Source organism: Saccharibacillus qingshengii (assembly GCF_013185195.1).
Taxonomy (GTDB): domain Bacteria; phylum Bacillota; class Bacilli; order Paenibacillales; family Paenibacillaceae; genus Saccharibacillus; species Saccharibacillus qingshengii.
Map to the genome: position 1 here is coordinate 173,015 of NZ_JAAZWC010000002.1, position 57,671 is coordinate 230,685.

The 57,671-nt window shown below is 56.3% G+C and carries 47 protein-coding genes and 1 other RNA gene (1 of these 48 cut by a window edge); 46 read left to right on the forward strand and 2 right to left on the reverse strand.

Annotated features, from left to right (window positions below):
- The 6 genes from hemW to dnaJ all read left to right on the forward strand — a co-directional run.
- Window positions 1-279 carry the end of a radical SAM family heme chaperone HemW gene (gene hemW, locus HRQ60_RS02655; RefSeq protein WP_172194088.1) on the forward strand. The gene continues 915 nt to the left of window position 1, outside the view, so 279 of the gene's 1,194 nt are visible here — the last part of the coding sequence; its start codon lies beyond the left edge, outside the window; it ends in the stop codon at window positions 277-279.
- A gap of 427 nt (window positions 280-706) precedes the next feature.
- Window positions 707-1,177, forward strand: coding sequence for an N-acetyltransferase (locus HRQ60_RS02660; RefSeq protein ID WP_172194089.1), 471 nt, complete (start codon window positions 707-709; stop codon window positions 1,175-1,177).
- Window positions 1,178-1,345: 168 nt separating this feature from the next.
- Window positions 1,346-2,374, forward strand: coding sequence for a heat-inducible transcriptional repressor HrcA (hrcA, locus tag HRQ60_RS02665; RefSeq protein ID WP_172194090.1), 1,029 nt, complete (start codon window positions 1,346-1,348; stop codon window positions 2,372-2,374).
- Window positions 2,375-2,486: 112 nt separating this feature from the next.
- Window positions 2,487-3,071, forward strand: coding sequence for a nucleotide exchange factor GrpE (grpE, locus tag HRQ60_RS02670; RefSeq protein ID WP_246281069.1), 585 nt, complete (start codon window positions 2,487-2,489; stop codon window positions 3,069-3,071).
- 191 nt (window positions 3,072-3,262) lie between these two features.
- Window positions 3,263-5,107: a molecular chaperone DnaK gene (gene dnaK, locus HRQ60_RS02675; protein WP_172194091.1), complete on the forward strand. Its 1,845-nt coding sequence runs from the start codon at window positions 3,263-3,265 to the stop codon at window positions 5,105-5,107.
- 193 nt (window positions 5,108-5,300) lie between these two features.
- Window positions 5,301-6,425, forward strand: coding sequence for a molecular chaperone DnaJ (gene dnaJ, locus HRQ60_RS02680; RefSeq protein ID WP_172194092.1), 1,125 nt, complete (start codon window positions 5,301-5,303; stop codon window positions 6,423-6,425).
- A 383-nt stretch (window positions 6,426-6,808) separates the two neighbouring features.
- Here dnaJ and HRQ60_RS02685 read toward each other — a convergent pair whose 3' ends face one another.
- Complete coding sequence (locus HRQ60_RS02685) at window positions 6,809-7,159, reverse strand: hypothetical protein (RefSeq protein ID WP_172194093.1); 351 nt, start codon at window positions 7,157-7,159, stop codon at window positions 6,809-6,811.
- Between the two features lie 293 nt (window positions 7,160-7,452).
- Here HRQ60_RS02685 and HRQ60_RS02690 point away from each other — a divergent pair, with 293 nt between their 5' ends.
- Together HRQ60_RS02690 and HRQ60_RS02695 are read left to right on the forward strand one after the other, a co-directional pair.
- Complete coding sequence (locus HRQ60_RS02690; protein WP_172194094.1) at window positions 7,453-7,911, forward strand: MarR family winged helix-turn-helix transcriptional regulator; 459 nt, start codon at window positions 7,453-7,455, stop codon at window positions 7,909-7,911.
- Window positions 7,904-9,415: a DHA2 family efflux MFS transporter permease subunit gene (locus HRQ60_RS02695; protein WP_172194095.1), complete on the forward strand. Its 1,512-nt coding sequence runs from the start codon at window positions 7,904-7,906 to the stop codon at window positions 9,413-9,415. The genes HRQ60_RS02690 and HRQ60_RS02695 overlap by 8 nt, the downstream gene beginning before the upstream one ends.
- Window positions 9,416-9,544: 129 nt before the next feature.
- On the opposite strand, the gene HRQ60_RS02700 is transcribed toward HRQ60_RS02695, so the two are convergent.
- On the reverse strand, window positions 9,545-10,045 hold the full coding sequence (locus HRQ60_RS02700; RefSeq protein WP_172194226.1) for a PH domain-containing protein: 501 nt from the start codon (window positions 10,043-10,045) through the stop codon (window positions 9,545-9,547).
- Window positions 10,046-10,147: 102 nt separating this feature from the next.
- On the opposite strand from HRQ60_RS02700, the gene prmA reads away from it, so the two are divergent.
- From prmA to typA, 38 genes are all read left to right on the forward strand, one after another.
- Entirely contained in the window at window positions 10,148-11,125 is a 978-nt protein-coding gene (prmA, locus tag HRQ60_RS02705; RefSeq protein WP_172194227.1) for a 50S ribosomal protein L11 methyltransferase, read from the forward strand.
- Window positions 11,126-11,794, forward strand: a complete 669-nt coding sequence (locus HRQ60_RS02710; RefSeq protein WP_172194096.1) for a site-2 protease family protein — start codon at window positions 11,126-11,128, stop codon at window positions 11,792-11,794.
- Between the two features lie 268 nt (window positions 11,795-12,062).
- Entirely contained in the window at window positions 12,063-12,824 is a 762-nt protein-coding gene (locus HRQ60_RS02715; protein ID WP_172194097.1) for a 16S rRNA (uracil(1498)-N(3))-methyltransferase, read from the forward strand.
- A gap of 2 nt (window positions 12,825-12,826) precedes the next feature.
- Entirely contained in the window at window positions 12,827-14,170 is a 1,344-nt protein-coding gene (mtaB, locus tag HRQ60_RS02720) for a tRNA (N(6)-L-threonylcarbamoyladenosine(37)-C(2))-methylthiotransferase MtaB (RefSeq protein WP_172194098.1), read from the forward strand.
- A 130-nt stretch (window positions 14,171-14,300) separates the two neighbouring features.
- Window positions 14,301-14,723 carry an NUDIX hydrolase gene (locus HRQ60_RS02725; RefSeq protein ID WP_172194228.1) on the forward strand — a complete coding sequence of 141 codons (423 nt, stop codon included), beginning with the start codon at window positions 14,301-14,303 and terminating at the stop codon, window positions 14,721-14,723.
- 37 nt (window positions 14,724-14,760) lie between these two features.
- Window positions 14,761-16,110 carry a class I SAM-dependent rRNA methyltransferase gene (locus HRQ60_RS02730; protein WP_172194099.1) on the forward strand — a complete coding sequence of 450 codons (1,350 nt, stop codon included), beginning with the start codon at window positions 14,761-14,763 and terminating at the stop codon, window positions 16,108-16,110.
- 438 nt (window positions 16,111-16,548) lie between these two features.
- On the forward strand, window positions 16,549-20,103 hold the full coding sequence (gene addB, locus HRQ60_RS02735; RefSeq protein WP_172194100.1) for a helicase-exonuclease AddAB subunit AddB: 3,555 nt from the start codon (window positions 16,549-16,551) through the stop codon (window positions 20,101-20,103).
- Window positions 20,104-24,171, forward strand: a complete 4,068-nt coding sequence (gene addA, locus HRQ60_RS02740) for a helicase-exonuclease AddAB subunit AddA (RefSeq protein WP_172194101.1) — start codon at window positions 20,104-20,106, stop codon at window positions 24,169-24,171.
- Between the two features lie 113 nt (window positions 24,172-24,284).
- Window positions 24,285-25,469, forward strand: a complete 1,185-nt coding sequence (locus tag HRQ60_RS02745; protein WP_172194102.1) for a metallophosphoesterase family protein — start codon at window positions 24,285-24,287, stop codon at window positions 25,467-25,469.
- Window positions 25,466-28,936 carry an AAA family ATPase gene (locus tag HRQ60_RS02750; RefSeq protein WP_172194103.1) on the forward strand — a complete coding sequence of 1,157 codons (3,471 nt, stop codon included), beginning with the start codon at window positions 25,466-25,468 and terminating at the stop codon, window positions 28,934-28,936. Before HRQ60_RS02745 ends, HRQ60_RS02750 begins: the two co-directional genes overlap by 4 nt.
- Window positions 28,937-29,263: 327 nt before the next feature.
- Window positions 29,264-29,626, forward strand: coding sequence for a histidine triad nucleotide-binding protein (locus HRQ60_RS02755; RefSeq protein WP_172194104.1), 363 nt, complete (start codon window positions 29,264-29,266; stop codon window positions 29,624-29,626).
- Between the two features lie 261 nt (window positions 29,627-29,887).
- Window positions 29,888-30,061 carry a 30S ribosomal protein S21 gene (rpsU, locus tag HRQ60_RS02760; RefSeq protein ID WP_005547957.1) on the forward strand — a complete coding sequence of 58 codons (174 nt, stop codon included), beginning with the start codon at window positions 29,888-29,890 and terminating at the stop codon, window positions 30,059-30,061.
- Between the two features lie 69 nt (window positions 30,062-30,130).
- Window positions 30,131-30,574 (forward strand): GatB/YqeY domain-containing protein, encoded by a 444-nt coding sequence (locus HRQ60_RS02765; protein WP_172194105.1) that lies wholly within the window; start codon window positions 30,131-30,133, stop codon window positions 30,572-30,574.
- 212 nt (window positions 30,575-30,786) lie between these two features.
- The gene (locus HRQ60_RS02770) at window positions 30,787-31,629 is read left to right on the forward strand and encodes an NfeD family protein (RefSeq protein WP_172194106.1); all 843 of its coding nucleotides are present in this window, start codon (window positions 30,787-30,789) and stop codon (window positions 31,627-31,629) included.
- A 116-nt stretch (window positions 31,630-31,745) separates the two neighbouring features.
- On the forward strand, window positions 31,746-32,744 hold the full coding sequence (gene floA, locus HRQ60_RS02775; protein WP_172194107.1) for a flotillin-like protein FloA: 999 nt from the start codon (window positions 31,746-31,748) through the stop codon (window positions 32,742-32,744).
- Window positions 32,745-32,768: 24 nt separating this feature from the next.
- Window positions 32,769-33,377: a hypothetical protein gene (locus HRQ60_RS02780; protein WP_172194108.1), complete on the forward strand. Its 609-nt coding sequence runs from the start codon at window positions 32,769-32,771 to the stop codon at window positions 33,375-33,377.
- A 238-nt stretch (window positions 33,378-33,615) separates the two neighbouring features.
- Entirely contained in the window at window positions 33,616-34,587 is a 972-nt protein-coding gene (locus HRQ60_RS02785) for a PhoH family protein (RefSeq protein ID WP_172194109.1), read from the forward strand.
- Between the two features lie 32 nt (window positions 34,588-34,619).
- Window positions 34,620-36,857 (forward strand): HD family phosphohydrolase, encoded by a 2,238-nt coding sequence (locus tag HRQ60_RS02790; RefSeq protein ID WP_172194110.1) that lies wholly within the window; start codon window positions 34,620-34,622, stop codon window positions 36,855-36,857.
- 3 nt (window positions 36,858-36,860) lie between these two features.
- Window positions 36,861-37,355 (forward strand): rRNA maturation RNase YbeY, encoded by a 495-nt coding sequence (ybeY, locus tag HRQ60_RS02795; RefSeq protein WP_172194111.1) that lies wholly within the window; start codon window positions 36,861-36,863, stop codon window positions 37,353-37,355.
- Window positions 37,355-37,741, forward strand: coding sequence for a diacylglycerol kinase family protein (locus tag HRQ60_RS02800; protein ID WP_172194112.1), 387 nt, complete (start codon window positions 37,355-37,357; stop codon window positions 37,739-37,741). Before ybeY ends, HRQ60_RS02800 begins: the two co-directional genes overlap by 1 nt.
- Window positions 37,742-37,807: 66 nt before the next feature.
- On the forward strand, window positions 37,808-38,215 hold the full coding sequence (gene cdd / locus HRQ60_RS02805) for a cytidine deaminase (protein ID WP_172194113.1): 408 nt from the start codon (window positions 37,808-37,810) through the stop codon (window positions 38,213-38,215).
- Between the two features lie 51 nt (window positions 38,216-38,266).
- Window positions 38,267-39,172: a GTPase Era gene (gene era / locus HRQ60_RS02810; RefSeq protein ID WP_141446303.1), complete on the forward strand. Its 906-nt coding sequence runs from the start codon at window positions 38,267-38,269 to the stop codon at window positions 39,170-39,172.
- A 1-nt stretch (window position 39,173) separates the two neighbouring features.
- Window positions 39,174-39,932, forward strand: coding sequence for a DNA repair protein RecO (gene recO, locus HRQ60_RS02815; protein WP_172194114.1), 759 nt, complete (start codon window positions 39,174-39,176; stop codon window positions 39,930-39,932).
- Between the two features lie 466 nt (window positions 39,933-40,398).
- Window positions 40,399-41,280, forward strand: coding sequence for a glycine--tRNA ligase subunit alpha (glyQ, locus tag HRQ60_RS02820; protein WP_172194115.1), 882 nt, complete (start codon window positions 40,399-40,401; stop codon window positions 41,278-41,280).
- Window positions 41,280-43,370, forward strand: a complete 2,091-nt coding sequence (gene glyS, locus HRQ60_RS02825; protein ID WP_172194116.1) for a glycine--tRNA ligase subunit beta — start codon at window positions 41,280-41,282, stop codon at window positions 43,368-43,370. The genes glyQ and glyS overlap by 1 nt, the downstream gene beginning before the upstream one ends.
- A 195-nt stretch (window positions 43,371-43,565) precedes the next feature.
- Window positions 43,566-44,042: a YaiI/YqxD family protein gene (locus HRQ60_RS02830; protein ID WP_172194117.1), complete on the forward strand. Its 477-nt coding sequence runs from the start codon at window positions 43,566-43,568 to the stop codon at window positions 44,040-44,042.
- 37 nt (window positions 44,043-44,079) lie between these two features.
- Complete coding sequence (dnaG, locus tag HRQ60_RS02835) at window positions 44,080-46,038, forward strand: DNA primase (protein WP_172194229.1); 1,959 nt, start codon at window positions 44,080-44,082, stop codon at window positions 46,036-46,038.
- 44 nt (window positions 46,039-46,082) lie between these two features.
- Entirely contained in the window at window positions 46,083-47,201 is a 1,119-nt protein-coding gene (gene rpoD, locus HRQ60_RS02840; protein ID WP_172194118.1) for an RNA polymerase sigma factor RpoD, read from the forward strand.
- Between the two features lie 312 nt (window positions 47,202-47,513).
- Window positions 47,514-48,347, forward strand: coding sequence for a hypothetical protein (locus tag HRQ60_RS02845; RefSeq protein ID WP_172194119.1), 834 nt, complete (start codon window positions 47,514-47,516; stop codon window positions 48,345-48,347).
- On the forward strand, window positions 48,344-49,114 hold the full coding sequence (locus tag HRQ60_RS02850; protein ID WP_172194120.1) for a tRNA (adenine(22)-N(1))-methyltransferase: 771 nt from the start codon (window positions 48,344-48,346) through the stop codon (window positions 49,112-49,114). Before HRQ60_RS02845 ends, HRQ60_RS02850 begins: the two co-directional genes overlap by 4 nt.
- Window positions 49,081-50,196: a Nif3-like dinuclear metal center hexameric protein gene (locus HRQ60_RS02855; RefSeq protein ID WP_172194121.1), complete on the forward strand. Its 1,116-nt coding sequence runs from the start codon at window positions 49,081-49,083 to the stop codon at window positions 50,194-50,196. The genes HRQ60_RS02850 and HRQ60_RS02855 overlap by 34 nt, the downstream gene beginning before the upstream one ends.
- Before the next feature lie 58 nt (window positions 50,197-50,254).
- Window positions 50,255-50,670: RNase P RNA component class A (rnpB, locus tag HRQ60_RS02860), an RNA gene on the forward strand.
- Window positions 50,671-51,020: 350 nt separating this feature from the next.
- Entirely contained in the window at window positions 51,021-51,521 is a 501-nt protein-coding gene (locus HRQ60_RS02865) for a DUF3907 family protein (RefSeq protein ID WP_172194122.1), read from the forward strand.
- Window positions 51,522-51,623: 102 nt separating this feature from the next.
- Window positions 51,624-52,397: a lytic transglycosylase domain-containing protein gene (locus HRQ60_RS02870; protein ID WP_172194123.1), complete on the forward strand. Its 774-nt coding sequence runs from the start codon at window positions 51,624-51,626 to the stop codon at window positions 52,395-52,397.
- A gap of 121 nt (window positions 52,398-52,518) precedes the next feature.
- On the forward strand, window positions 52,519-53,670 hold the full coding sequence (locus HRQ60_RS02875; RefSeq protein WP_172194124.1) for a cysteine desulfurase family protein: 1,152 nt from the start codon (window positions 52,519-52,521) through the stop codon (window positions 53,668-53,670).
- 3 nt (window positions 53,671-53,673) lie between these two features.
- The gene (gene thiI / locus HRQ60_RS02880; protein ID WP_172194125.1) at window positions 53,674-54,915 is read left to right on the forward strand and encodes a tRNA uracil 4-sulfurtransferase ThiI; all 1,242 of its coding nucleotides are present in this window, start codon (window positions 53,674-53,676) and stop codon (window positions 54,913-54,915) included.
- A gap of 135 nt (window positions 54,916-55,050) precedes the next feature.
- Window positions 55,051-55,563 (forward strand): hypothetical protein, encoded by a 513-nt coding sequence (locus HRQ60_RS02885; protein WP_172194126.1) that lies wholly within the window; start codon window positions 55,051-55,053, stop codon window positions 55,561-55,563.
- A gap of 139 nt (window positions 55,564-55,702) precedes the next feature.
- Window positions 55,703-57,544 carry a translational GTPase TypA gene (gene typA / locus HRQ60_RS02890; protein WP_172194127.1) on the forward strand — a complete coding sequence of 614 codons (1,842 nt, stop codon included), beginning with the start codon at window positions 55,703-55,705 and terminating at the stop codon, window positions 57,542-57,544.
- The last annotated feature ends 127 nt before the right edge of the window (window positions 57,545-57,671 follow it).

The following is a 57,671-nucleotide window of genomic DNA, read 5'->3' on the forward strand; positions in this document are numbered from 1 at the left end:
CCGAGACTCGAAGAGTTCGAAGTGCCGCGGGAAGAAGCGATGGAAGACTTCATGATGGTCGGCCTGCGTATGCTGGACGGCATGGAGAGCGCGCGGTTCCGCGACCAGTTCGGCGTACCGGTAGAAGAGATCTTCGCGGCTCCGCTCAAAAAGATGACGGATCTCGGACTGATCGAACGCCGCACGGATCTCGAAGGCTACCGCCTGAGCGAAAAAGGCATCTTGTTCGGCAACGACGTATTCGGCGAATTTATCGGGTATTTGACGGTAGGCGCGTAAACGTCCCAACGGCAGGATTCCAATTCCGCTGAAAAAGACAGCCATTATGCAAGAAAGCTTGAATCTGAAAAAGGGAGTGCGCCGTCTGCGCGTCAGCCTCCTTTGAAGAAAACGTCGGGATTCTCCCGACGTTTTTTTGCGTTTTTTTCATAGGATAGTCCTCGACTGCCGATAACAACAACGAAGAAGAAAGGCGGCGGGGCAGTCGTGCGAACGTTCTCATTGGCTGCCGCCTTGCTGTTAGAAAGCTGCGTGATCGGGTAAGAACGGTCAAACGCTTCAATTTGTCCAAAAGTTAAAATTTTATGGAAGTATTCTTTTAAAAGTGTTGAAAAAGTATGCGTTATGATGTATATTTATCCAATCGAAAACTTATCCGACAGCTGGCGCTTTGGCGTCACGACTTGAACAGGGAGGTGAACGGCCGATGCCCGCCGTTACCGTTGTATGCAGACAAGCGAATGCAGGAGATATTGAACCGCTGCATTCCATGATAGAAGAATATGCGCGCAGGGGAATCATGCTCCCGCGCTCCAAGGAAGTACTGCGGCGCCAGATCGACAATTTTGTCGTGGCGGAAGAAGACGGCAGGGTTATCGGCTGCGGTTCTCTCTGTTTGCTGGGCCCCGATCTCGTAGAGATTCGCTCACTCGGCATCATGGAAGGCAACAAAGGCAAAGGGATCGGTTCCAAGCTGGTTACGCGTCTGATCGAACTTGCGGTCGAGCAGCAGATTCCGAAGATTATCGCGCTCACTTACGAAGTCTCGTTTTTTGTGAAAAACGGCTTTACCGTCGTACCGATGGATGTGTTTCCGGAAAAAGTATGGACCGACTGTATCCACTGCGCGAAGCGCGATCGCTGCGACGAAATCGCGGTACTCAAAATCATCGGCTGATTTTGTCCGCGGGCGAATACGAAAACGTGCCATCAAAGGCCAAACCGAACTTGACAACGCCAAGTCCGGTTTGGTATTTTTGTATTAGAGTTTAGCACTCATTTGAATAGAGTGCTAACGGAAGAAGGTTCCGATGCGCTCTTATCGATCCGGACAGGAGGGGATCTCGTGTTAAGCGAACGTCAGAGCATGATCTTGAACGCCATCGTGGACGACTACATCCGTTCGGCCGAACCGGTCGGGTCCCGCAGCATCTCCAAGCGGGGCGATGTAGCGTTCAGTCCGGCGACGATCCGCAATGAAATGGCGGATTTGGAAGAACTGGGTTTTTTGGAACAGCCGCATACGTCGGCAGGACGTATTCCTTCCAATAGAGGATACCGTTATTACGTCGATCATCTGGCTCCGCTGAAGCCGTTGAAAGCCGAAGATTTGAAACTGTTCAAGCAGCTCGCAGCCGAGAAGCTGAGTGCGGTGGAAGAAGTGGTTCAGCATGCCGGTACGATTCTGGCTTCGATGACCAATTATACGTCGATCCTGCTCGGTCCGGAGATGTTCAATACTTCGCTGCGCCATTTTCAACTGCTTCCGCTCAACGAGACGACGGCTGTCGCGATTATCGTAACCAGCACAGGCGAGGTCGAGAACCGAACCGTCTCGATTCCGCCGGGGTTGTCCGTTTCCGATATGGAACAAACGGTGAATCTGCTTAACGCCAAGCTGGCCGGGGTTCCGATGCACAAGCTGAAAGCGCGGCTGTACTCGGAGATCGGCCAAGAAATCCAGCGTCACGCCGAACACTACGAAGAACTGATGAAGCTGCTCGACGATTCGTTTACGAGCGGCAAAGATCAGAAAGTGTTCCTGAGCGGAACGACCAATATGCTGATCCAGCCCGAATTCAGGGATATCGGCAAGCTGAAGACCGTGCTCGATCTGCTGGAGGAGACGCCGACGCTTACGCGTCTGCTGAATTCCGAGCAGAAGGGCATTCAAGTCAAGATCGGCAGCGAGAATGTGCATCAGGCCTTCGTGAACTGCAGCCTGATCACGGCGACGTATTCGCTTGACGGCGAAGCGTTCGGCACGATCGGCATACTGGGTCCGACCCGGATGGAATATGCCAAAGTGATCGGAACGCTCGATCTGCTGTCGCGGGCGATGAGCCGTGCGCTCGGCGGCAGATACGGAGCGTAAACGGGTGGAACATTCGTTCAACCCTATCCCAATATTCGCTTTAGCGGACATCCCCTGTACGGTGTAACCGATAGGGCGTCCGCTGCGATCCACACAAGGAGGTGAATGCATCTTGAGTAAAGAACAGCCGTTGTATACCGAGAACGAAGTGGAAGTTATGGAAGACCAACAAGGTGCAGAGACAGCCGGGAATCCGGCGGAAGACGCACAAGCCGAAGCCGGTGAAGTCATTTCGGTCGAAGAGCTTCAGGAGCGCGTTCAAGCCCTGACGGCGCAGTCCGAGGAATACATGCAGCGTCTGGCCCGTTCGCAGGCCGATTTCGATAATTTCCGCAAACGTACGATCCGCGAAAAAGAAGAGCTGGGCAAATACGCTTCCTCGAAGCTTATTTCCGAGCTTGTACCGGTTATCGACAACTTCAGCCGCGCTCTGGACACGACGCCGGAAGGCGAGAACGCGGAATCGTTCGTAAAAGGCGTGAAGATGATCTACCGGCAGTTCGAAAACGTGCTTCAGGCGGAAGGCCTGACCGCGATGGAGACCGTCGGACAACCTTTTAATCCGGAATTCCATCAAGCCGTCATGACGGTGGAAAGCGATGAATTCGAAGAAGGCATCGTCGTGGAAGAACTGCAAAAAGGCTATATGCTGAAAGACAAAGTGCTTCGTCCCGCCATGGTGAAAGTCAGCGGATAAGCCGCGTTTTTCTGCAAACGACCGTTTCGGGAGCCGGATCGCTACAGCGAAACGTTCTCCCAACACGCGAAGTTTGAAAACGCGCGCCAAACCGTTATGATAGAGCGTAGGGTCCGAAACCTGGACACAGCGCACGAAATACATCTTCATCAATCCAAAATCAATCGACCTTTCCAAGGAGGATATTTACTGTGAGTAGAGTAATCGGTATTGACCTGGGTACAACCAACTCTTGCGTGGCTGTTATGGAAGGCGGCGAAGCCGTCGTTATCCCTAACCCGGAAGGCGCGCGTACGACCCCTTCGGTCGTAGGTTTCAAGAAAGACGGCGAACGGATCGTCGGCGAAACGGCCAAGCGCCAAGCCATCACCAACCCGGACCGCACGATCGCTTCGATCAAGCGCCATATGGGCACGAACCACAAAGAAACGATTGAAGGCAAAGACTACACGTCGCAGGAAATTTCGGCCATGATTCTGCAAAAGCTGAAATCCGACGCCGAAGCTTACCTGGGCCAAACCGTTACGCAGGCGGTTATCACCGTTCCGGCTTACTTCAACGACGCTCAGCGCCAAGCCACCAAAGATGCCGGCAAAATCGCGGGTCTTGAAGTCCTGCGGATCGTCAACGAGCCTACGGCTGCGGCACTGGCTTACGGTCTCGAGAAGTCCGAAGATCAAACGATCCTCGTCTATGACCTCGGCGGCGGTACGTTCGACGTTTCGATTCTGGAACTCGGCGACGGATTCTTCGAAGTTAAAGCGACAAGCGGCGACAACCACCTGGGCGGCGACGACTTCGACCAAGTGATCATCGATTACCTGGTAGCCGAGTTCAAAAAAGAGCAGGGCGTAGACCTGAGCAAAGACAAAGCGGCCGTACAGCGTCTCAAAGACGCGGCGGAAAAAGCGAAAAAAGAATTGTCGGGCGTTATGACGACAACAATCTCGCTGCCGTTTATCACGATGGTTGACGGAGTTCCCCAGCATTTGGAGCTTAACCTGACCCGTGCCAAGTTCGAAGAAATCTCGGCGGATCTGGTTGAGCGTACGCTCGCTCCGACACGCCAAGCGTTGAAAGACTCCGGTCTGTCGTCGAACGAAATCGACAAGATCGTGCTCGTCGGCGGTTCCACGCGGATTCCGGCCGTACAGGAAGCGATCAAGAAACTGACCGGCAAAGATCCGCACAAAGGGGTTAACCCGGATGAAGTTGTCGCTCTCGGCGCAGCCGTGCAAGCGGGCGTCCTGACAGGCGAAGTCAAAGACGTGGTCCTGCTGGACGTAACGCCTCTGTCCCTGGGTATCGAAACGGCAGGCGGCGTATTCACCAAAATGATCGACCGCAACACGACGATTCCAACCAGCAAATCGCAGGTTTACTCGACCTATGCGGATAACCAGCCGAGCGTGGAAATCCACGTCCTGCAGGGCGAACGCGAAATGGCTGCCGGCAACAAAACGCTGGGCCGCTTCACACTGGGCGATATTCCGCTGGCTCCTCGCGGCGTACCTCAAATCGAAGTTACGTTCGATATCGATGCCAACGGCATCGTAAACGTGTCGGCAACCGACAAAGGTACAGGCAAAAGCCAGAAAATCACCATCACTTCCTCGAGCGGTCTGAGCGACGCCGAAGTTGAACAGATGATGAAAGACGCCGAGCTGCACGCGGAAGAAGACAAGAAGCGCAAAGAACTGGTCGAAACGAAAAACAACGCCGACCAGCTTATGTATCAAGTCGACAAAACGATCAAAGACCTCGGCGACAAAGTCGACGCTTCCGAGATCGAAAAAGCGAACGCGGCTAAAGAGAAAGTTCAAAAATCGCTGGAAGGCGACAACGTGGACGAAATCAAAGCCGCAACCGAAGAGCTGACTGAAATCGTTCAGCAGCTGTCCGTGAAGCTGTACGAGCAGGCCAATGCCGAAGGCGCCCAAGCGGGCGGCGAAGCGGAAGGCGGAGCTTCTTCGCAAAGCCGCGACAATGTGGTCGATGCCGAGTACGAAGTCGTCGACGAAGACAAAAAAGACTAATCGGTATCCATGCCGGTTTGAATTTATAAGAAAAAAGCCCGCCCCCGCTTTTTGGCGGACGGGCCGGCTGGGGAGGTCAGGCCGGGTCATCCCGGATCGGACTTCCCTTTTCTTGGGTTTTGGGCAGAACGGAAGGCGAAGCCGCCTTTGGCAAGGGAAACGATTATGAGCATAAAGGAGTTGGAGTGCAGCGATGGCGGACAAGCGCGATTACTACGAGGTGCTCGGCATCGAAAAGGGCGCAAGCGAGCAGGATATCAAGTCGGCTTACCGCAAGCAGGCGCGCAAATATCATCCGGACGTCAACAAGGCGGATGATGCCGAAACGAAATTCAAAGAAGTCAAAGAAGCGTATGATGTCCTGAGCGACGGCCAGAAACGGGCCCGTTACGATCAGTACGGCCATGAAGATCCGAGCCAGGGCTTTGGCGGCGGCGGCGATTTTGGCGGCGGCGGATTCAGCGACATCTTCGATATGTTCTTCGGCGGCGGAGGCGGGGGAAGATCCCGCAACCCGAACGCGCCGCAGCGGGGCAACGATCTGCAGTACACGATGACGATGGAGTTCAAGGAAGCGGTATTCGGCAAAGAGCTGGATATTACCATTCCGCGCACCGAGGGCTGCGATACGTGTCACGGAAGCGGCGCCAAGCCGGGCACACAGCCCGAAGTTTGTTCCGTCTGCCATGGCAGCGGACAAGAAGAAGTCGTGCAGAATACGCCTTTCGGCCGTATGGTTAACCGCAGAGCCTGTTCGAACTGCAGCGGCAGCGGCAAAATCATCAAAGAAAAATGCACAACGTGCAGCGGCAGCGGCCATGTGAAAAAACAGCGCAAAGTGCATATCCGCGTTCCGGCAGGTGTGGACGACGGCGCTCAACTGCGCATGACCGGCGAAGGCGACGGAGGGCTGCGCGGCGGTCCTGCCGGCGACCTGTATATCGTGATTCGGGTGAAGCAGGATGAATTCTTCGATCGCGAAGGCGACGATATCTACTGCGAGGTGCCTTTGACCTTTACCCAAGCCGCTCTCGGCGACGAGATCGAAATTCCGACCCTGACCGAGAAGGTCAAACTGAAGATTCCGGCAGGCACCCAGACCGGTACGTATTTCCGTCTGAAAGGCAAAGGCGTTCCTCGTCTTCGCGGTACCGGCCAGGGCGATCAGCATGTCAAAGTGGTCATCGTCACTCCAAGCAAACTGACCGATGAGCAAAAAGATCTGCTGCGTCAGTTCTCGGGACTCAGCGGCGAACAGACGCATGAGCACGAACAATCTTTCTTCGACAAGATGAAGCGTGCTTTCCGCGGCGACTGATTAAGCCCAGGTACCGGAGAGATTCAGGCTTGATGTATTTCAAGAAGTAGGCCGTTCTTAGGAGGACGGCCTTTTTTTGTTTTTTCTCCTACTGCGTAATGGATATCGATCTTCAAACGTTCTACAGAAGGGGAAAAGAACGACGAAGGAGAGTGGGAACGATAATTTTTGTTATTCTTTTGATGATTTCAGCAATCGGTTACGGGTTTATAAATTTTTTGATTAAATCTTTAAACCCCAATGCAGAAAAATATAATCGGAGTTGGGCCAGCTTTTTCTTCGCCGCTTTGGTATTTTTGCTTTTCGGTTTCTTTTATCTGGTCGGCGGTTCTTTATAAACCCTTTAAGTTTATTCGAGATTTGATCTGCCTTCTACAAATCGCTTAGCCAAATGCAGTCTCCAAAATCGGAGACTGCATTTTTTGTGAAAACGATCGACAACGACGCAGCTCGCCGCCCTGCGCTTTTGCTCTTGCAGCCGGCGAAGCCGCTGCCTGCCCTGCCCTTGCGGTCGGCAGCGCCGCCGCCCATTCGCTCTTGCAGCCGGCGAAGCCGCTGCCCGCCCTGCCCTTGCGGTCGGCAGCGCCGCCGCCCATTCGCTCTTGCAGCCGGCGAAGCCGCTGCCCGCCCTGCCCTTGCGGTCGGCAGCGCCGCCGCCCATTCGCTCTTGCAGCCGGCAAAGCCGCTGCCTGCCCTGCCTGCCCGAAGCTGCCGGAGGCAGGGAGCTTCGGCATCCCTCCCCGGCGGACCGGCCCGAGGGGCCGCCTGCCCTCCCCGAACAGGAAGCGGGATTTTCGGGGCTGAGCGACTTTTGGCTTTCCCTTTACTCGCGGACTGCCCAGCAGGCCCGAGCAGGAAAACAACCCCGAGCGAAGATCCGAAAATCCCGCTGTTTTCTATGTAAATGTTGACACTATAAAAATTTTCGGTATAATAGTTCGTATACGAATTGTTCTTGTGCCAAATGTTGCTATACAAACATTTCGTAAAAGAACGTTCAAGCAGGAAGGGAAGGACAGCGATACATTTGAACACCAACACGGAGATTGAACTGCATGAAATTGTCGACTCTTTCCGCGAAGTCAAACAGCTCTTTTTTCAACTGATGTCGGAGATGTCGTGCCGGTTCGGCGTGACGGGCATCCAGCTGATGACGCTCAAAGCGCTGCGGGATCGACCGGAAATCGGCCTCGGCGAGTTGGCGGAGCATATGCGGCTGGTCAGCAGCACGGTGAGCGGCGTTATCGACCGGCTGGTCAAAGCCGAACTCGTCAGTCGGGAACGGCCGAACCACAACAGGCGCTCGATCGTGCTGAAATTGTCACCGAAAGGCCTGCAGGTGCTCGAAGACGCGGACGCGGCCTACCGTAAGTATTTGTCGGGCTTGAGCGATCTGGATCCCGAAGAAGTCCGGGCCATGCTCGGCGTGCACCGCAAGATTATCAAAAAACTAGAAGAAGTGAGAGATGAAAACCACCATGAGTAATCGAACTGCTGTACAAGATATTCAAACCCTGAAAAAAGGGCCGATTCTCGTCGCTCTGCTGATTGGCGCTTTTGTGGCGCTGCTGAACCAAACGCTGCTCAACGTGGCGCTGCCGACGATGGCAATCGATCTCGGCGTCGAAACGACCGTCATTCAATGGCTGAGTACGGGCTTCATGCTCGTCAACGGCGTGATGGTCCCCGTTACGGCTTACCTGATGGCCCGCTTTACGTCCCGCAACCTGTTTATTACCGCAATGAGTTTGTTTACCGCCGGTACACTGCTCTGCGCATTCAGCGACTCGTTCGGACTGCTGCTTGCGGGCCGGATGGTTCAGGCAGCCGGCGCCGGTATTTTGATGCCGCTGATGACGTTTACCATTCTGACCATTTTCCCGATCGAGAAACGCGGTTCCGCCATGGGTCTTGTCGGCGTAGCCATGATCTTTGCTCCGGCAATCGGACCTACGCTGTCCGGTTGGATGGTTGAACATTACGACTGGCATTACCTGTTCTATCTGATTCTGCCGTTCGGCGTGATCTCGATCATCCTCGGCGTGCTGTTCATGCGCAATGTGACCGAAACGTCGCGTCCGAAGCTTGATATTCTTGCCGTGATCCTCTCGACAATCGGTTTCGGCGGCATTCTGTACGGATTCAGCCAAGCGGGTTCGCAGGGCTGGGAATCGGCGGAAGTATTATGGACGCTTGCAATCGGCGCGGTATCGCTTATCTGGTTCGTTACCCGTCAGCTAAGAAGCGAGAAGCCGATTCTGGAAATGCGCGTATTCAAATACGACGTATTTACGCTCACGACCATCATTAACGTCATCGCCACGATGGCGCTGTTCTCCGGCATGATCCTGCTTCCGCTGTATCTGCAGAACGTACGCGGATTTACGCCGGTCGAATCCGGTCTGATGCTGCTGCCGGGTGCGATTCTGATGGGGATTATGTCTCCGATCACCGGTTATATCTTCGATAAGATCGGGGCACGCTGGCTCGCGGTCGCGGGTCTTGCGATCATGACCATCACGACGTACCAGTTCAGCCAGCTCAGTATCGATACCACGTACCGTCACCTGATCATCGTCTACACCGTCCGCATGTTCGGGATGTCGCTGATGATGATGCCGATCCAGACCGCCGGTCTGAATCAGCTTCCGGCACGATTGAACGGACACGGTACGGCGATGTCCAATACGCTGCGTACGATTGCCGGAGCGCTGGGTACGGCTCTGCTCGTGTCGATCATGTCCAACAAAGCGGCCGAAGTCGGCAAGCAGTTGGTCGTCAGTATGGGAATCAACCCGCAGGATGCGGCGCAGATGAAAGCCGTAACGCTTGAAGCGACCGTGCAGGGGATCAACCATTCGTTCGTTGTCGCAACCTGGATGACGGCCGCCGCTTTCGTTCTGGCGTTCTTTATCAAACGGGTTATCGTGAAGCGCGAAGCACCCGCCCATCAAGTGCAGACAACCGCTCCGAAAAAAGTCAACGCCTGACCGATTGAGATCCAGCGTCTCGATCATGCGAGTTAGCATCGTGATCCGATTAGGTCCCCCTAACAAAGACCCGTTCTCCGTAATCGGAGAACGGGTCTTTTGGGTTTGCTGCCGAGCTTGAAGCCTTCCTTACAAATCTTCGCGGTATCTCGTTCCGTAATGCTCTTTTTCCGCCCGGATAGCGCCGCGCAGCAGATCTTTGACCTTTTCCGCGTCTTTTACATCTTCGAGCCGGATTTCGGGTGTGGTCGGGTCGCTCGAATAGATAAGGATCGTGCCGACGCCCATCATCCGGTCCATTGCCGTTTTTTCGAGAGACACGTCTTTGATCCGGACCAGTTCGAGTTCTTCCGTCTTTTTGCCGATCAGTCCGGTAGTAATGAGCAGACGCTGGCTTGTCAGTTTGTAATGGACATTGTTCATCAGCATGCCTGTCCGGATCTGGTCGCCCAAGTCGGAAGGACGTCCTTCCCACAAGGTTTGTTCCGTTTGTGTATCGGAGACTGCCGAGTGCGCAGGGCGCTGCGCAGCATCTCCGGCCGGCGTTTCTCCGTGCAGGGCATGTCCGCATTTTCCGCAGAATTTGGCATCGTCCGGGCATTCCGCTCCGCAATTTGTGCAGTAGATCATGAATGGGCCTCTTTTCTCCAAAAGTTAAGGGTTTTGTGCTGTCTCTTCGTCTATAGTACAATGAAACGAATACAAAAGTTAACTATTGAGGAGCGATTGATGATGCTGTGGCACGAATTGACCATACATACGACCGAGGAAGCGGTGGAAGCGATCTCGAATTTCCTGCATGAAGCGGGAGCGGGCGGTGTTTCGATCGAAGAATCGGGCAGTTTGAATAAAAAACGCGATACGCCTTATGGAGAATTGTTCGACCAGCCTTTGAACGATATTCCGGAAGGGCGCGCAGAGATCAAAGGCTACTTTTCCGAAGACGTCGATATTGAAGCGGTGCTGGAGGAAGTCCAAAACCGTACGGTTGAGCTGGCGACATTCGATATCGATACGGGCAGCCCGACGTTCTCAAGCCGCCTGGTGGATGAAGAAGAATGGGCGACCGCATGGAAAGCCTATTATAAGCCGCTCAAAGTATCCGACAAACTGACGATCAAGCCGTTGTGGGAAGAATACGAAGCGGCGGAAGGCGAGCATGTGATCGAACTTGATCCGGGCATGGCGTTCGGCACGGGAACCCATCCGACGACTGCTCTGTGTCTGCGTGCGCTCGAAAGTATCGTCAAAGGCGGCGAAGACGTGATCGATGTGGGCACGGGGTCCGGCATTTTGTCGATCGGAGCGATCAAGTTGGGCGCGAAACGGGTATTGGCGCTCGATCTCGATCCCGTCGCCGTCCGCAGCGCGAAGGAGAACGTGGTGCTGAACGGATTGGCCGACGAGATCACGGTCAAGGAAAGCGACCTGCTGTCGGTACTGACTCCCGGGGCGGACGGGCAATCGGGAGAGATCGGCGTAGAACTTCCGGTACAGATCGTCGTCGCCAATATTCTGGCCGAAGTCATCTTGATGTTCACAAACGACGTCTATGCGGCGCTGCGTCCGGGCGGTCTGTATCTGGCATCGGGTATTTACAAAGACAAAGAACAGGCGGTACGCGACGGTCTGACCGCGGCGGGACTGACGATTCGCGATGTGCATCGGGAAGAAGAATGGCTGGCGTTTATCGCGGAGAAGGAGGTATAAATGGACTTTCTCGCTTTCTCGTTCGAGCAGCTTCCGTTCGTCCTCGCCGTTCTGCTGATCGCTTTTACAGTGCATGAATTCGCGCACGCGTATGCGGCTTATAAACTCGGCGATCCCACCGCCAAGCTGTTGGGCCGCGTTACGCTCAATCCGGCCCGGCACGTCGACGTCCTCGGGATGCTGCTGATTCTGCTCGCCGGATTCGGCTGGGCGCGCCCCGTTCCGGTGACCCGGGAAAACTTCAGCCGCCCGCGCCTGATGGGCATCATCGTCTCGGCGGTCGGTCCGCTGAGCAACCTGGTCATCGCTTTTTTGGGAACGATCGTGTACTATCTCTGCCTCAAAAACGGTGTATTCATCGAAGCCAACTATTCGCGTGGAATCGAAGCGCTGGATATTTTCTTGTCGACGCTGATCCAGATGAATATCCTGCTGTTCCTGTTCAACTTGATTCCGCTGCCTCCGCTGGACGGCTACCGGATTCTGGAAGACATCGCTCCGCTCCCGCTGCGCAGAAAAATGCAGGCGATCGAGCCGTATTCCATTTTCATTTTCCTGCTGATCGTGTTCATTCCTCCGCTGAGAGAAAACACGATCGGGCGTTTGTACGAATGGATCGGCGATATTTTCAACGCTTTTCTCCGATTTGCCCAGTTTGTCTTCGGCTGATCCGGATTGAAGCGCAGGTGAACCGGCTTTTGCGCGCAGCCAGTACCTTGACCGAATCAAATCTGAGGTTTGCGTTCATCGGAAACACGCACGGTTCAAGCGGGTTTTCGAGGGGCGTAACCTAACATCGTGATCGGTCAAGGCACTCGTTTTCCAGGTGAGAAAACGTGCTGCGGCAAAGCCGGTTTTTCGTGATGTCCACTGGTCAGCGGCGGGCAAATTGTGTATGATGGAATTTGGTCAAAAACGGAAGAGAAGTGGATGAGAGATGCAGAGATACTTTGTGGAAAAAGAGCAGTTTGAAAACGATAAAGTTCGTATCCTCGGCGACGACGCGCGTCATATCGGCAAGGTCATGCGCGGCAGGCCGGGAGATTCGATTATCGTCTGCGACGGAGCGGAACGACTGGTGCTGGCCGAACTGGAAACGGTCGAGCAGGGCGAAGTGATCGCGGCGGTGATCGAAGAGATCGCGGAGAAAAGCGAAGCCCGTTTCCGCGTCACGATCGCCCAAAGTCTGCCCAAAGGGGACAAGCTTGAGACGGTCATCCAGAAATGTACGGAGATCGGCGCCGCGGCGTTCGTTCCGTTTCTGTCCGAGCGTACGGTCGTGCAGTACGACGCCAAGAAGGAAGAGAAACGTCTGCAGCGCTGGAGCAAGATTGCCAAGGAAGCGGCGGAACAGAGCCATCGCAGCCGTATCCCGGATGTGCTCCAGCCGCTGACCTACAAGCAGCTGCTGAAGACGTTCGCCAATTATGATCGGGTACTGTTTTGTTATGAAAAAGAAGACGGACAGCAGCTTCGGGACATCGTTCGCCCCTTTGCGGAAGAACGTCCGGAAGGCGGAGCGAACCTGCTCGTCGTGGTCGGTCCGGAAGGCGGGTTTTCCGAGCGCGAAGCGGACGAAGCTTCCGCGGCGGGCGCCAAGATCACCGGTCTGGGCAAACGCATCCTGAGAGCGGAGACGGCGGGCATGACCGCACTGTCCTGCATTCTGTACGAGTCCGGAGAAATGGGAGGAATTTAACGATGCCATCGGTTGCTTTTTATACGCTGGGCTGCAAAGTCAATTTCTATGATACGGAGGCCATCTGGCAGCTGTTCAAAAAAGAAGGATACGAGCAGGTGGAGTTCGATCAGACGGCGGACATCTATCTCATCAATACCTGTACGGTGACCAACACGGGGGACAAGAAAAGCCGCCAGATCATCCGCCGTGCGGTCCGCCGCAATCCGGAGGCCATCGTTGCGGTGACAGGCTGCTATGCCCAGACGTCCGCAGCCGAAATTCTGGAGATTCCGGGTGTGGATCTGGTGATCGGCACGCAGGACCGGGAGAAGATTCTGCCGCTGGTCGACGAGATCAAAGCCAAGCGCGAGCCGATCAATGCCGTGCGAAATATTATGAAGACCCGGACGTTCGAAGAACTCGACGTACCGAGCTTCAACGGACATACGCGCGCGTTTCTCAAAATCCAGGAAGGCTGCAACAACTTCTGCACGTTCTGCATCATTCCGTGGTCGCGCGGACTGTCGCGCAGCCGCGAACCGCAGAGCGTGTTGAGCCAGGCGCGCCAACTGGTGGCCGCCGGCTACAAAGAGATCGTGCTGACGGGTATCCATACGGGCGGATACGGCGACGATATGGAGAACTACCGGCTGTCCGATCTTATGGAAGAGCTGGACAAAGTGGAAGGCCTGGAGCGGATCCGGATCAGTTCCATCGAAGCGAGCCAGATCGACGACAAGATGCTGGATGTACTGAAGCGTTCGACGAAAATGTGCCGCCATTTCCATATTCCGCTGCAGGCCGGCGACGATTCCGTACTCAAAAGAATGCGCCGCAAATATACGGTTGCCGAATTCGCCGAGAAAATCTCGCGGATCCGCGAAGCGATGCCGGATGTGGCGATTACGACCGACGTGATTGTCGGCTTCCCGGGCGAGACGGACGAGATGTACCGAAACGGCTACAACTTTATGCGGGAAATCGGATTTTCCGAGATGCACGTCTTTCCTTATTCCCAGCGTACCGGTACGCCGGCCGCGCGGATGGAAGACCAGGTGGACGACGAGATCAAAAACACCCGCGTGCATGAACTGATCGAACTGTCGGAACGGATGCAGCTGGAATATGCGCAGAAGTTCATTGGCGAGGTTGTGGATGTCATTCCGGAAAAAAATGAAAAAGGACTGTATCCGCAGGGCTTCGTCGGCGGCCACAGCGACAATTACCTGACCGTCCTGTTCGAAGGCTCTCAGGAACTGCAGGGCAAGCTGTGCCGGGTCAAGATTACCGAAGCGGGCGCCAACGAGTGCCGGGGAGAGCTGCTGCGCGTGCTGGATGAAGCGCACGCGTCATCGGTATCCTAGAGGCATCCAACAGTCCGGCAGAGGCCGTACAGACGGCAAGCGGGCAAGAAAGGACTTCGCCGAAGGGATGCGAAGTCCTTTTGCTTGCAGGATTCGAAAGCACGGATAAGGGGAGAAGACGGTGGGCAGAATGGAAATATCGGCGGGCGGCGTCGTTTACCGGACAGAGGGCGGACGGCTGCAGATCCAACTGATCCAGGACCGCTACGGTAAAGTCTCGTTGGCTAAAGGCAAGCGTGAGCAGGGCGAGACGCCGCGCGAAGCGGCACTGCGCGAGATTCGCGAAGAGACCGGCATCGAAGGGCGGATCGTGGAACTCGTGGATATTATCCGCTATCAATACGAAAATGAAAAATACGGACTGGTCGACAAGGAAGTCCGTTATTATCTGGTCGAAGCGCTCGGCGGAGAACTGAGAGCCCAGCAGGAAGAGATCCGGGGCGTGGAATGGTTCTATCCGGAAGAAGCGCTGATCCTGCACAAAAAATCGGGCTACGAGAACAATCATCCGATTCTGAGGTCGGCAATGGAGATGCTCGGCCTGAAGCTGTAGGGCCAAGGGACGGGCGGCAATTTGAGGAGGAAGCGATTTGGCAAAAGTCATATTGGACAAAAACCGGAAAAAGCGTCTTGAAGAAGGCCATCCGTGGATTTATAAAAGCGAGATCTCAGGGACGGAAGGCGAGATTGCGCCGGGCGATCTGGTCGAAGTGACCGATCACCGCGGCAAGCCGCTCGGTACGGGATATTACAATGCAAACTCGCAGATTACGGTGCGCCTGCTGTCTTACGGCCGCGTCGAAGCGATGGACGAGAACTTTTTCGCGTCCCGTTTCCGGGAATGTTTGCGCCACCGCGACCGTTTCGTCGAAGGCGACGCTTATCGCCTTGTCTACGGGGAAGCCGATTTTCTGCCGGGCTTGATCGTAGACCGCTTCGGCGACGTACTGGTCGTGCAGATCCTGACGCTCGGCATGGACCGCCGCCGCGGCGAAATCGTGAACGCGCTGGTCGAAGTGATGTCTCCGGCCGGCATTTACGAGCGCAGCGACGTATCCGTGCGTCTGCTTGAAGGACTGGAAGAGACGACGGGCGTGCTGCACGGCGAATGTCCGCGTCACGTGACCGTTTCGGAGAACGGCCTGCTGATCAAAGTGGATATCGAGCAGGGACAAAAAACCGGGTATTTCTTCGATCAGCGGGAGAACCGGGCTTCGACCCGTCCGCTGATGACCGGCTGGGGAGAGCGAAGCGGGATCGAGCTGCAGGACGTGGAAGGTACACGCCGACCCGTCAACAAAAACGGCAAAGTCGTCGACTTCCCTTATTGGGACGGGGCGACCGTATTGGAATGTTTCTCGCACACAGGCAGCTTTACGCTGCACGCCTGCGCCTACGGGGCCAAGAAAGTCACCTGCCTCGATATTTCGGCACATGCGATCGAAAGCGCCCGCGAAAATGTGAGCCTGAACGGTTTTGAAGACCGGGTGGAATTTGTCGTGGCCGATGCTTTTGATTATCTCCGCGAGAATGTCAAAGGACTCGAGGAACGCAAACGCCGCTCGGAAGGCACGTCCAAAGTCGATACGTCGGTTCCGATGCCGGCCGGCGGCGGCCGCAGCTGGGACGTCGTGATTCTTGACCCTCCGGCATTTGCCAAGACCCGCACGGCGGTCAAAGGTGCGGTTCGCGGATACAAAGATATCAATCTGCACGGGATGAAGCTGGTCAGCGAAGGCGGCTATCTGGTTACGGCAAGCTGTTCGTACCACATGAAGCCGGATCTGTTTTTGGAAACGATCCACGAAGCTGCCCGGGATGCCGGCAAGACGCTGCGCCTGATCGAATGGCGGGCGGCAGGCAAAGACCATCCGCAGATCCTCGGCGTCGAAGAAGGCCATTATCTGAAGTTCGCAATCTTCGAAGTCCGCAGCCGCTAACGGAAGAAGGATCTGGAGGCCCAAACAGTCATGAAAGATGGAAGAACCGCGTTTCGCCGACAGCGAAGCGCGGTTTTTTTATCCGAATCGCCGGGCGGATTTGTACGCGACCTAAAGCCTTTCGAAGAAAGGCACATCGTGTCGAGAAAGTCTGATTCCGAGCAAAGTGAGGAGGCAGAGGGAGAAATTCAGTGAAGGAACGATAGTGTTCGCCTTTGAAATCGAGAAAATTCCGCTAAAATTTAATCCTTTTCCTCGATTTCAACACGCGACCGGAACGAATTTCTCCCGCAGCCGACGAGCTTCTACAACGAAGAGGACTTTCTCGACAGCCTGAGGAACATTCGTTCCCGTTTTCTGTTTTTCTTCCGTCCGATGCGTTATAATGGATATAGGAAAATTTGAATCGAGATTGCAGAATAAGGAGGCCATCGGCCGATGACGTTGCAGATTAGAATCGGACGTTCCGGAAGCGGCAAAACGAGCCGGATTCTGGACGAGATCCGTACCAAAATGAAACAAGACCCGCTGGGTCCCCCACTGCTGCTGATCGTACCGGAACAGTCCACGTTCCAGACGGAGTACGAGCTGTTTGCGGGTCGTGAAAACGGAGGAAGCCTGCGTGCCCAGGTCATGAGTTTTCACCGCCTCGCTTACCGGGTCATGCAGGAAACGGGAGGGTCCGCCCTGACGGCTATCGGAGACGAAGGCAAACGCATGCTGCTGTACCGGCTGCTCAGAGAACGGCGGAGCGATCTGCGGTTGTTTGGCGCATCCAGCGAACAGCCAGGGTTTATCGCCAAACTCAATGATCTCTATACGGAGCTGAAGCGCTACAAAGTCGATTCCGCCGTGCTTGAAGAACATATGGGGGATCTGGTTTCCGCCGGGCACTCCCCGCTGCTGCGGGAAAAGCTCGAAGATGCGCTGCCGGTCTACCGCGACTTTGAAGAGAAACTTTCCGCCTTGTACGTCGACTCGGAAGATACATTGATGCGCTTGGCCCAGCAGTTGGGCGATTCTTCGCTTGTTCGCGGAGCGGAGATTTGGATCGACGGATTTTACGGATTCACCCCGCGTGAATACGAGGTGCTGGGCGGACTGCTCGGGACTGCGGAATCGGTCGTTTGTTCGCTGACGCTGGACCGTCCTTACGACGGGACCCATCAGCCGGGCGAACTGGATTTGTTTCACCAGACCGGCACGACCTACCGCAAGCTGCGCAAAATGGCCGAACTGCTCGGCATCGATTGCGAGACGCAAACCGCTCAAGAGGAAGAACTGCCGAGATTCGCTGCCAGTCCGCTGCTCGGACGCCTTGAGGCCAAGCTGCGCGGCGTCCGTGATATCACGGCGGATAAGTCTGCGGAAGACGGACTTTTGAACGCGGACGGCGAAGCCGGAATCACGCTGCATGCCGCGGATAACCGGCGGGCCGAAGCCGATGCGGCAGCGCGGGAAATGCTGCGTCTGGCACGCGAGCACGGAGCGAGATACCGCGATATGGCGGTATTCGTACGGAACCTGGAAGATTACGAATCGGTGCTGGCGCCGGTGTTCGAAGATTACGGAATTCCCGTATTTACCGACCGCCGCAAAAGCGTGCTGCATCATCCGCTGGCCGAATTTGTGCGTGCCGCACTTGATGTCGTTCAATACCGCTGGAGATACGAGGACGTTTTCCGCTGCATTAAGACCGATCTGCTGCTGCCGGAAGACGGAATTACGCGCGCGGATATGGACCGGTTGGAAAACTTCGTGTTGGCTTCGGGAATCCGCGGCACACGCTGGACAGACGGACGTCCTTGGCGCGAAGCGCCCAAGATGTCGCTCGACGACGAAGGACGTCCGGTTGTGGAAGAAGAAGCGGAAGAGTCGGCGGCGCGCATGGCACGGCTGGAAGCCTGCCGGGAGCGGATCACGCTGCCGCTGGCCGCGTTTGAACGCCAACTGAACAAAGCGGGTACGGCGCGTGACATGTGCGAAGCCGTTTACCGGCTGCTCGACGCGGCGGAAGCGCCGCAGCGGCTCGACCGGATGGCACGGGAAGCGGCGGACAACGGCGATCCGCAGGCGGCCGATGTGCACCGGCAGATCTGGGGAGCCTTGATGGACCTGCTCGACCAGATCGCGGAGCTGATCGACGACGAGCCGGTGACGCCGCAGGAATTTGCGGGCATGCTGGAAACGGGAATTGCCGGTCTTACGCTGGGACTTGTGCCTCCGGCACTCGATCGGGTGCTGCTCGGCGATATGGAACGCACACGGCCGCTCGGTATCCAATATGCTTTTGTTCTTGGTCTCAACGACGGCGTGGTACCGCTGGCCCCCATGCAAAGCGGGCTGCTGAGCGAACCCGAGCGTGTCCGTCTGGCCGAGAGCGGATTGGAACTGTCGCCGGGTTCGGAGCGCCGTCTGCTCGACGAACGGCTGCTGGTGTATCATACGCTGACCAGTGCTTCGCACGGACTTTGGCTCAGTTACGCACTCAGCGACGATGAAGACAAGCCGCTGCTGCCATCTGAAATCGTGCTGGATCTTCGGGCGGCGTTCCCGTATATCCGCGAACGCCGCGAAAGCGCCCTGCCGATTGCCGGCATGAATCCGTCCGAGTACCGGCATTTCGTGACGCGGCCCGAAGCGACGCTGCCGCATCTGCTGGTTCAGCTGCGCCTGTGGAAAGCGGGCTCGGAGATCGACCCCCTCTGGTGGGATGTGCTGAGCGCTTATCAGGAACGTCCGGAATGGGAAGCGCTGCTGGCGAGCCGCCTGGCTTCCCTGGTTTACACGAACGAATCGGACCGGCTGACCCGGGAAACGAGCCAGCGGCTCTACGGCCGGAAACTGCGCTCGAGCGTGTCGCGGATGGAGAAATTCACGGCATGCGCTTTCTCGCATTTTGCTTCGCACGGTCTGAAGCTCAAGGAACGGCAGCTGTACAAATTGAACGCTCCCGATATCGGGCAGCTGTTCCACGCGGCGCTGAGCGATATCGCCATGCGCCTGAAACTCGAGAACCGCAGTTGGGGTTCGCTGTCGGTCGAGGAATGTCTGGCCGAAGCGCGCGCGGCCGTAGACAAGATTGCCCCGCGGCTGCAGGGCGAGATCTTGTTCAGTACCAGCCGATACGGTTATATTTCCCGCAAGCTGATGGATATTGTGGGCAGGGCTTCGGTGATTCTGGGCGAACAAGCCCGACGGGGAGACTTCGAACCGCTCGGTATCGAATTGGACTTCGGCCCGGGCAAAGACCTTCCTCCGCTTGTATTCGAATTGGATAACGGATGCACGATGGAGATCGTGGGCCGGATCGACAGGGTCGACGTGGCGGAAGGCGAAGAAGGACTGCTGCTGCGGGTCATCGACTACAAATCGAGCGGCAAGGAACTGCATCTGCACGAGGTATATTATGGATTGTCGCTGCAGATGCTCACTTATATGGATGTGCTGCTGACGAATGCCGAGCAGTGGATCGGAGCCCCGGCTATTCCGGCCGGAACGCTGTATTTCCATGTGCAGAACCCGCTGCTGGCTTCGGCCAACGGCATGGCGCGCGGCGAAGCCGAACGCGAGATGCTCAAACGGTTCAAGATGAAAGGTCTGGTCTTGGCCGATGCGGATGTCGTCGCCAAGATGGACCGGGAACTGACGACCGGACAGTCGCCCGTTATTCCGGTAGCCGTCAAAAAAGACGGAGGATTCTACAGCAGCTCGACCGTGGCCGATCCGCAGCAGTGGGATTCGCTGCTCAAAGGGGTGCGGCGCAATATCGCCGGAATCGGGCGGCGGATCACGGAAGGTGAATCCGAGGCCCGTCCGTACCGGATCCAACAGGAAAAAGCCTGCGATTTCTGTCCCTACCATTCCGTCTGCCAGTTCGACGAAAGTCTGGACCACACAAGCTACAATCATTTGGGCAAACCGGGAAAAGACCGGATCTGGGACATGTTCCGCGAGGAAGACGGAGAGTCTTACAGGGAGGAGAAGCGATAAATGGGAATGACATATGCCGATAAACCGGCGGGCAGCCAATGGAGCGACGATCAATGGAAAGCGATTGCCGCTTCAGGAGGCAGCATGCTGGTCGCCGCGGCGGCCGGCTCAGGCAAAACGGCCGTGCTCGTCGAGCGGATTATACGCAAAATCACAGACCCTGCCGGAGGAACCGGCGTAGACCGGATGCTGATCGCAACCTTTACTAAAGCGGCGGCTTCGGAAATGCGGCAGCGGATTCGCGATGCCCTGAACAAAGAACTTGCGGCTCAGCCGCAAAACGAACATTTGAGAAGACAGCTGTCCCTGCTGGGCCAGGCTTCGATTACGACGCTGCACTCGTTCTGTCTGGAAGTCATCCGCCGTCATTATACGCAGATTCCGCTTGATCCGGGATTCCGGATTGCCAATGAACACGAGAGCAAGATGATGCGGCAGGAAACGCTGGAAGAATTGTTCGAAGAACAATATGCGCGCGAAGAAGAAGGAAGGGAGTTCCGGCGGCTGATCGACTGGTTCGGCGGCGAACGTTCGGACGAGCCGGCTTTCGCGCTTGTCCAGCGCCTGTACGATTTCGCCCGAAGCCATCCCTGGCCGCAGCAGTGGCTTCGCGATTCGGCCGCGGAATTTCTCGTCTCCGACTCCGAAGCCCTCGGAGAAACGATTTGGGCGGCGAGTCTCGCGGCCGATGCGAGGCTGGAACTTGCGGGAACGGAGAATCTGCTGCACCGCGCGTTCGAACTGGCCGTGTCGCCGGGGGGACCGGCTCCGTATGCGGAAGCGCTGCAGAGCGATCTCGACCAGCTGCAGCGGCTGCGGGGAGCTGCCGAGAGCGAACCTTGGCCGCAGCTGTACGCGCATTTCGAATCGGTGTCGTTTGTGACGCTCAAACGGGTCAGCGCCAAGGATGCTTATGATCCGGAACTTCAGAAACAGGTCAAAGACCTTCGGGATGCGGCCAAAAAAGATCTGACGCGGATCAAGGATTTCTATTTCGGCCGCGAACCGGAAACTTTTCTTGCGGAACTGCATGAAACGGCACCCCTTATGGCCGAGCTGGCCGAATTGACGATCGAATTCGGCGAACGTTACGCCAAGGCTAAAAAAGCCCGAAGTATGGTCGACTTTTCGGACTTGGAGCATTATTGTCTGCGTATTTTGCGCGATGCGTCTTCCGAACCCGGAAAGCCGCTGCCGTCGGCTGCGGCTTTGGAATACCGGGAGCGCTTCGACGAAGTGCTGCTTGACGAATACCAGGATACCAACTCCGTTCAGGAAGAAATCGTCTCGCTGATCGCTCGCGAAGGAGCGGGCAACCGCTTTATGGTCGGCGACGTGAAGCAGAGCATTTACCGGTTCCGCCTGGCCGAGCCGGGATTGTTCCTGCACAAGTACAAAGCGTACGGCAGCGACTTCTCCTCGGGCGGCCTGCGCGTCGATCTGGCACGCAACTTCCGGAGCCGACCGGAAGTGATCGAAGCCGTCAACGGCATTTTTCGCCGGATTATGAACGAACGGGTAGCAGAGATCGAGTATGACGAACAGGCCGAGCTGTCTTATGGAGCACTGTCTTACCCGCCAGCACAGGAGAACGAATATGCTCCGGAATTGATGCTCATTGAACGTGAAGGAGCTTCCGGATCGGCGGACTCGGACGAGAATTTGGACACCGAGAATCCGTTTGCTGTCGAAGTGGCCGAGATCGAGACGGCCCGGCTGGAAGCCCGGGCCATCGCGGCGCGTATTCACGAATTGACGGGTCAAATCGAAGGCTGCGATCCGCTGAACGTTTACGATAAAGCGGCAGGCGGACTTCGCCCTGCCGTTTACGGAGATATGGTTATTTTGCTGAGGGCGGTAAGCGCTTGGGCGCCGATGATGATCGAGGAATTGAGACTCGCCGGTATTCCGGCGGTGGGAGATGCAGCCAAAGGATACTTTGATGCGACGGAAGTCGAAATTGCGATGTCGCTGCTGCAAATTATCGACAACCCGCAGCAGGATATTCCGTTTGCCTCCGTTTTGCGCTCGCCGATTGTCGGGTTGACGGAAGACCAGTTGGCACGGATACGTTTGGCGGGTCCCCGTCTGTCGTTTTATGATGCGGTATGCACGGCTGCGGAAAGCGGGGGATCTTCCGAAGAGGCAGCGGCCGCCGATGCGGAGAAACGTTTCCCGGGCGATCCGGCTGCCGCTTATGCGGCCGCGCGGCCGGGAGAAGAAGGCGGACCGATTGAAGCTTCCCTGTCCGGTTCGCTCCGCAGCTTTTTGGCTTCGCTTGAACGCTGGCGTTCGATGGCGAGAAACGGCGAACTCAGCGAGCTGATCTGGACATTGTACCGCGAAACGGGCTACGCCGATTGGGTAGCCGGACTTCCGGGCGGTACGCAGCGTCGGGCCAATCTGCTTGCGCTCTACAACCGGGCGGTTCAGTTCGAGAAATCGACATCCGCACAGGGGTTGTTCCGTTTTCTGCGTTTTGTCGAGCGTCTTCGGGAAAATGGCGGCGATCTGGCCGAAGCGCCTTCGGAATCGGTGCAGGATTCGGTCCGGATCATGACGATTCACAAAAGCAAAGGGTTGGAATTTCCGGTTGTCTTTATTGCAGGCATGTCGAAAAATTTCAACATGCAGGATTTGAACGCGCCGTTCATGATGCATAAAGAACTGGGATTCGGTCCGCGTTTTGTGGACGAGGCAAGCCGGGTCGGTTATCCGACGCTGCCGGCGCTGGCGATTCGAAGAAAAATGCATATGGAGCTTCTGGCGGAAGAAATGCGCGTGCTTTACGTCGCTTTGACCCGTCCTCGGGACAAAATGATTCTGACGGCATCGGTCAAAGATCTGCCCAAGCGGATCTCGGCCTGGATCCAGTCTTCGGGCGGTCCGGAAGGAATCGAAGATTACACGCTGGCCAAAGCCAGATCGTATATGGACTGGGTCGGACCGGCTCTGATCGGGGAACCCGGAGCGGCGGAACTGCGCGAACGGGCCGACGGCGGCTATGCTTCCGGCGAAGCCGGTTCGGCTGCGAAATGGATCTTTTCCGTCCGCAGCGGCGATGCGGAACTTGCCGCCGAGCGCGATGGAGACGAACGGTATGCTGAGCGGATTCAGCAGCTGAAAGCGATCATCTCGGGCGAGTCCGCAGGCGATCAGGGCCGGCGAAGAGAATTTGTGGATCGCTTCGCATGGCGCTATGCCCATGAAGCGGCGGGCGGCGCCGCAGCGAAGACTTCGGTAACGGAGATCAAGTCGCGTTTTGCCGGGGATGAATATCCGGCTGCCGATGCGCTTGAAGCTGCGCGTCTGCTGGCGGGCCTGGCCGATGAAAGAGACGAGGAGGGGACGGCCCCGATGGCCGTTGAATCCGGAGCATCGAAACAAGCGCATCCGGACTCGGGACCTTCTTCCTCGACCCTGCAGCTGCGCCGTCCCCGTTTTATGGAGCGCAGCCGATTGACGGGAGCCGAGCGGGGGACCGCTTACCATACCTTGATGCAGCATCTGCCGCTGCAGCCGGACACCGGTGCCGCCGAAGCCGCCGATACGCTGGCGGAACTGGTTCGCAAGCACATTTTGCTGCAGCCGGAAGCGGATACGGTAAATCCCGAAGACATTGCGGCTTTTATCCGCAGTGAAATCGGACGCCGTGCGGCAGCGGCGGATTGGGTTCGACGGGAACTTCCTTTTAGCGCCGGCGTAGGTGCGGACGAAGAAATCGGAGCCCTTGTTCTTCCGCTGCAGGGAGGCGGCGCAAAAGAATGGATGCCGAACGGACCGGATCCGGGCACAGCCGGAGAACGCCGGATCCAGTTGGAACGTCTGCCCGGCGAACGGGTGCTTGTCCAGGGCGTGCTCGACTGTCTGTTCCGCGAGAACGGAAAATGGATTCTGTTGGACTACAAGACCGACCGGCTGAAACCCGGCCGGGGAATCGACGAGCTGGCCGAACATTACCGGTTCCAGCTGGATTTCTACGCCCGGGCGGTCGAAGATATGCTTGGCGAACCGGTTCATGAAAAGTGGCTGTACTTTTTTGACGCGGGAGAAGGCATCAGGCTTTGAAAGCGGCTGCCGCGTAAATCCGTCTTTGACAAAGCCGGCTCGAACAGGAGCCGGCATTTATTTTGGGAGTAAACCGATCGGATCGGGAATGAATACGGGAAGGGGCGTGAAACATGCGCGTGCTGCATACGGCGGACTGGCATCTGGGCAAAACACTGGAAGGCCGGAGCCGTTTCGAAGAACAAGAAAAATTTATGGACGAGCTGGTCGATATTGTGCGCAGGGAAAAAGTGGATCTGATTCTGATGGCGGGGGACGTATACGATACGGTAAATCCTCCGGCGGCAGCCGAACAGCTTTTCTATGAAGGAGCGGCCCGAATCCGGGCAGAAGGCTGTCTGCTGGCGGCGATTGCGGGCAACCACGATCATCCGGAACGGGTGGCTTCGGTCCATCCGCTTGTCCAGGGCAGCGGAATTTCGCTTGTGGGACTTCCGACTGAACAGGCTTTGAAATTGAACGTGGCGCGCACGGGGGAACAGGCCGTGATCGCGGCACTGCCTTATCCGTCCGAAGCCCGGTTGAACGAGCTGCTGACGCTTGACGGAACGGACGAAAATTTGCTGCGCAAAGCTTACAGCGAGAGAGTCGGACTGCTGATGCGCAAGCTTGCGGCCGATTTCTCGCCGCGCACCGTCAATCTGGCGATGAGCCACATTTATGTGCTTGGCGGGCTGGAATGCGATTCCGAACGGCCAATCCAGGTCGGAGGGGCATACACCGTGGATCCGTCGGCGCTGGCCTGCGGAGCGCAGTATACGGCGCTTGGACATCTGCATCGTCCGCAGATCGTCAAAGGAGAAGGCGTAATCCGCTACAGCGGCTCGCCGATTGCCTACAGTTTCTCGGAAGCGGGACAGACCAAATCGGTGATGCTGATGGATATCGAACCGGGCGGCGAGGCGAAGCTGCAAGAAATTTATTTGTCCTGCGGACGTCAGCTGGTGGAATGGAACGCGAAAGAAGGTCTCGGTCAGGTACACGGTTGGTTGGACGAAGGCCGGGATGCCGGTGCATTTATCGACTTGAGAATTACGCTGACCGAAGCGATGGCCTTAAGCGATATTCAATCGCTGCGGCGTGCCTGCGACGGCCTGGTACATATTCGCCCCGTGTATCCGCAGCTGGAGCAGGCGGATATGCCCGAAGAACGGGTACGGCTGCCGATGCATGAACTGTTTAAGACGTTCTACCGCAGGCAGACCGGGGGAGCGGAACCCGACGAGGCCCTGATCTCGCTGTTTATGGAACTTGCTGCCGACGAGCGGGAACATGCGGAAGGGGGAGAATCCGAATGAAGCCGATTACGCTCAGATTGTCCGGCCTGCAAAGTTACCGCGAAGCGCAGGAGATCGACTTCACCGAACTGTGCGAAACGGGACTTTTCGGCATTTTCGGCCCGACGGGAAGCGGCAAATCGACAGTGCTCGATGCGATCACGCTCGCCATGTACGGAAAAGTAGAACGGGCTTACGGCGGTACGCAGGGGATCATGAACCATTCGGAAGACACGCTGTATGTCGCTTTTACCTTCGAACTGGAATCTTCGGCCGGCGTACGCCGATTTCGGGTAGAGCGGCGCTTCAAGCGGACCGGGGAAGTATCGGTCAGCAACACGCTGAGCCGATTCATCGAAGTGAAACCGGAAGGCGACGAAGTCGTAGCCGACAAGCTGGCGGAAGTCACCAAAGCGGTAGAAGAACGGATCGGCTTGAAAATGGACGATTTCACCCGGGCTGTCGTACTGCCGCAGGGGAAATTCGCGGAATTCCTGTCGCTCAAAGGCAGCGACCGCCGGCAGATGCTTCAACGACTGTTTCACTTGGAACAGTACGGGGACCGCCTGATCCAGAAGTTGAGCCGCCGTGCCCGCGAGACGGAATCGGCGCTGCGCGCTTTGGAAGCCGAGCAGCAGGGGCTGGGTCTGGCTTCGGCTCAAGCGGTAAAAGAAGCGAAGGCTGCTCTGGAACAAGCCGACAAATCGGCGGACGTCCGGCGTAAAGCGCTTGATGCGGCGGCCGAGGAACACGGCCGGCTCTCGCGCGTGCGCGAACGGGCGGGCGAACGCCGTGAAATCTCGGCGGCGCTCGCCCGGCTGCAGGAACGCGGCGATGCCGTCCGCGAACTGCAGGCGCGCACGGAGCGGGCGCGAGCGTCGGCGGCCCTGCTGCCGGCGCTGGAACGTTTCCGGATGGCCGCCGCGTATTCGGAAGAACGCGAGTCCGGGGCGAAGCGGCTCAAAAGCGAACTCGAGTCCGCCCGTGCGCATGCGGACTCGGCCGTGTCGGCGGAAGCCGCCGCGCGCGAAGGGCTGGGAGCCGAAGAGCCGAAGCTGCTTCGGCGGACGGCGGAGCTGGAACAGGCGCTTCAACTGGAGCGCGAGCTGATCGGGCTGCGCGAAGAAAGCGTGCGGTTGGAACGCGGCCGCGAAGCGGCGGCTTCGAGTCTGGAGCGGGCGCGCGCCGAAGCGGATGAACTTCGGCGCAAGCTGGAGAAAGCGGCGGAGCTTCGCGCCGAACTGCAGCAGCAGCTCGACAGCTGCGAAGTGCGAAGTGCCGACCGGACCGAATTGGAAGAGGCCGGTCGGCTGGCGGATGCCATCGCCGGTCTGGAATCGCAGCTCCCCGAGATCCACCGCGATCTCGAAGAAGCGCAGCGCCAGGAAAACGAAGCGGCGGCCGAACTGGCTTCGGGCCGCCGTCTGGAGCGCGAAGGCCGAGGCAGACTTCGCGCAGCGGCGGAACAGGCTTCCGCGCATGAAGAAGCTCTTGGGCTGTTCGAGCTGGAGCTGACGGCGCTGATCGAAGCGGCCGCAGCCGAAGAAGAGCGCCTGGAGCAGGCCGACCGGGAAGCCGCCAATCGCCGGATGGCCGCCGAACTGGCGCATGCCCTGACGGACGGCGAACCCTGCCTGGTCTGCGGCTCGGTCCATCACCCCCTGCCTGCGGCCGAAGACCTTTCCGCCGCTTCGGCCGCGGCGGAACTTGAACCGCTGCGCGCCCTGCAGGCGGACGCGCGCGGGCTTCGCCTCACCGCTGCCGGCCTGCGGCAGGGCGCCGGAAAACTGGCCCGGCGTCTGCGCGAAGAACTGGCGCAGACGCCGGGCGGCTCCGCCGAAGAACGGGCGGAGCCCGGGTTCGGCTTCGCGTCCGAACCGGCAGACCTTTCCGCGCCTTCGACCGCGCGGAACTCCGGCTCGCCCGAAGATGCGAGCCTAACGGCTTCGCCGCAGGCCTGCGCGGCCGAGTGGATCCGCCTGCAGGCCGCGGCCGAGCGTTTCGAGCGCGAGTCCGCGCAGCTCGAAGCGGATTCGCGCGAAAGCGAACGGGCTTTGGCCTCCGCCGTCCGCGGAGCCGAAGCGCCGCGCGCGCGGCAGGATGCCGCTTCGCGCCAGCGTACGCGCGCCGAAGAGCGCCTGACGGAGCTGGAGCGGCGCTTGTCGGAATCGGAGCAGCGGTGGAACTCTTCGTTCGCCGCGCTGCGGCGGGAAGATCTCGGGCAGCGGCGGGAAGAAATCCGCCGCCGCGATACGCAGGCCGAAGAACTGAAGCGCAGGCTGGACAAGAGCGGACCGGTAATCCGAAGCATGGAAGAAGCGCAGAAATCGCATGAAGAATCCGCTTCGCAAGCGCAGCAGGAGCTGGTCCGGTTTACGGCGCAGGCTCAGGGACGGGCAGAGCTGCTGCAGGAAAAAGAGCTGCGCCTGCGCGATGTATCCGGAGGGTCTTCCGCGGCCGACCTGCTGCGCGAAGTATCCGGGAATCTGACGGCGCTTCGCGCCGCGTCAGCGGCTGCTCGCGAAGCGCTCGAAGCGGCGCGGGAAGCTTGGCAGAAGGCTGCCAACGCTTCGGCCGCAGCCGATCAGGCGGCCGTTTCTGCGGCCGAACACCGGGCTTCGGCCGAAACTGCCTGGAACAAGGCTTTGTCGGACTCCCTGTTCCCGAATGCCGAAGAAGTGGAAGCCGCACGGATGGACGATGCAGAAATAAGCGAAGCGGAGCGGCTTGTCCAAGCCCATCGGGAACGGGAAAGCGAATTGTCCGCAAGGCTGCGCGAACTGGAGAAGCTGCTCGGCGGGGAAGAACTGTCGGAGGAAGAGTGGCAGGCCTGCCTGGCCCGTCTGGAAGAAGCCCGTCTGCTGGACGAAGAAGCGTTGTCCGGCAAAGCCCGGGCGCTGCGCGACCTTGAAGATGTGTCGGCCAGACATGGACGCTGGACCGAGCTTGAGCTCCTGCGGATCGAGTCGGCCGCCGATTCGGAAAGGCTGTCGAAGCTCCAGACCTGTTTCCGCGGCAATGCGTTCGTCGAGTACGTGGCCGAAGAGCAGTTGATCCAGATCAGCCGCGCCGCTTCCAGCCGTCTGCGTTTTCTGACCAAGCAGCGTTATTCGCTGGAAGTCGATTCCGGCGGCGGTTTTGTCGTCTGCGACGATGCCAACGGAGGCGTTCGCCGGCCGGTCTCCACCCTTTCGGGAGGAGAGACTTTCCTGACGTCGCTGTCGCTTGCGCTTGCGCTGTCGGCCCAGATCCAGCTTCGCGGCGAATACCCGCTGCAGTTCTTTTTCCTCGACGAAGGATTCGGTACGCTGGATCCCGAGCTGCTGGATACCGTCATTACCTCGCTCGAACATCTGCACAACGATCGGCTGTCGGTTGGGGTGATCAGCCACGTCCAGGAACTGCGTGCGCGTCTGCCGCGCCGTCTGATCGTTCAGCCTGCGGATCATGCCGGTGCGGGCTCCAGGGTCGTATTGGAAAAAATGTAGTCCAAAGATCGTGATTAGAATCACAGAGACAGATTCAATGGCTTGTTATAATACAGTCAGCCGACATCATATGAGGAGTACCCCGACCCGCAATCCGGCCAAACGTCCTGTGCGTTTGCCCCGAATTGCCGTTCAAGCAAGCAGATCCCAGTGGGATTTGCCGGGTGCTTCTTTTTTTTGTTTTTTTGTTGAATTGCCGGTACAATGGATACAGCAATCGGGCCGAGCGAATCGGGCCTCTTTTTCTTATATGAATATTTCGCGCGGTATACCGGCGGCAGTTTGTACGTGCCGCCGCGCAGCATCCATTCCAAGGAGGAACCGACCATGAGCGAGACCCTTTTCACGAAAATTATCGAAGGCAGCATTCCAAGCCAAAAAGTGTTCGAGAACGAGCGGATCTATGCGTTTCACGATATTCAGCCGGCGGCTCCCGTCCATGTGCTGATCGTACCCAAAAAGCCGATTCCGTCGCTGAACGACATTGCCGACGAAGATCTGGCCGTGATCGGCGAAATCCATCGTGTAGCCGTGCAGCTAGCCGCAGAGCTTGGTATCGCGGAGAGCGGATACCGCCTGATCAACAACTGCGGTGCCGACGGAGGACAGACGGTGTCCCATCTGCATTTTCATCTGCTCGGCGGAGCCAAGCTCGGAGCGCTGACGGGAATTTCCGGATCGCATCAGTAGAGAAGCGGCCCAATGTGCAGCAGTCCAAGAAACGTTCGGGCGTCTGCCCGGGAATCGAACTTTCTGCGAGGCCAATTCGCCCGTTTTTTCGACAGCTTTGGGCCGCCGCCGAGGGAGTCGGAAGCTCACCCGGCCGCACGTTAATCTTATCTGCACAGACTTTTTTATAAGCATTGACATCGACTTTAATATTCGCCTATAATGAAAGTTGATTAACCGTGTTATGCTCTTGGACGGTGTGGTCGGAGGGAGGGGAAACTGGTGTCTGAAACTAAAGTTCGCAAAAATGAGACTATTGATGCTGCTCTTCGCCGCTTTAAACGCTCTATTGCAAAAGACGGCGTGTTGGCGGAAGTCAAAAAGCGCAAGCATTATGAGAAGCCGAGCGTAAAGCGCAAGAAAAAGTCTGAGGCTGCTCGCAAAAGAAAGTTCTAAGATGTGTTTGGGCTTTTTTTGTCGAGCTTTCGACAGCAAACACATCACCAGTAGGAGGATTTATTTTTTATGAATCTTAGCGAACGATTGAACGAAGATATGAAACAAGCCATGCGGAGTAAGGATAAATTCAAACTTTCGACCATACGAATGATTCGCGCAACGGTCAAGAACCAAGAGATCGATTTGAAGCGAACTTTGGATGACGCAGAAGTGCTTGATATTCTGAGTCGTGAAATCAAACAGCGCAAAGATTCCCTCCAAGAATTTCAAAAAGCAGGTCGTGACGATTTGGCTGAGACTGTCGAAGCCGAAATCGCTATTGTTGCTGAATACCTTCCCGCTCAGCTTGCTGAAGAAGAAGTTAAATCCATTGTACAGCAGACCATCCAGGAAACCGGTGCTTCTTCCAAAGCCGATATGGGCAAAGTCATGGCCGCTCTGATGCCGAAAGTCAAAGGACGCGCCGACGGGAAGTTGGTTAACCAAGTGGTTCAGCAGTACCTGCAATAAACGAGCGAACGAGCACCCTTCCGGTTTTCTGGAAGGGTGTTTTTGCTGCGCGCCGATTTTTTTTGCGAAACCGGGACTTTTTTGAAACGCCGGGCGAAAATGGACGTATATAAAGGGTGAGAGAGTTTCGCTTTTGTACAGAATCAAACAGAGGGAGCAAGTCGGAGACTTCCGGTGTCGGGAAAGTCAATTCAGGAAAAGGAGGGGATTGGATGGTTAGACAAACAGGATCCAAATGGTGGGTAGGTTTTGCCGCTGCGCTGTGGGGACTGGTATGGATAGTCGGCATTCCGCTGATCGTCTGCACGTCTTTCGTCTCGACGGCGGCGGCTGCCGGGATTTCCGAAGCAAGTTACGGTCTGCCGGCGCAGGCCGGATTGCTGTCGAATGTGTCGGCCTTTCTCACGACGCCGGTCATGCTGACGCTTCTGCTGTTTATCGGATTTGCCGGTGTCCTGATCGAACTGCTCGTGCCGGGACTTATTTTTCCGGGAGTGCTTGGAGTAAGCGCGTTTATTCTGTACTTTTTCGGAAGCACGTTTCAAGACTTGGCCGGGCCTTACGTTTGGCTGCTGTTCGCGGTAGGAATTGTCTTGATGGCCCTTGAAGTGTTCCTGCCGAGTTTCGGGATACTGGGCCTGCTCGGAGGAGGCTCTCTGATAGGAGGAGTGATTATGGCGGCATGGGCAACGGGACACGCCTTGCAAACGCTCGGGATCGCTTTCGTATTGGCCGCGGCGGCGGTAGGCATCGTGGTGTTCGTATTCAAGGAACGCGGAGTTTGGAATCGCTTTATTCTGAAAGACAGTTTGACGTCGGAAGCCGGCTACAATTCCGCGGTGACGCGCTTTGAACTGGTAGGCCGCGATGCGGTGACTTTGACGCCTCTTCGTCCATCAGGCACGGTGCTGATCGACGGCGAGCGGGTAGACGTCGTCAGCGAAGGCGGGTTTATCGAACGGGACAAAGCGGTTGTGATCGTCAAGACCGAGGGAGGACGGGTCGTCGTGCAGGAGAAATGGCACAGCGGACTCGGTCCGATCGAACCGATCTGACCTTTTGGGGAACGGTTCGACAACCAGCAATCGGAACAACATAAAAGAATTCAGGCGGGCGGAGCCGGCGAAGAGCCGGTGCCGCAGGTTTGGATTCTAAATTTGGAGGGGTACTTATGGATGCAGTCTGGATTACTCCGCTGCTGATCGTAGTAGTGGGCATTGTTCTTTTGAGCATTTTCTTCAGTTTTTTCCCGGTAGCCTTGTGGATTTCGGCGCTGGCTTCGGGCCTGCGCGTCAGCATTATCACTCTGGTTGCCATGCGTCTGCGCCGCGTTACGCCGGCCCGGATCGTCAATCCGATGATCAAAGCGCACAAAGCTGGTCTGACGCTAACCATCAATCAGCTCGAGAGTCACTATCTGGCAGGCGGTAACGTCGACCGGGTCGTCAATGCTCTCATCGCGGCACACCGAGCCAATATTCCTTTGGAATTCGAACGCGCCGCAGCTATCGATCTGGCAGGGCGCGATGTGCTGCAGGCCGTACAAATGAGCGTTAATCCGCGCGTCATCGAGACGCCGAGCGTATCGGCCGTCGCTCGCAACGGGATCGAAGTTGTCGTTATCGCACGCGTTACGGTACGCGCCAACATTGACCGACTCGTCGGCGGTGCCGGTGAAGAGACCATTATCGCGCGTGTCGGCGAAGGGATTGTCACGACTGTAGGTTCCAGTGATACGCACAAGGAAGTTCTGGAGAATCCGGACAAGATTTCCCGTACCGTTCTTGAAAAAGGTCTGGATGCCGGCACGGCATTCGAGATTCTCTCGATCGATATCGCGGACGTGGACGTCGGCAAGAATATCGGCGCGTTCCTGCAAACCGAACAGGCGGAAGCCGATAAGCGGATTGCCCAGGCCAAAGCCGAAGAACGCCGCGCCATGGCGGTAGCGGAAGAGCAGGAAATGAACGCACGCGTGGTCGAGATGAGAGCGCGCGTCGTCGAAGCCGAATCGGAAGTGCCGATTGCTATGGCTGAAGCGCTGCGCAACGGCAAACTTGGCGTAATGGATTATTTGAACATGAAAAATCTGGAGGCCGATACGGAAATGCGTGGGTCGCTCGGCGGCATAAACGTGACCCATGTCGATAAGCAGGATCCGAACAAGTAATCAGGCAGAACAGGAGGGGATGAAATGCCCCAGTTCTTGGAATGGATTGCGAGCAACCTCTTTATTGTTGTCATCATCGTAGGAGCCCTGTTCTCGGTATTCGGCAAGAAAAAAGGCAGGCCGAATGGAGGTCCCGAGCCGTTTGGCGGGCGAGGAGCTTCGGCGCAGGGCAGACCGGCGGCGCCTTCGCTCCCGGCCGAAGAACAGGGCCGCCGCTCCCCGTTCGGACGAGAACCTCTGCCTGCCGACAGCCGGGCCGATGTCCGCAGAGCGGAATCGGAGAAGCGTCTGGACGAGCGCACGGGGCGGACCGACCTTGAACAGGCTGCCCGTCAGATGCACGAGGAAATCGAAAAAAGAATGCGGGAAAGCCGGTTGACGCAGCGACGAATCCCAAGCGTACCGAATGCGGTGCGCGAAATGGACCGTACCAGTAGCCGGGGAACCGGGAACCGGCCGCAAACGGCCGCTTCCTATCGTCAGGTTTCGCATAAGGAAACGTCCGCTGCGGTGCTTCCGACCGCACAGCTGTTTGACAAGCCTACGGCGAACGATCTGCGCAAAGGCATTTTGTGGGCGGAGATTCTCGGAGCGCCGCGTTCGAGAAAACCTTATTCTTCCAGACGCAGATAATGCCGTCTGGTCTGCGCATAAGGACGGCAGGCTGCCGGTCTTTTCCGTCATCGACGGAAAAGACCGGCTTTTTGCTCTCGCGGAGCGAAGAAAACCCTGCCGAAATCTTTTGCATGGGAACTCTTAGAATGGTAAAGTTGAGGAATAAGAACACTTAATCCGGCATCCGGCCGTATACCGGGCACCGGAACAGGTGCCGAAGACGGACAACTATATCGATTAAGGAGACTGAGAGCTTTTGACAGAACAGACGAGAAGCATCAAGATTCCGCTGCATAATGCGGGAGAAGGGTTGGCCCTGTTTGGTCCGCAGGATACGTACTTGAAACTGATCGAACGTCAATTCGAGGCGCGAATCGACAGCCGTGAAGAAGAAATCGGCATACATGGACCCCAACAGGAAACGGATCAATTGGAGCAGCTGTTCGACGTGCTTCTTCAGTTGGTGCGCAATGGGTATAACCTGACCGAACGCGACGTGCAGTACGCTCTGGATCTGGCCAAGGAATTCCGCGCCGATCAACTGCTCGACTTGTTCAAAGGAGAGATTGCGCTGACGTTCCGCGGCAAGCCGATTCGTCCCAAAACGATCGGTCAGAAGCATTACGTCACGACAATCAAGAAAAAAGACATCGTGTTCGGTATCGGTCCTGCCGGTACCGGCAAAACATATTTGGCTGTCGTATTGGCTGTAACCGCGCTCAAAGAAGGGCTGGTTAAGCGAATCGTACTGACCCGTCCGGCTGTCGAGGCGGGAGAAAGTCTGGGATTCCTGCCGGGCGATCTGCAGGAAAAAGTAGATCCCTATCTGCGTCCGCTGTATGATGCGCTGTATGATGTAATGGGCACCGAACAGGTGGCCAAAGCACTGGAGCGGGGATTGATCGAGATTGCGCCGCTTGCCTACATGCGCGGCCGCACATTGGACGACTCGTTTATTATTTTGGACGAAGCGCAGAACACGACGCCGGAACAGATGAAAATGTTCCTGACCCGGATCGGGTTCGGTTCGAAGATGGTCATTACGGGCGACGTAACGCAGATCGATCTGCCGCGCGGCAAAAAGTCCGGTCTGGTCGAAGCCCGTCTGATTCTGAACGAAATTTCCGATATCGGCTTTGTGACGTTTGCCCAGGAAGATGTCGTCCGCCATTCGATCGTGCAGAAGATCATCGTGGCTTACGAGAAAGCGGCGGAAAGCATCGAATAAACCCAGCAGTCTAATACCGGAGGTTCTTCCATATGGCTTCAAAAGAAAAATGGAAACGAAAAGCCGATCCCAAGCTTTCCGGCTGGAAGAACAGCGGCGTCTTCAAACTGTCGCTGTTCGCCCTGCTGACGTTGATGTTCTATATCGGGTTGGCTCCCAAACTGCTGCCCGAGAAATATGATATCCAGGTCAATATGCCAAGCGACAAGGAAATTCTGGCTCCGGCACAGATTCCCAACAGCAAAGCGACGCTGCAGGCCCAGGAAGAAGCGGCGGACAAAGTTCAGCAGACATACCGGATCGTGCCGCTGCGTAACGATACGTTGGTCAGCCAGCTGCTCGACCGAATCGATACCCTGAATCAGGACGATCAGCTGACGGACGCGAACAAGATCGAGATCTACCGGGAAGAACTGCCTCAGAAAGTCGGACAGTTCATGGCCAACTCTATCCGCAACAGCGGCAGCAGCGGAGCGTATTCTTCCGCGCTGCTCCAGGAGGTCCGTACCCGGGTCAGCGAACAGGAATACGATATTCCCGAAGAAACCTTCTACAAAATCCCGGCCCTGAGTCCGGTGCAAATCCAGCAGATGAAATCGGAAGCGACCGAAATCGTGTCGCGTCTGATGAGCGACCAGGTGACCGATGCGCAGACGGCCCGTGCCCAGGTTGCGGAATTTGTCAGCCGCAGTACGCTGACCGACCGCACCTCGCGCGAGGTTGTTCAAGAGCTGATCAAACTTTCGATTACGCCCAACCGTTTTTATGACGAAGAAGCGACCAAGGAAGCTGCGGTGCAGGCGCGCGAAAATACCGAAACGGTCTATATCGAACAAGGCGAGGTACTCGTGCAGCGCGGCGAGACGATCACCCAGGACATGTACAATCTCCTCAAAGAGAACGACATGCTGAAGACGGAGATCAATTATTGGCCTCAGCTGGGGCTGCTTCTTCTGTCGGGGCTTCTGGCACTCGGGATGTTTTTGTTTACCCGCCAGAGCGGGAATGCTTTCCAGTACGGCAATCCCCAGCTGCTGATGATTGTACTGATCTACTTTATTATGCTGATTGCGATGCATTTGACGGCGCTCGTTCAGAGCGATACGTCGCGGTATGTCGGCTATTTGGCGCCTGTGGCCATCGGCTGTACGCTGATCACGCTGCTGCTGAATAACTCGTTCGCTTATTTCAGCGCCGTCATTTTCTCGGTATTGGCCAGTATTGTACTGAATGCGGGACAGACGGGCAGCGATATTTTCGATTTCCATTTCGGCTTCTATACGCTGGTCGTTTCGTATGCCGCCATCTTCACGGTCCATCGGGCCAGTCAGCGTTCGACGATCCTCAAAGCGGGAATCATGGTCAGTTTGTTCGGAGCGATGACGGTACTTGCGCTTTCCCTGATCGGAGATGCCGATCCGGGGCGCAGCACCATTTTGTATCCGGTCGCATTCGCATTGGCCGCAGGCCTGCTGACCGCTATTCTCGCGATCGGGTTGATGCCGTTCTTTGAAGTGACCTTTGGCATTTTGTCGGCGCTCAAGCTTGTCGAGCTGTCGAATCCGAACCACCCGCTGCTGCGCAAACTGCTGATCGAGACGCCGGGAACCTATCATCACAGCGTCATGGTCGGCAATCTGTCGGAAGCGGCCGCCGAAGCGATCGGAGCGGACGGTCTGCTGTGCCGGGTCGGTTCGTATTATCATGATATCGGCAAGACCAAACGTCCCAGTTATTTTATCGAAAATCAGAATAATATCGAAAATCCGCACGATTCCATCGATCCCAAACTGAGCAAGTCGATTATCGTGGCCCATGCGCGCGACGGTGTGGAAATGTTAAAAGAGTACAAACTGCCCAAGCGGATTCGCGATATCGCGGAGCAGCATCACGGGACGACTTTCCTGTACTTTTTCTATCAAAAAGCACTGAAATTGGCAGAGGAGCGAGGCGTCGATCCGGACTTCACGGAAGCGGAATTCCGCTATCCCGGACCGAAAGCCCAATCGAAAGAAGCGGCCGTGGTCGGCATTGCGGACAGCGTCGAAGCGGCGGTACGCTCCCTGCACAAACCGACAATCGATCAGGTGGAATCGATGATCGGCAAGATCATCAAGAGCCGCCTGGACGACCAGCAGTTCAACGAGTGCGATATTACGCTCAAAGAGCTGGACGTGGTCTCCAAAACGCTCAAAGAAGCCGTGATGGGAATCTTCCATTCGCGGATCGAATATCCCGAAGAGGTCAAGCCCAAGACAAAGGAGAATTGAAGCATGAGTCTGCGACTGGAATGGAGCAACGAACAAGATCGGTACGAGATCGAAGAAACGCTGATCGGGCAGCTGCGCCTTCTGCTCGAAACGGTAGGTCAAACGGAACAGGTCGCAAACGGGGAAGTCGCCCTGACCTTTGTCGACGACGAAGAAATTCATCGACTGAACAGAGAGTTCCGCGATATCGACCGTCCGACTGATGTATTGTCTTTTGCCATGCGTGAATCGAACGGAGAAGAACCGGATATCGTCTACGAAGCGCAAGCGCAAGACGAGCCGGAGTTCGAGGAGATGCTGGGAGATATCATTATTTCGGTTCCGCGTGCGATTGCGCAGAGCGAAGATTACGGGCATTCGGTCGAGCGCGAGCTCGGCTTCCTGTTCGTGCACGGATTCCTGCATCTGCTCGGTTACGACCATCAGACGCCCGAAGAAGAAGCGGAAATGATGGGCAAGCAGGAAGCGGCGCTGCAAAAAATCGGGCTGACGCGCTGATGGATAAACGGCGCACTTGGGGAGATGTATTCCGGAATGCCTGGGACGGTGTCCGGGCAACGGCTTCGACGGAACGGAATTTCAAAGTGCATCTGGCGCTGTGCGCGGCTGTACTGCTTCTCGGTGCGCTGCTGCGCGTTCCCCGTCTCGATTGGGGACTGCTCTGTTTGGCGATCGGTCTTGTGCTGTCGGCCGAGCTGATGAATACCGCCGTCGAAGCGGCTGTCAATCTGACGGTCGGAGAACGGATTCACCCGATGGCCAAAAAAGCCAAAGATGCCGCTGCAGGAGCCGTTTTGGCTTCCGCGTTTTTTGCCGCTTTGATCGGTTTGATTGTTTTTGCGCCGCCGCTGCTTCAACTGGCGCGAGACTGGGGCTGGCTGTAAACGGCAGGCGGATGTACAATAGAATGCACCCGATAAGAGTGGATACCGAGAGGGGAACGAGCGCGAATGGATGCAGCGATACTGATTCAGGAAGCGATAAAAGCACGGGCGCAGGCTTATGTGCCGTATTCCGGCTTTAAAGTAGGAGCGGCACTGCTGGATGAGAACGGAAACGTTCATCACGGATGCAATATCGAAAACGCGGCTTATGGACCTTCGAACTGTGCCGAACGTACGGCGCTTTTTCGTGCGGTAGCGGCCGGGCACCGGCCGGGCAGCTTTACGATGCTGGCCGTAGTCGGAGATACCGAAGGCCCGATTGCGCCTTGCGGCGTCTGCCGTCAGGTTATGGTCGAGCTGTGCAGGCCCGATATGCCCGTGCTGTTGAGCAATATGAACGGCGATATTCGCGAGACGACCATCCGTGAACTGCTTCCGGATGCGTTCGGTCCGTGGGATCTGGACAAATCGTAAATTTCGGTCGGGAATACGTACCGGCAACAAGACACCAAGAGGAGGAATATGATGGAGAGCAAAAAAGGCTTTAAATCCGGATTCGTCGCAATCGTCGGCCGTCCCAATGTCGGCAAGTCGACGCTGATGAACCAGATTATCGGACAAAAGATCGCGATCATGTCCGACAAACCGCAGACAACGCGGAACAAGATTCACGGGGTGTATACGGGAGAAGGAAAACAGATCGTTTTCCTCGATACGCCGGGTATTCACAAACGCCAATCGAAGTTGGGCGATTTCATGAACAACACGGCGCTGAACACGCTGGGCGAAGTGGAAGCGGCCATGTTCCTGGTCGATGCTTCGGAAGGCATCGGCGGGGGCGACCGTTATATTATCGAACAGCTCGGCAAGATCAAGACGCCGGTGTTCCTGATTATGAACAAGATCGATCTGATCGAGCCGGAAGCGCTGCTGCCGCTGATCGAGACGTATCGCAAACTCTACGAGTTCGCCGAAGTGATTCCGATCTCCGCCAAATTCGGCAACAACGTGAATACGCTGATGGAACAGCTGGGCAAATATTTGCCGGAAGGCCCGCAGTATTACCCGGCCGACCAGATTACGGACCATCCGGAGCAGTTCGTCATCGCCGAGCTGATCCGCGAGAAGATTCTTCAGATGACGCGCGAAGAAGTGCCGCACTCGATCGCCGTGACCATCGAAGATATGAAAGTGCAGGATAACGGCATCGTTTACGTAGGCGCGGTTATTTTCGTGGAACGCGATTCGCAGAAAGGGATCGTGATCGGCAAGCAGGGAGCCATGCTCAAAGAAGTGGGCAAGCGCGCGCGTCAGGATATCGAGAACCTGCTCGGTTCGAAGATATTCCTGGAACTGTGGGTCAAAGTGAAGAAAGACTGGCGCAACCAGGATCGGGTTCTGCGCGACCTGGGCTTCCACCGGGACGCCTAGGATGCTGTACCGTCTCGAAGGAATCGTAATTCGGGCGATGGACTACGGGGAGACGAACAAGATTATCACGCTGTGCACCCAAACGCATGGCAAGGTAGGCGTGATGGTCCGCGGAGCGAAAAAGCTCAAAAGCCGCCACGGTTCGCTGACCCAGCCTTTTACGTACGGCATATTCAGCTTTTTCCGGGGCGGAAGCGGCCTGGGGACGCTGAATGACGGCGAAATCTATGAATCGAACCACAAGCTGCGGGAAGATCTGGTGCTCGCCGCCCACGGCGCTTATGCCTGCGAACTGATCGATCGTGCGCTGCAGGATGAAGATACCGGCAGTTTTTGGTTCGAACAGCTGCAGGCATTTTTGACGGGCATGCGAGAAGGCAAAGACCCCGAGGTGATGATGCGGCTGTTCGAGATGAAAATGCTCCAGGCGTCGGGGTATGGTCCGCAGCTCGATATCTGCACGTCCAGCCAGCGTCCGATCGAAGGCGATGCGCTGATCAGCCCGCGTCTGGGCGGCGTGTTGAGCCTGCCTTTTCGGGCGGCGGATCCTTATGCGGTTCCCGTTACGGCAAGGACGCTCTCGCTGCTGAGGGTCTTTGCCAAGCTTGATCTTCGCCGCCTCGGCAACGTGGACGTCAAGCCCGAGACCAAAACCGAACTCAAAAAAGTCATGGAAGCGCTCATGCGCGAACATATCGGCATAAACCTGAAGTCCAAGCGGTTTCTCGATCAGCTCGATCAGTACGGCTTTGACAAATAAGAATCCGGGTCTTACAATAAAGAGAGATTGCTGAATGTTTCGCAGCAGCGTTGAACGGAAAACGCGCAGATGAAAAACAAGGCCAAGCTTCAGCGAACCGGGGACAGTGCAAGCCCGGCCGGCCGAGATTCTGTGCGTACAGGCATTTCCGGGAGCGTGCGAAACGTGAAGCGTACGGAAAAGAGGAATGCGAACCGCGTCCGCAGGTCGGCGCCGCGCATTCAAGTAGGGTGGAACCGCGGGAGACGTTTTGTTGATCGGGTAGGCCTGGCGTTTCGCAAGAAGCGTCTGCCGCCGTCAACGAGCCGGTGCAGATCGAAGATGCCGAGCATCTTGATCATGGCACGTAAACTCTCGTCCCTACGTCTGTCGAACCAGGCGTAAGGACGGGAGTTTTTTGCGTACTCTCATATAGGCAAACAGCTGCCTTCCGGTCTGCCGATCCATTTTGCAAAGGGGTGTTTTTATGAATTTTCAAGGCATGATCCTGACGCTTCAGAAATTTTGGGCGGATCAGGGATGTATTAACGCACAGCCGTACGATACGGAAAAAGGCGCAGGCACGATGAACCCGATGACGTATCTTCGGTCGCTGGGACCGGAGCCGTGGAAAGTGGCTTATGTCGAACCGTCGCGTCGTCCTTCCGACGGCCGTTACGGAGAAAACCCGAACCGGTTGTATCAGCATCATCAGTTCCAAGTGATTATCAAGCCGTCTCCGGACAATATCCAGGAGTTGTACCTCGAGAGTCTCAAAGCGCTTGGCGTCGATCCTCTCGTTCACGATATCCGCTTTGTGGAAGATAACTGGGAGAATCCGACACTCGGCTGTGCGGGCCTCGGCTGGGAAGTCTGGCTGGACGGTATGGAAATTACCCAGTTCACTTACTTCCAGCAGGTCGGCGGTCTCGAAACCCATCCGGTTGCGGTCGAGATTACGTACGGTATGGAGCGTCTGGCTTCCTACATCCAGGATAAAGAGAACGTGTTTGATCTGGAATATGTGGAAGGCATGACCTACGGCGATGTGTATCGTCAAGCGGAGTACGAGCATTCCAAATACACGTTCGAACTGTCGGACGTCAAAATGCTGTTCACGCTGTTCAATATGTACGAGCAGGAAGCGGCACGCGCGGTGGAGGCCAATCTGGTATTCCCGGCTTACGATTATGTGCTGAAATGTTCGCATACGTTCAACCTGCTCGACGCACGGGGCGCAATCAGCGTAACGGAACGGACCGGCTATATTACGCGAGTGCGCAATCTGGCACGCAAAGTGGCCGCGTCTTATGTGGAAGAGCGTGAGAAGCTCGGCTTCCCGTTGATCAAGAAAGGAGAGGAAGCGTAATGGCAAAAGATCTGCTGCTCGAAATCGGTCTTGAAGAAGTACCGGCCCGCTTCCTGCGCGCCGCCATGAATCAGCTGCGCGAGAAAACGGAAAAATGGCTGGACGCGTCGCGTCTGAGCTACGATAAAGTAGAAGCTTACGCGACTCCCCGCCGTATGGCCGTGTTGGCGCACGGCGTTGCGGAGAAGCAGGAGGACGTCAGCGAAGAAGTAAAAGGGCCTTCCCGCAAAATCGCGCAAAGCGACAGCGGAGAATGGACCAAAGCCGCTTTGGGCTTTGCGCGCAGCCAAGGCGTGGAAGCAAGCGACTTTACGTTCAAGGAAGTCGGCGGCGTCGAATACATCTATGCCACCAAAAGCCTGAACGGTCAGGAAGCATCCGCTCTGCTGCCGGAAGGACTCAAGAGCATTATCGCTTCGTTGAATTTCCCGAAAAACATGCGCTGGGGAGCTTACGATTTCAAGTTCGTTCGTCCCATCCGCTGGATGGTCGCGCTGTTCGGCCAGGAAATCGTTCCTTTCGAGATTACCGATGTCCACACAGGACGTATCACGCGCGGACATCGTTTCCTCGGCACCGAGACTTCGATCGCCCAAGCTTCCGACTACGTCGAAGCGCTCCGTGCCCAGCACGTCATGGCGAACGTGGATGAGCGCGAAGCGCTGATCCTGAAGCAGATTCGCGATCTGGCCGAAGAGAAAAACTGGAATATCGCGATCAAGGACGATCTGCTGGAAGAGGTTCTGTTCCTCGTGGAGACCCCTACCGCTCTGTTCGGTACATTCGAAGAGTCGTTCCTGAACATTCCCCAAGACGTACTGATCACGTCGATGAGAGAGCATCAGCGCTATTTCCCGGTTCTGGACGCCGAAGGCAAGCTGCTGCCGTTCTTCGTGACCGTGCGCAACGGGGATGCCAGATCGCTTGACGTTATCGCAAAAGGCAACGAAAAAGTACTGCGCGCCCGCTTGTCGGATGCGAAGTTCTTCTATGAAGAAGATCAGAAGATGCCGATCAAGGACGCGCTCTCGAAGCTTGAGAATGTCGTATTCCACGAAGATCTGGGCAGCACCGGCGACAAAGTGCGCCGAATCCGTCAGACGGCGGACAAGATCGCTGCGCTGCTTCATTTGGACAGCGAAGATGCGCAGGATGTCAGCCGTGCCGCCGACATCTGCAAATTCGATCTTGTGACCCAAATGGTCTATGAATTCCCTGAACTCCAGGGCGTCATGGGCGAAGACTATGCGCGCAAAGCCGGAGAGAACGAATCGGTTGCCCGTGCGGTATTCGAACATTACCAGCCGCGCTTTGCCGGTGAATCCGTACCGGCTTCCATCGTGGGATCGGTGGTCAGTGTGGCCGACAAACTGGATGCCGTCGTCGGATTTTTCGGAATCGGCATTATCCCGACCGGCTCGCAGGATCCTTATGCCCTGCGCCGCCAAGCGGCGGGTATCGTGCAGATCCTGCTCGATCACAAGCTGAATCTGACGCTTGAGCAGCTGTTCGATCTGTCTATCGCCGTACATGAGCAGGCTGGCAACCTGAAGCGCACGCCCGAAGAGATTCGTAAAGACCTGCATGATTTCTTCGAACTGCGGATCAAAAAACTGCTCTCGGAAACCCTGCGCTACGATGTGGTCGACGCGGCGATCGCGGCCGGCTTCGGCGATATTCCGGCCGTTGTTGCGCGCGGCAAAGCCTTGATGAACGCCGTAACGAGCGAAGGCAACTTCAAAGTGACGGTCGAATCGTTCACCCGCACAGGCAATCTGGCTTCAAAAGCCTCCGGCAGCGAAGTGAATCCCGAGCTGTTCGAAGGCGAAGCGGAACGCGAGCTCTTCGAAGCGTGGCAGCTGCTGCAGAAGCAGCGCGGTACATGGGCTCAGGCCGAGGGATACGCAGGTGCCGCCGAAGCCGAATTGAAGGCACTGTCGGGGCTTGCTCAGCCGATTACAACGTTCTTTGACCGGGTAATGGTTATGGCAGAGAACGAAAACGTACGGGCCAACCGTCTTGCGCTGCTTGCTGCGATCGACGGGGATCTCAAACGTTTCGCCGATTTCGGCAGGTTGGTCTGGCAGTAAACAGACCGGCTTTTGCAGGATTTGTACAAGCAGTTGAATAAATAACCGACACGGAATATTTCCCGTACAGAGAGCTGGATCCGAGCGTAGAACAAGCGCCGGCGCATTCGTTTCTCTGTCGGGAAAATTCCTTTTTCGCATAGGGATTGGAGCAGGCGTAGAAACACGGCCGCTTCCGGCGAAAAGGAGGATCTCATGGAGCGCGTAACGCAATCGCAGGAGATGCGGATTTTGGTGGATGCCGATGCATGCCCGGTCAAGGAAGAGATCAAACGCGCCGCCCAAATCGCCGGCGTATCGGTCGTCATGGTTTCTTCATACGATCATGTGCTGCGCGAAGCCGACAATGTACGCATCGTACGGGTCGACCCCGGCAAAGAAAGCGCCGATTTGTATATCGTCAACCATCTGCGTGCGGGCGATCTGGTGATTACCCAAGATTACGGCCTGGCTGCATTGGTTCTTGCAAAGCGCGCTTATGCGCTTTCGGAGCGCGGCGTCGTATACGATGCGGACAATATCGAATTCCTGCTCGACCGCCGACATATCAGCGCGAAAGTGCGCCGGGGCGGAGGAAGAACCAAAGGCCCCAAAAAGTTCACGGCGGAAGACCGGGAGGCTTTTTCGGAAAAATGTTTAAAACTTTTACATGATTTGCAGGAGAAGGCTTAAGTTTAGCGAATATTATTTTCATTAGAAGGTGGTTATGATGAGTACGGAATACGGAAATATTCCGGAGGAAACGATTGATGCAGTGCTGCATCAGCACGATATCGTCGAAACGGTGGGCAGATACGTTCATCTGACCAAGCAGGGCAAGTACATGAAAGGCCTGTGCCCGTTCCATTCCGAAAAGACCCCTTCTTTTACGGTGACGCCGGATCGCCAAATCTTTTACTGCTATGGCTGCGGCATGGGGGGCAACGCCATCAAATTCAGGATGGAAATCGAAGGACTATCCTTCCCCGAAGCCGTCAAGATTATGGCAGAAGAGTCGCATATCCCTTTCCAGAACTCGGGCGCAAAAGCAGAGTCGCCTCAGGACCGGGAAACCGGACGTCTCCTTCAGGCTTACGAATGGAGCGAGAAATTCTATCATTTTTTGTTAAAAAACACCGAACACGGACTTCCCGCACTGGAATACCTGCGAGCACGCGGAATCGGCGACAAACTGATCGATCACTTCCGGATCGGGTTTGCGCCGGATCGTTGGGATACGCTCGTCCAGTTTCTGGACAAACGTTCATTCGATCTGGCGGAGATGGAAAAAGGCGGCTTGATTTCGGCCAGACAAAGCGGCGACGGTTATGTCGATCGTTTCCGGGGCCGGATCATGTTTCCGATAGCGAATCGCAGCGGCAAAACGATTGCGTTTGCCGGACGTATTCTGGGCGACGGGCATCCGAAATATGTGAATTCGCCGGAAAGCCGGCTGTTTAACAAAAGCCGGGTACTGTACAATTTCGACCAGGCAAGAAGCGCTATCCGCAAACAGCGGCAGGCCGTACTGTTCGAAGGATACGGCGACGTTATTGCGGCTTGGGAAGCGGGCGTGCATAACGGAGTCGCCACCATGGGAACTTCGTTGACCGATCAGCATGCCGCCATGATCAAGACGACGGCGGACGAAGTGCTTGTCTGCTACGACGGCGACAATGCCGGTCAGAATGCGGCACTTAAAAGTATTCCGATTCTCGAGCAGGCGGGACTTAAAGTGAAGATCGCGATGCTGCCGCCCGGAGTGGATCCCGACGACTACATCCGTTCGAACGGGGCGGAGCGTTTTGTGCGTCAGATCGTGGAAGACGCGGCTTCGACCACCAAATTCCGTCTGGTCAATCTGCGGAGGGGGTACAAGCTCTCCGAAGAAGGCGGCCGCCTCGATTACACCAAAGCGGCTCTGCCGATTATCGCGGCCTTGAATTCTCCGACGGAACGGGAAGTGTACCTGCGCGAACTGTCGACGGAAGTCGATATTTCGTTCGACAGTCTCAAACAGGACAGCAACCTGATCCGCCAGGAACACAGCCGCCCCGCCCCGGGACAAGAAGACCCGGGTCCGGCTTACTCCGGGCCCCAGCAGGGAGGACGTCCCGGATCGTCCGGCGGAAAAGGCCGCGGACGCGGCGATTACGCGAACAAAGGCGGCTATGTCAAAAAAGGCAATTTCGGCGGAGGGAATTATGCCCAAACGGAAGAAGACTTTTTTCCGCAGGAGCGAAGAGCCCGTCCCGACCGGAATTTGCTTCCCGCCCATCAGGCGGCCGAACGCCGGCTTCTGTATCTGATGCTTCAGGATCGGCAGGCCGCCGATTATGTGGCGGCGCGTCTGGGCGATGAGTTCAATACGCCGGAGCACGCCGCGATCGCCGCTTATCTGTACGCTTTTTATGCGCAGGACCGCGAGCCTGACAGCAGCCGCTTCATTTCTTCGCTGCAGGACGAGAAGTTGGAGAAGATCGTCAGCGCCATCGCGATGATGGAAGGTTCGCGAGAATGGAACGAACAGGTTCTTAACGATTGTATCCGCGAAGTCCGCAAGCAGACCGCTCTTCGCGGCAGCGGTATCGAGCAGAAGCGCGAAGCCATGATACGTGCCGAGAAAGACGGGGATTTCCTGCTTGCCGCTCAAATCGCAAGTGAAATCATAGCCCTGGAAAGGCAGTAACGAACGAGTCACAGGTTCGAATTCCGGGGAGGAGGGAGTCTAGAATGGCGAACGAGCAACATACGGAATTGGAAGGCGAACTGACCCTTGAACAGGTGAAAGAACAGCTGATCGAACTCGGCAAAAAAAGATCCCATCTGAGCTACAAAGAAATTGCCGAGAAGCTGTCGCCGTTCGACCAGGACGCCGAGCAGATCGAGGAGTTTTACGAACAGCTCGGAGAACTGGGAATCGAAGTAAGCGACGATGAAGAGGAACGTCCCCGCCCGCAGACCGAAAGAGAAGGCGGCGAGGAGTTCGAATTCGAAGATGATATGGCTCTTCCTCCGGGGATCAAAATCAACGACCCCGTACGGATGTATCTCAAAGAAATCGGACGCGTTCCCCTGCTCTCCGCCGACGATGAAGTCGGCTTGGCGAAGCGGATCGAAGATGGCGACGAGGAGGCCAAACGGCGTCTGGCGGAAGCGAATCTTCGTCTGGTCGTTAGTATCGCCAAGCGTTATGTCGGACGGGGCATGCTGTTCCTGGATCTGATCCAAGAAGGCAATATGGGTCTCATCAAAGCCGTAGAAAAGTTCGATTACAAAAAGGGCTATAAGTTCAGTACGTATGCGACCTGGTGGATTCGTCAGGCCATTACCCGGGCGATCGCCGACCAGGCCCGGACGATTCGGATTCCGGTGCACATGGTCGAAACGATCAACAAGCTGATCCGGGTCTCCCGGCAGCTGCTGCAGGAATACGGCCGCGAACCATCGCCGGAAGAGATTGCCGCCGAGATGGAACTCAGCGTAGAGAAAGTACGCGAAATCATGAAGATTGCCCAGGAACCCGTATCGCTCGAGACGCCGATCGGCGAAGAAGACGATTCGCACCTCGGTGACTTTATCGAAGACCAGGAAGCGTTGGCTCCGGCCGACGCCGCTGCCTACGAGCTGTTAAAAGAACAGCTCGAAGATGTGCTCGATACGCTGACGGACCGCGAAGAAAATGTGCTCCGTCTGCGCTTCGGCCTGGATGACGGACGAACGCGCACACTCGAAGAAGTGGGCAAAGTGTTCGGGGTAACGCGCGAACGGATTCGTCAGATCGAAGCCAAGGCGCTGCGTAAGCTGCGGCATCCAAGCCGAAGCAAGCGGCTCAAGGATTTCCTCGAATAGAAGCGGTATAGGTAACCAAGAGCGCCGGAGCGAAGCTTCGGCGCTCTTGGTGCGAGCCAAGGAAGATTCTCGGAGGATTCCCTTCGTTTTACCGTCTAAAGTCCCGGAAGTTCGTGTAAAGCGCCGCATAGGCGGGCGGAACTTTTACGGGTAAGATGAAGAAGGTGTTTGCCGCTTACGAAAGGCGAACAAAAATGTCCGCCTGCTTAATCGGAGCGAAGCGACCTGCCGATATAAAAAGGAGAACGGCTTCAGTTACGGATTGTCTTCAAACGGCGGTATTGAAGAGAATCCTCCGGAGGAGGAGCGCTTTTGGAACGGGAAAAAAAGAAAATTATTATTACCGAGATTGAAAATTGGCGAAAAAGCAAACTTTTGCCCGAACATTATTGCGATTTTTTGTTAAACTTATATGACGACGAGGCGACCCAGAAGAAAAAAGGTACACTATCGGTCACTGCGCTGCAGCAGGGCAATTTTAAGCTGTGGGCGCTTTCGTTTGTCAGCGTAGCGCTGATTTTCATGATCGCTTTTTATTTTCCGATTCTGGATTGGCCGTTTCAGGCAGCCGCAATCGCGGCGCTTGTCTCATTTTGTTACGGGCTCGGTACATACGCCAGGGGAAAAGCCTGGATGAGCGGAATGGGCGGGCAGATGCTGTATGCGGTCGGCAGTGTGGTATTGCTTGGACTGGGGTCCTGGATGGTCCGTCTCAACGGCTGGCCGGAAGAGATCGGCATGCTCGGGTTGATCGCGGTGTGCGCCGTAGTCTGGTTGGCGGTCGGGATGATCGTGCCGAGCGGGCTGCTGCATTACAGCGGCTGGGCGGCTTTGATTCTGCTGTATGCCGAATTTTTCGGCAAGATGAATCCGGCCGCTTCCTGGCCGATGCTCCAGCTGCTCTGGCTGCCGCTCAGTGCGCTGCTGCTGTGGTTGAGCTGGCTCGCCCATCATAAAGCCAAACGCTTTGCCTCGATCTATTTTGCGGTCGGCGTGACCCTCTGGTTTATGCCGGAGATCGACGACCTGCTGCTGCGACAGAATACGACCGAGAGTATTATTTTATACATTCTCGGCAAACTGGCGCTGGCATTTATCTTCTTGTTTGTCTGGCGAAAAAAATGGATTGCGTGGGTGTCTGTATGAAATTATCGGAACGTTTGAATACGATTTGCCAATCGATTCCGCCGGGCAGCCGCCTGGCGGATATCGGCTCGGATCATGCCCTGCTGCCGACCTGTGCCGTGCTGGAAGGCCGGGTCGTTTCGGCGATTGCGGGCGAAGTGAACCGCGGGCCTTATGAAGCGGCCTCGAAACAGGTTTCGGAAGCGGGACTTCACGGCAAAATCGAAGTGCGGCTTGGCGACGGCCTGGCCGCAATCGAAGCGGGGGAAGCGGACGTCGTGACGATCGCCGGCATGGGAGGCGCGCTGATCGTCCGTATTCTGACGGAAGGCCGGGCCAAGCTTGCCGGTGTGCAGCGTTTGATTCTCCAGCCGAATGTCGGCGAAGACCTGGTCCGCCGCTGGCTGCTGGAAGAAGGCTGGCTGCTGACCGGAGAAACGATTCTTGAAGAAGACGGGAAAATTTACGAGGTGTTGACCGGAGACCGCAGTCCGTCGGCGGAAACGGAAAATGCCCGCCTTTATGCGGACACGACCGTGGGAGAACCGCCGGTTAGACTGGATCGGGAACAGCTGATTGACTTCGGACCTTACCTCGTTCGCGAAGCTTCGCCGGTATTCCAAGGCAAATGGATCGGTGAAATCGACAAACTGAAATGGGTTGCGGAATCGATGGGCCGTTCAGACAGCAGCGACGCGCGCGGCAAAAAGGAAGCATTGGAACGCCGTATCGAATCGCTCAAGGAGGTGCTGGCATGCTTGCCAAAGGACAAACCGTTATCCAACTGATGGAGAAGTTTGCGCCGAAAGCGCTGGCCGTGGAAAACGACAAAATCGGCTTGCAGCTCGGCACATTGAATAAAGAGATCACGAAAGTACTGGTTGCGCTTGACGTGACGGATGAAGTGGTGGACGAAGCGATCGCGATCGGCGCCAATCTGATTGTCGCGCACCATGCGATCATTTTCCGGCCGCTGGCCCATCTGCGTACGGATACGCCGATGGGAGCGCTGTACGAAAAGCTGATCAAGCACGATATCGCCGTTTATATCAGCCATACGAATCTGGATGTGGCGGAAGGCGGCATGAACGACTGGATGGCTTCCCTAGTGGGCATCGTCGAACCCAAGCCGCTCGAAGAACTCCAAAACGAGAAGCTTTACAAGCTGGTCGTTTATGTGCCGAAAAGCCATCATCAAAGCGTACTGGATGCGATTCTGGCTGCCGGAGCAGGAACAATCGGCGAATATTCGCACTGCAGTTTCAATACGGAAGGCACAGGTACTTTTCTTCCGGGGCAGCAGACGGACCCGTATCTGGGAAGTCCGGGCAAACTGGAACGCGCCGAAGAAATCCGAATCGAGACGGTGCTGGGCGAAAGCCGGCGATCCAAGGTCATTCAAGTCATGCTGAAAGCTCACCCGTACGAAGAAGTCGCTTACGACTTGTACGCGTTGGAGCAAAAAGGGAAATCTTTCGGATTGGGCCGCATCGGGCGTCTGGCACAGCCCAAAACGCTGGCCGAGCTGACGGAAATCGTCAAACAGGGCTTCGATGTGCCGGCCGCGCGTGTTGTCGGCGATCCCGGACGTTTGGTCAAAAAAGCGGCGGTGCTCGGAGGATCGGGAAGCCGTTATATCCATCATGCGATCCGCCAGGGGGCCGATGTGCTTATTACCGGCGATATCGATTACCATACGGCGCATGATGCACGGATGGCCGGACTGTCGATTATCGACCCGGGACACAATTCGGAGAAGATCATGAAACGCGAAGTGGCGCAGCTGCTGGGCAGCATGCTTACCGAGAGCGGAAGCGAAACGACCGTTCACGCTTCGGAACCGAATACGGAACCTTTCCGATTCGTGTAAAGAAAAAAAGCTTGTCACCCATGAATATTCGCGGTATAATAAGTGCCGTTGCTTAAGGGAAGTTTAACAGACAATCGCCGGTGCCGCGTAAGGCGGTACGGGAGGAAAGTCCGGGCTTCGTAGGGCAGGATGCTGGATAACGTCCAGTCAGCGCGAGCTGAAGGATTAGTGCCACAGAAATGGACCGCCGATGGCCGCCTTCGGGTGTGCACAGGTAAGGGTGGAACCGGAGTGTAAGAGACTCCGAGGGGCGCTGGTGACTTCGTCCCTGGTAAACCCCATCCGAAGCAAGACCTAATGAAACGCGGTTCCCGGCTTGCCGGGGACGGCCCTTGCCCGGGGTGCGTTTAGGTTGGTCGCTCGAGCCGTACAGCAATGTGCGGCCTAGACAGATGATTGTCGCTCACAGCGGGAGGGTAGTTCCCGTCTGCACCGCAAACGAGCACAGAACCCGGCTTACGGTAAGCTTTCCGAACTGCGCAACCCACAAAATTTGGACCTCGTCCGACGACGGTCCGAAGCAAAAGGATTTTTTTGCACGAACAATCCGATTTGGCGGCGTCCGTCTTCTTCGAAAGAAGAAAGCGGGCGCCGTTTTGCATAGGAATCAGACGGGAAAGGCAGATCGGCTCCGTTTGGAAATCACGGCAGGGGTTAAGTCATGGATAAAGGCGATAAACATTGTTTATCGGCAGCGGTAATACGGGCTCGCCGGATGCTTTTGCTTAAAATTTATGCTACGATGGACGGAAGAAGGAACAGGGTTTGCAAGGAAGCCCGTTTCGCGCGTCCGCGCGATCAAATACCAAGGGGGAACCGCCGTTATGCCAGCGTCCAACGTACAGAAATTGTGTGAATCGACCAGAGAAAAGTTGAAAACCGCCATCGTGAGAATCGAAGCTTTTTTGAACGAATACTCGCTGCCTCAGCTTGCCGAATCGCAGGATGAGGAAGAAATCGCTTATTACAAAGGATTTTTAGCCGATCTCCGTCATCTGCTTGTGTTCTCGGAAACCTCCTCCGAAAAAATCGGGGTGCTGCTCCGCCGGGCCAATTTTGATGTCAATTCCGCGGAGGATACGCTGTACAAGGTCTATCATAACGTCATCAACAGTTTCTTTTATCCGAAAAACGAATGTTACGCCGAAGACGGCCGTTATGCGTACACGGGGCAGGAAGCGATTCGTTTCCGCCGGCACATTGCGCCTACCGCACGCGAAGTGATTCTCGACGTCACCAAGACGTACGAAGAACTTCGCGACGATCTGGATTACTACGAGAGCGATTATCTCAGCCAGCGTCGAATGAGCGCACCGCGTTCGTAAGCTTTTTTGAAATCCCGGATAACCGCTTCGGAAGTCCCGTTGCACGGCTCCGGCCGTTGGGGTTAAGCTAAACTTGAAACCGATGGAAGGAGAGTGCAGCCGATGATTATTGATCCGAGGACGGCCAAGCAGCTCATCGAACTTCAATGGATGGACAGTATGAATCTGGACAAGTCCGCAATAAAAAATATGGAGCAGGGCAAAATCGATTCGTCGGTCTTTGCCACCCTGCTGCAGCAGAAGATGGACCAATCGGGAACGGGTTCGATCTCGGCCCAGGAATTGATGAAAACGCTCGATGCGATTGCGCTTCCGGCCGATCGGATGGGTTCGATGAAGGAGGGAGCCACTTCGCTTGAAGGCGCTTCTCAAAGTTCTTCGTCGCTGGACAGGTCATCCGCCAAGATCGAGATGCCTTCCGTATCCGAACCGACCGTCAAATCCGGAACGCCGAATGCGAATGCTGCCCAGTATGCGGACATCGTGCAGGCGGCGAGCTCCAAATACGGAATTCCGCAGTCTTTGATCAACGGCATCATCGATGCGGAATCGTCGTTTAATCCGAACGCCCAGTCGGGCGCTGGTGCCAAAGGCCTTATGCAGCTGATGGACGGAACGGCTGCGGGACTCGGTGTCAAAAATTCGTTCGATCCGCAGCAGAACATCGACGGAGGCGCCAGCTACATCGCTTCCATGCTGCTTCGTTTCGACGGTTCCCAGCGTTTGGCGCTTGCCGCTTACAACGCGGGTCCGGGTACGCTCCAACGTTTGGGTATCCGAACCGAAGCCGATTTGGATGCCAATTTCGACCGGCTTCCACGCGAGACGCAAAATTATATCGGCCGGGTAGAAAAGGCTCAAGCCAAATACATTTGAGCCGATTCGGCGCAGTCGAAGATCAAAAAGGAGAAGCCGGGCTTTTCCTTTTTGATCTTTTTGCCGTCTGCTGGAAGTACGGCTGCACGGAATATAAGGAATGGAAAGAAGGTCAAGATTCATGCTTAATTTCGATCATGCGGCTTCGACGCCGGTTCATCCGGACGTCATCCGTACCGTAAGCGAAGTGACGGAGGCGCACAGCGGCAACCCTTCTTCGATTCACCGCGGGGGACAGGCTGCTTCCAGACTGCTGGAGCGTTCGCGCGAAGTCTGTGCGGCTGCGCTCGGCGTCCAAAGTGCGGAAATCGTCTTTACTTCGGGGGCGACGGAGAGCAACAATCTGGCCGTGAAAGGGATGCTGCTCGGACGTGTCGACGGCAGGCGGCATATCGTCACGACACAAATCGAGCATGCTTCGGTATATGAAAGCTGCCGCCAGCTCGAGAGTTTCGGTTTTGAAGTTACCTATGTGGCGCCGGAAGCGGATGGCACGGTCCGTCCCGAGCGGATCTTGGGTGCGGTGCGCAAAGATACCGCATTGGTGAGCGTCATCCACGTGAATAACGAGACGGGAGCTGTCCAGCCCGTCGAAGAGATCGGCCGGCAGCTGAAGCGCCGCGACGCCCGCGTACGCTTTCATGTCGACGGCGTTCAGGGATTCGGCCGCCTTGCTCTTGATCTGAATGCCGCCGGGATCGACCTGTACAGTCTGTCGGCACACAAGATTGGCGGTCCGCGCGGAGTGGGTCTGCTGGTGGTCCGCAGCGGCGTGCATCTACTGCCGCTCATATCGGGCGGTGCGCAGGAAAGCGGGCTTCGTGCCGGTACGGAAAATGTGCCTTCGATTGTGGGAGCGGCCAAAGCGTTCCGGCTTGCGGCGGAAGGACAGTCCGGGCGTGCCGAGCGGATGGATCTGCTGCGTGAATATATAGTGCGGGAAGTGCGCAAGCATAAAGCGCTGACGCTGACCGAACCTGCACATCCCGCACCGCATATTGTACATTTTACATTTCCGGGGTTGAAATCGCAGGTGATTCTGCATACGCTTGAAGAGCTTGGAGTCCTTGTGTCGGCTCAATCCGCCTGCTCGTCGAAAACCGAGAAACCGAGCCGGGTTCTCGAAGCGATGGGGCGCGATCGCGCCCATGCGACTTCGGGGATCCGCTTCAGTCTGGGAGACGGGCATACGCAAGAAGAAATCCGACTGCTGTCGGAGGCGCTGGAACAGGCCGTGAGCCGGCTGGCGCCGTTTGAGGGGAGAAAAAGATAACGAATGAAGAAATATGATTACCTGCTGCTGCGTTTTGGCGAATTGACCTTAAAAGGGCGCAATCGCGCAAAGTTTGAAAAAGCGGCCGTCGAGCATGTCCGGGCGCTGCTGCGTCCTTATCCGGAAGCCAAAGTGCGCCGCGAATTCGGACGTATTTATGTCGATCCGGGCAGCGGGCAGGCCGAGACGCTTATTCCGGTCCTGCAAAACGTTTTTGGCATGACGTCGATGAGTCCGGTGCGTGCCGTGAAGCCCGAGCTGGACGAGATTATCCGCGCGGCCGGAGAACTGCTCGAAGCGATGGAGATCAAACGCGAAACGACATTCAAGACGAATGTCCGCCGCGTCTGGAAAGACTTTCCGCATTCGTCGCAGGAATCCAATCCGCTGATTGCTTCTCCGCTGCTCAAGCGTTTTCCGCTGCTCAAAGTCGATGTGCGGGAACCGGAGCTGGAACTTCGGGTCGAAATCCGGGATCAATTCGCTTACGTATACGGCGAAGTGATTCCGGGAGCGGGAGGTTTCCCTCTTGGAACAAACGGGAAAGCGCTGCTTCTATTGTCGGGAGGGATCGACAGCCCGGTGGCCGGCTGGTCTTCGCTCCGCCGCGGACTGGAAGTGGAGTGTATCCATTTCCACAGTTACCCGTTCACCAGCGAAAAAGCGAAAGAAAAAGTCGTCGACCTCGCTCAGGCTCTGGCAGAGTATGCGGGCAAGATCCGTCTGCACATCGTACCTTTTACCGAAGTTCAGACTTCGTTCACCCAGATGGGACAGGATAATCTGATGATTACGCTGATGCGGCGGGCCATGCTCCGGATCGCGACCAAAGTCGCCGAACGGGAAAAAGCACTCGCGCTCATAACGGGAGAAAGTCTCGGTCAGGTCGCCAGCCAGACGCTGCCCAGCATGAACGTGATCGAACGCGCGACCGAGCTGCCCATTCTGCGGCCGCTCGTCATGACGGACAAAGACGAGATCATCCGTCTGTCGCGCCGGATCGGAACCTACGATATTTCTATCCTGCCTTACGAAGACTGCTGCACGCTGTTTGTGCCGAAGTCGCCGACGACCAATCCCAATCTGCGGATCGTCAACAAGGTCGAAGCCGTCACACCCAATCTTGAGCGTCTGATCGAAGAAGCGGCCGACGGTACGGAAACGATCGAATTGTTTGCGGGGGGTTCGCGCAGCCGAAGCAATCAAGAAGGCGAAGAATCGCCCGTCAATCCCGATTGGTTCTGAAGAACGCGTTCGCACTCTCCAAGATTTGCCGAACCGCTGAATAAACAGCCGTAGATTTCCGATAATAACAAGGATGGGATACGTAGTTTCCGCGTATGCCAGGATAGGCGAAAATTCCGCAAGAGGAGAATCGGGATGCCAAACAATAATAAAAAGGCTGTCGGGATTTTTATTTTAGCTGCCGGACTGATTATTCTCTTGGGACAGTGGGGCGTATTTTCTTTTCTGGGACGGGTGTTCTGGCCGCTGCTCATCCTGCTGCCGGGGGTAATCCTCCATCTGGCTTTTGCAGCCCGCACCCTTCCGGCCTGGGTACTTGTTCCGGGAGGAACATTGACCGTGTACGGGATTGTGTTTTCTCTGTGCAACACCTGGGGATTCGGGTTGATTGAAGTGCTGTGGCCCGCGTTCCTGCTGGGTCCGGGCGTTGGTCTGTACGAGTACGCGCTGCTCGATTCGGTACGTCCGAAAGGCATTTATTACGCGTCGCTGGGTTTGATCGGTCTGTCGATCCTGCTGTTTATTTTCAGTTTGCTCGGCGCTTTTTTTCTCTACGCCTTCTCGGTTATTTTGATTCTGGCAGGAGCCTGGCTGGTTTTTTGGCCTGAATCCGGTGCAGGCAAACGAAGCGGTTGGCGTAAAATGTAAAAAGGCTTGAAATTTCATGAAAATCATGTATAATCAAAGGGATCGAGGAGCGTCGGCAGTGTTGCCAGACGCTTCTTTTGTGAGAATCCCAAGGACAAGCTTTTTAAACATTTTTAATAGAGAAGGGAACATTCCATTCATGCATTCAAGACAAGAAATTCGCAATATCGCGATTATCGCCCACGTCGACCATGGTAAAACCACGCTCGTCGACAAACTGCTCCAGCAATCGGGTATTTTCCGTGACCACGAGCATATGCAAGAGCGCGCCATGGACTCCAACGATCTCGAAAGAGAACGCGGCATTACGATTCTGGCGAAAAATACGGCGATTCCTTATAAAGATTATCTGATCAACATCGTGGATACACCTGGACACGCCGACTTTGGCGGAGAAGTGGAACGGATCATGAAAATGGTTGACGGCGTTCTGCTCGTCGTTGACGCTTACGAAGGGTGCATGCCGCAAACCCGTTTCGTACTGGGCAAAGCTTTGGCGCATAACCTGACGCCAATCGTTGTCGTCAACAAAATCGACCGTCCGGCCGCTCGTCCGTCGGAAGTCATCGACGAAGTTCTCGACCTGTTCATCGAACTGGGCGCAAACGATCAACAGCTCGACTTCCCGGTCGTGTACGCTTCCGCTCTGAACGGTACGTCCAGCTTGGACGCAGCGAAACAAGACGACAACATGAAAGCCATGTACGACACGATCATCGAGAACATTCCGTCGCCGACGGAAAGCATCGATGAGCCGCTGCAATTCCTCGTTACCCTGATGGACTACAACGAATACCTCGGCCGTATCGCAATCGGCCGCGTAAACCGCGGGATCATCCGTCAAGGTCAATCCGTTGCCGTTATGACGCGCGACGGAGGCATGAAGCAGGCCCGGATCGAGAAGCTGTTCGGCTTCCAGGGTCTGAAGCGTATCGAGACGGACCAAGCCGGCGCCGGCGATATCATCGCCATCGCGGGGATCAAGGACATCAACATCGGCGAGACGATTGCCGATCCGCAAAATCCGGAAGCTCTGCCGGTCCTCAAGATCGACGAGCCTACCCTGCAAATGACGTTCCTCGTCAATAACAGTCCGTTCGCGGGCCGCGAAGGCAAATGGGTCACTTCCCGCAAGCTGCGCGACCGTCTGTTCTTCGAACTCGAGACCGACGTCAGCCTGCGCGTTGACGAAACCGACAGCCCGGATGCTTTCGTTGTATCGGGACGCGGCGAGCTTCACCTCGGCATCCTGATCGAAAACATGCGCCGCGAAGGTTACGAGCTGCAGGTTTCGAAACCGGAAGTTATCGTCAGAGAAGTCGACGGCAAGAAAATGGAGCCGATCGAACGTCTGCTGATCGACGTACCGGAAGAAAGCACCGGCGCGGTTATGGAGAGCCTCGGCGCACGCAAAGCCGAAATGGTCAACATGATCAACAACGGCACGGGCCAGGTTCGCCTGGAGTTCCTGATTCCGGCTCGCGGCCTGATCGGTTACCGTACGAACTTCCTGAGCTTGACTCGCGGATACGGCGTCATGAACCACGCGTTCGACAGCTACGGACCGCTGATCGGCGGACAGGTTGGCGGACGTCACCAAGGCGTACTCGTATCGACGGAGAACGGCAACGCGACGCTGTACGGCATTCTCGGCGTCGAGGATCGCGGTACGCTGTTCGTTGAACCGGGCGCTGAAGTATACGAAGGCATGATCGTCGGCGAGAACACTCGCGACAACGACATCGTCGTTAACATCTGCCGTGAAAAACAGCTGACCAACGTGCGTTCGGCTACCAAAGACGATACGGTCAAAATGAAGACGCCTCGCCTGTTCTCGCTGGAGCAAGCGCTGGAATATCTGAATGACGACGAGTATTGCGAAATCACGCCTAAAAACGTTCGGATGCGTAAGAAAGTCCTGAATAAGGGCGAGCGCGAACGTTTCGAGAAACAACGCAAAGCGGCTCAAGCGAACCTGTAAGTCATACGGCAGTAAAAAGCAAGCAATCGGTAACTTTTCCCGTCTCGGCTGCGTCTTATTAAAAGACGTCAGGGCGATTCGGCGAACAGGGTCCGCCGCCCTGGTGGCGTGCGGACCCTGTTTTCGT

Coding starts and splice junctions, on each gene's coding strand:
- HRQ60_RS02765 (WP_172194105.1), top strand. CDS start 30,131: ATGAATCTTAGCGAACGATTGAACGAAGATATGAAACAAGCCATGCGG.
- dnaJ (WP_172194092.1), top strand. CDS start 5,301: ATGGCGGACAAGCGCGATTACTACGAGGTGCTCGGCATCGAAAAGGGC.
- glyS (WP_172194116.1), top strand. CDS start 41,280: ATGGCAAAAGATCTGCTGCTCGAAATCGGTCTTGAAGAAGTACCGGCC.
- rpoD (WP_172194118.1), top strand. CDS start 46,083: ATGGCGAACGAGCAACATACGGAATTGGAAGGCGAACTGACCCTTGAA.
- thiI (WP_172194125.1), top strand. CDS start 53,674: ATGAAGAAATATGATTACCTGCTGCTGCGTTTTGGCGAATTGACCTTA.
- HRQ60_RS02685 (WP_172194093.1), bottom strand. CDS start 7,159: ATGCCGAAGCTCCCTGCCTCCGGCAGCTTCGGGCAGGCAGGGCAGGCA.
- HRQ60_RS02745 (WP_172194102.1), top strand. CDS start 24,285: ATGCGCGTGCTGCATACGGCGGACTGGCATCTGGGCAAAACACTGGAA.
- HRQ60_RS02855 (WP_172194121.1), top strand. CDS start 49,081: ATGCTTGCCAAAGGACAAACCGTTATCCAACTGATGGAGAAGTTTGCG.
- HRQ60_RS02790 (WP_172194110.1), top strand. CDS start 34,620: ATGGCTTCAAAAGAAAAATGGAAACGAAAAGCCGATCCCAAGCTTTCC.
- HRQ60_RS02885 (WP_172194126.1), top strand. CDS start 55,051: ATGCCAAACAATAATAAAAAGGCTGTCGGGATTTTTATTTTAGCTGCC.
- HRQ60_RS02850 (WP_172194120.1), top strand. CDS start 48,344: ATGAAATTATCGGAACGTTTGAATACGATTTGCCAATCGATTCCGCCG.
- dnaG (WP_172194229.1), top strand. CDS start 44,080: ATGAGTACGGAATACGGAAATATTCCGGAGGAAACGATTGATGCAGTG.
- HRQ60_RS02725 (WP_172194228.1), top strand. CDS start 14,301: ATGGAAATATCGGCGGGCGGCGTCGTTTACCGGACAGAGGGCGGACGG.
- HRQ60_RS02660 (WP_172194089.1), top strand. CDS start 707: ATGCCCGCCGTTACCGTTGTATGCAGACAAGCGAATGCAGGAGATATT.
- cdd (WP_172194113.1), top strand. CDS start 37,808: ATGGATGCAGCGATACTGATTCAGGAAGCGATAAAAGCACGGGCGCAG.
- addA (WP_172194101.1), top strand. CDS start 20,104: ATGGGAATGACATATGCCGATAAACCGGCGGGCAGCCAATGGAGCGAC.
- HRQ60_RS02695 (WP_172194095.1), top strand. CDS start 7,904: ATGAGTAATCGAACTGCTGTACAAGATATTCAAACCCTGAAAAAAGGG.
- era (WP_141446303.1), top strand. CDS start 38,267: ATGGAGAGCAAAAAAGGCTTTAAATCCGGATTCGTCGCAATCGTCGGC.
- floA (WP_172194107.1), top strand. CDS start 31,746: ATGGATGCAGTCTGGATTACTCCGCTGCTGATCGTAGTAGTGGGCATT.
- prmA (WP_172194227.1), top strand. CDS start 10,148: ATGCTGTGGCACGAATTGACCATACATACGACCGAGGAAGCGGTGGAA.
- HRQ60_RS02870 (WP_172194123.1), top strand. CDS start 51,624: ATGATTATTGATCCGAGGACGGCCAAGCAGCTCATCGAACTTCAATGG.
- glyQ (WP_172194115.1), top strand. CDS start 40,399: ATGAATTTTCAAGGCATGATCCTGACGCTTCAGAAATTTTGGGCGGAT.
- HRQ60_RS02875 (WP_172194124.1), top strand. CDS start 52,519: ATGCTTAATTTCGATCATGCGGCTTCGACGCCGGTTCATCCGGACGTC.
- HRQ60_RS02830 (WP_172194117.1), top strand. CDS start 43,566: ATGGAGCGCGTAACGCAATCGCAGGAGATGCGGATTTTGGTGGATGCC.
- mtaB (WP_172194098.1), top strand. CDS start 12,827: ATGCCATCGGTTGCTTTTTATACGCTGGGCTGCAAAGTCAATTTCTAT.
- HRQ60_RS02755 (WP_172194104.1), top strand. CDS start 29,264: ATGAGCGAGACCCTTTTCACGAAAATTATCGAAGGCAGCATTCCAAGC.
- HRQ60_RS02710 (WP_172194096.1), top strand. CDS start 11,126: ATGGACTTTCTCGCTTTCTCGTTCGAGCAGCTTCCGTTCGTCCTCGCC.
- HRQ60_RS02800 (WP_172194112.1), top strand. CDS start 37,355: ATGGATAAACGGCGCACTTGGGGAGATGTATTCCGGAATGCCTGGGAC.
- HRQ60_RS02865 (WP_172194122.1), top strand. CDS start 51,021: ATGCCAGCGTCCAACGTACAGAAATTGTGTGAATCGACCAGAGAAAAG.
- recO (WP_172194114.1), top strand. CDS start 39,174: ATGCTGTACCGTCTCGAAGGAATCGTAATTCGGGCGATGGACTACGGG.
- typA (WP_172194127.1), top strand. CDS start 55,703: ATGCATTCAAGACAAGAAATTCGCAATATCGCGATTATCGCCCACGTC.
- ybeY (WP_172194111.1), top strand. CDS start 36,861: ATGAGTCTGCGACTGGAATGGAGCAACGAACAAGATCGGTACGAGATC.
- addB (WP_172194100.1), top strand. CDS start 16,549: ATGACGTTGCAGATTAGAATCGGACGTTCCGGAAGCGGCAAAACGAGC.
- HRQ60_RS02700 (WP_172194226.1), bottom strand. CDS start 10,045: ATGATCTACTGCACAAATTGCGGAGCGGAATGCCCGGACGATGCCAAA.
- HRQ60_RS02715 (WP_172194097.1), top strand. CDS start 12,063: ATGCAGAGATACTTTGTGGAAAAAGAGCAGTTTGAAAACGATAAAGTT.
- HRQ60_RS02780 (WP_172194108.1), top strand. CDS start 32,769: ATGCCCCAGTTCTTGGAATGGATTGCGAGCAACCTCTTTATTGTTGTC.
- HRQ60_RS02750 (WP_172194103.1), top strand. CDS start 25,466: ATGAAGCCGATTACGCTCAGATTGTCCGGCCTGCAAAGTTACCGCGAA.
- HRQ60_RS02770 (WP_172194106.1), top strand. CDS start 30,787: ATGGTTAGACAAACAGGATCCAAATGGTGGGTAGGTTTTGCCGCTGCG.